Genomic DNA, 40526 nt, shown 5'->3' on the forward strand with positions numbered 1-40526 from the left:
TTCGGCCACGGCCAGCACGCGGCCAACGCCAGCATCGCCCATTGCCGCCGGGGCGCCCAGGCCGTTGCCGTAGAACGTGTAGAACTTGGCCTGCAGCCCGCCCTCGCGTGCCGCCTTGACCATCAGGGTCAGGTCGTTGCCCCAGTTGCCGGTGATGACCGCATCGGCGCCGCTCGCCTTGATCTTGGCGATATAGGGGGCAAAATCCTTGATCTTGCCGATAGGATGGAATTCGTCGCCGACAATCTGTATGTCCGGGCGGCGCGCGGCCAGCATCTCGCGCGCCGAACGCGCCACCTGATGGCCGAAGCTGTAGTCCTGGTCGATCAGATAGACCTTGCGCACGGACTGGTCCTGCCTGATCACCTCGGTCAGCGCCTGCATGCGCATGTCGGCGCTGGCGTCGAAACGGAAATGCCAGAAGCTGCAGTTCTCGTTGGTCAGGCTGGGATCGACCGCCGAATAGTTCAGGAACAGCACGCGCGCATCGGGCTGGCGCGCATTGTGCCGGTTGATGGCAGAGACCAGTGCCCCGGCCACGGCCGAACTGTTGCCCTGCAGGACGAAGGGAATGCGCCGGTCGGTCAGGGCGCGGAACTGGATCAGGCTCTCATCGACATTGCCCTTGCTGTCGAACGTCACCAGCTCGAAGGGTCGCGCGCCCTCGGCGGTCTTGACGCCGCCGCGGGCATTGACGCGTTCGATCGCCAGGCGCAGGTTGCGCGCCACGGCATCGCCCGCGTTGGCGAACGGGCCGGAAAGTCCGTCGATCATCCCCAGGCGGATCGGCTCCTGAGCGGACGCGCCCGCTGCCACTGCCAACAACAAGCCGCCCAGCCAACCTCGCAACCGCGCCACACCCTGCATAGTCTCTCCCGGAAAGCGGTGGATGGTACGGCAGCACGCCGGTCCGGTGCAAATGACGCCCGCGTGCACCGCCTCCGCCGGGATTTGGCGCGGATCCCATCATATTGCGCGAAGAAGCGGCAGAAAGCAGCGCCAAGGCCACACAATGGCAGGCGTGGGACTACACTCTCGATATCAGCAAAGCATTGACCGAGGCCGTCATGAACCCTGCAATTGCCGGCGGTGCCCGCCGGCTCACCCTGGCGCTTGCCGCAGCCCTGCTCTGTGCCTGCACCACGCTGATGCCGGTCCAGGAAGGCACCAAGCTGGTCGGCCAACCCAAGGCTGCGGTCCAGGCGAGGTTCGGGCCGCCCACGGACATCTACAACTTGCCCGACGGCACCTCGCGCTGGATCTATTCCCAGCAGCCGATGGGCCAGTACGCCTATGGCGCCGAATTCGACCGCAACGGCAACCTCACGAGCTTCCGCAACATGCTGTCGACGCTGGAGCTGTATAAGGCGCAGGTCGGCACCTGGACCCGGGAGGACGTCGCCGAGCACTTCGGCGTGACGCGGCTGCCGGTCGAGTATTTTCCGCGGATGCGCAATGAGGTCTGGTCCTACCGCTTCCGCCATGAAGACGTATGGCCGTCGCTGTTCCACTTCTATTTCGACGATGCCGGCGTGCTGCGCCGGACCCAGATCACGCCCGACCCGCTCTACGACCCCGATGAAAGATTCCGCCGATGGTAGGCGCACATGAAAAAGCCCGCCATCCCCGGGTCGGGAATGGCGGGCTTGGTCCGTACGCTCAGGCCGGGTAAGCCATCCGCCGCCTAACGCAGAAGCCTTGGTCAGATCTGCGGGTTGATCTTCTGCACGGCCTTGTCGTGCAGCTTGTTCAGCGCGGCCAGGTAGGCCTTGGCCGATGCGGCGACGATATCCGGGTCGGTGCCCACGCCGTTGACGATGCGGCCGGCCTTGGACAGGCGCACGGTCACTTCGCCCTGGGCCTCGGTACCACCGGTGATCGCGTTCACCGAGTACAGCACCATCTCGGCGCCGCTGGACACGCGCGACTCGATCGCATGCAGCGTGGCGTCCACGGGGCCGTTGCCCTCGCCTTCGCCGCTCTGCTCCTGGCCGTCCATGCTGAACACCACGCGTGCATGCGGGCGCTCGCCGGTCTCGGAACGCTGCGACAGCGAAATGAAGCGGAAGTGCTCGTTCGCGTCATGCTGCGCCTCGTTCGAGACGATCGCCATGATGTCTTCGTCGAAGATCTCGGCCTTCTGGTCGGCCAGCTCCTTGAAGCGGGTGAAGGCGGCGTTGACTTCGCTCTCGCTGTCGAGCTCGATGCCGAGCTCCTGCAGGCGCTGCTTGAAGGCATTGCGGCCCGACAGCTTGCCCAGCACGATCTTGTTGGCGGTCCAGCCCACGTCCTCCGCGCGCATGATCTCGTAGGTGTCGCGCGCCTTGAGCACGCCATCCTGGTGGATGCCCGAGGCATGCGCAAAGGCGTTGGCGCCGACCACAGCCTTGTTCGGCTGCACCACGAAACCGGTGATCTGCGATACCAGCTTGGAGGCCGGCACGATCTGCGTGGTGTCCACGCCGACGTCCATGTTGAAGTAGTCGCGGCGGGTCTTCACCGCCATCACCACCTCTTCCAGGCTGGTGTTGCCAGCGCGTTCGCCCAGGCCGTTGATGGTGCACTCGACCTGGCGCGCGCCGCCCAGCTTGACCGCGGCCAGCGAGTTGGCCACAGCCATGCCGAGGTCGTTATGGCAGTGCACCGACCAGATCGCCTTGTCCGAATTCGGAATGCGCTCGCGCACCGAGCGGATCAGCTCCGCGTAGCCTTCCGGCACGGCATAGCCCACGGTGTCCGGGAGGTTGATGGTGGTCGCGCCCTCTGCGATCACGCCTTCGAGCACGCGGCACAGGAAGTCCATGTCCGAGCGGCTGCCGTCTTCGGGCGAGAACTCGATATCGTCGGTGAACTGGCGCGCAAAGCGCACTGCCAGGCGGGCCTGCTCGTACACCTGGTCCGGCGTCATGCGCAGCTTCTTCTCCATGTGCAGCGCAGACGTAGCGATAAAGGTGTGGATGCGGAACGAGTTGGCGGGCTTGAGCGCCTCGGCCGCGCGGGCGATGTCCTTGTCGTTGGCGCGGGCCAGCGAGCAGATGGTCGAGTCCTTCACCACCTGGGCGATCGCGCGGATGGCTTCGAAGTCGCCATTGGAGCTGGCCGCAAAGCCGGCCTCGATCACATCGACCCTCAGGCGTTCCAGCTGGCGCGCGATGCGGATCTTTTCCTCGCGGGTCATGGAAGCGCCGGGCGACTGCTCGCCGTCACGCAAGGTGGTGTCGAAAATGATGAGTTTGTCAGACATTTTGTGGAGCTCCTGAGTAGCTTCTGGTGTGCTGTCCCCGGCCTGCCGTGTCCGGGCTTACCGCCTGTTCCGCGCTCCACGGCTGTGGAATGCAAAACGCCCCGGCGTGCACGAGCAGGCCGGGGCGTTGGTGTTCCTTACGGATTCCGCGCTAAGGGTAGCGTTGTCCTCAGCGCGCGCGCGTCCCGACCTGATGGCCTAGTAGGCCACCTAGGGTGGTGCGGGCGAGTAGGACTTGGCGCGAAATCATGGGAGCGACTATAGCTGGTTTGGCGCGCAGGTGCAATACAGGGTTTTGCCGAACGCGCCCGCTTGCCGCCGCGCTTTTCAGCCCTTGGGCGGGATGCGCAACTTCTGGCCCGGGTAGATCTTGTCCGGATGCGACAACATCGGCTTGTTGGCTTCAAAGATCCTGTTGTACTCGGCGCCGTTGCCGTAGGCGGCCTGTGCGATGGCCCACAGCGTGTCGCCCTTGACCACGGTATGCCATTGCGATTCGGTCGATTCGACGTTGACCGACATCTTGTCCTCGACCTTGTCCACGCCTTCGACGTTGCCAGCGCAAAGGATGATCTTCTCGCGCGTGGCCTGGTCCGGCGCCACGCCGAACACCGTCACCAGGCCCTGCGAGCCATCCACCTGCACCATCAGACCGGTGGCATCGAGCCCCATCTTCTTGATGTACGCCTCGATCGCATCGCCCGCGGCACGGTTGGCGGCATCGACCTTCTCGGCCGATGCATCCGCCGCCACGGCCTGCTGCGCCGCCTTGGCCTCGCCGGTGCCGAACAGCTTTTCCCCCGCTTCCTTGATGAAGTCGAACATGCCCATGACATCCTCCTGACGGTAAGTGGAAAACACTGCAGAGTGCCACGGCCCGGTGGCCGCGGCGTGAAAACAATGGTGAAACCGGGAAAGCACGAAGGGCGCCGTAGCGCCCTTCCCTGCCTGCAACCTTCAAGCGTTGCCGCCGTTTCCGTTGCCGCCGTTGCCGCTTTCGCGCACCTTGCGGACCCCGCCCGGCTGCCCATGAATGGCACGCCAGCCCCACAGCACGTAGCCCGAGATCGCGTAGGCGACGAACAGCCCGAACAGCGCCACCGGCGGATCGGTCGACACCACCACGAACAGCACCAGGACCAGCACCATCATGCCGAACGGCACGCGGTAGCGCACATCCAGCGCCTTGCCGCTGTAGAACGGCGCGTTGGACACCATCGACAGCCCCGCATACAGCGTGATGCCGAACGCCACCCACGGCATCCACAGTTCCTTGACCGGCAGCTTGTTGTCGATCACCAGCCAGACAAAGCCGGCGACCAATGCCGCGGCAGCCGGGCTGGGCAAACCCTGGAAGAAGCGCTTGTCGACCACGCCGATATTGGCGTTGAAGCGCGCGAGCCGCAGCGCCGCGCAGGTGCAATAGACAAAGGCCGCTATCCAGCCCCACTTGCCGAGGTCATGCAGGATCCATTCATACATCACCAGCGCCGGCGCGACGCCGAACGAGGTCATGTCCGACAGCGAGTCATACTGCTCGCCGAACGCGCTCTGCGTATTGGTGATGCGCGCCACGCGCCCGTCCATGCCATCGAGCACCATGGCCGCGAAGATCGCGATGGCGGCCACGTCGAAGCGCATGTTCATCGCTTGCACGATGGCAAAGAAGCCGGCGAACAATGCCGCGGTGGTGAACGCGTTGGGCAGCAGGTAGATGCCGCGGCGGCGCGGCCGCTGGCGTTCGTAGGCGATGTCGTGGTCGTCTGCGGCATCGTCGTCATAGTCCTCGGCACCGCGCAGCTGGTTGTGGCGGAACGGCCGCAGGTGCGTCACGTTGCCGCTGCTGCCCCGCTTGTTACGTCGATGGAAGGCAACCATCGCAGTCCTCCTGTCTTGTCGTCCTGTCGCGCTGGTCAGGCCTTCGCTCACTTCACGTCGAGTTCGGCGAGGATGGTCGACGACGCCGACACCTTCTCGCCAATGGTCACGCGCGGACGCGCGTCGAGCGGCAGGTACACGTCCACGCGCGAACCAAAGCGGATGAAACCGTAGCGCTGGCCGCGCGCGAGCTTGTCGCCCACCTTGGTGTAGCAGAGGATACGGCGCGCCACCAGGCCGGCCACCTGCACCAGCGTCACCACCTGGCCATCGGCCGCGCGGCGGATGACCACGGCGTTGCGCTCGTTCTCGACCGAGGCCTTGTCCAGGTCCGCGTTGACGAACTTGCCCGGAAAATATTCGACCTTCTCCACCGCGCCGTCGACCGAAACGCGGTTCGAATGCACGTTGAAGACGTTCATGAAGACGCTGATCTTCAGCGCCTCGCGGTTGGCATACGGATCCTGCGTCTTCTCGACCACGACGATGCGGCCGTCCGCGGGCGCCAGCACCGCATTGGGCGCCGAGGGAATCGGGCGCGGCGGGTCGCGGAAGAACTGCAGCACGAACACCGTGATGATCCACAGCGGCAGCGCCCACCAGAAGCCCGCGCTGGCGTGCACCAGCAGCGAGATGACAAAGGCGCCGGCCAGGAACGGCCAGCCTTCACGGGCGATCAGCGGATGAGGATAGTTCATGCAGTACGAGTTTCGATGGAATCAACACCAAGGCCACGACGTCGCGGCGGCAGCCATGTGCGCCGGGACGGTGCCAGCCGGCCCGTCGTCGCGAGCGACGCATCCGGCACGCCTTGCCTGAAAAGTTCGACAAGGATAACAAAAAGCCGTCCAGGTTCCCGCGTATCCCCTTTCGATGATAGAAGGGCATGGCGCGGAACGCTGAACGGCCCAGGCCCGCCGCCGTGCGGCGCGGGCCATCAGACAGCGATGCTGCTTAGTTCTTCGACTGGTCGACCATCTTGTTCTTGGCGATCCACGGCATCATTGCGCGCAGCTTCTCGCCCACCACTTCGATCTCGTGCTCGGCGTTCAGGCGGCGGCGCGAAATCAGCGTCGGGGCACCGGCCTTGTTCTCCAGCAGGAAGCTCTTGGCGTACTCACCGGTCTGGATGTCCTTCAGGCACTGCTTCATCGCCTTCTTGGTCTCTTCGGTCACCACGCGCGGGCCGGTGACGTACTCACCATATTCCGCGTTGTTGGAGATCGAGTAGTTCATGTTGGCGATGCCGCCTTCGTAGATCAGGTCGACGATCAGCTTCAGTTCGTGCAGGCACTCGAAGTAGGCCATTTCCGGCGCGTAGCCGGCTTCCACCAGGGTTTCGAAACCAGCCTTGATCAGCTCGACGGTACCGCCGCACAGCACGGCCTGTTCGCCAAACAGGTCGGTTTCGGTTTCTTCGCGGAAGTTGGTCTCGATGATACCGGCACGGCCGCCGCCGTTGGCGGTGGCGTACGACAGGGCGATGTCACGGGCAGCACCGGACTTGTTCTGGTGCACGGCGATCAGGTGCGGCACGCCGCCACCTTGCGTGTACGTGGCGCGAACGGTGTGGCCCGGGGCCTTCGGCGCAATCATGATCACGTCCAGGTCGGCGCGCGGGATCACTGCACCGTAGTGCACGTTGAAACCGTGGGCAAAGGCCAGCGCTGCGCCTTCCTTGATGTTGTCGTGCACTTCGTTCTTGTACACGTCGGCGATCTGCTCGTCCGGCAGCAGGATCATGACCACGTCCGCGCCCTTGACGGCCTCGGCCACTTCCTTGACTTGCAGGCCGGCGTTGGCGGCCTTGTTCCACGACGCGCCGCTCTTGCGCAGGCCGACCGTCACGTTGACGCCCGAATCCTTCAGGTTCAGCGCGTGGGCGTGGCCCTGCGAGCCGTAACCGATGATGGTGACGTTCTTGCCCTTGATCAGCGAGAGGTCGGCGTCCTTGTCGTAAAACACTTTCATGATAAATCCTTCAATCTCTGTCTTTTATATGAGGGGGGCGGCGTCCTCGTGCGCATTGTGTGCGCACGGATCGCGCCGCCCGGGGGATACTGCTTGAACCTGTTCAGCTGGCTGTGCGAGCGGCTGTGAATCAGACCTTCAGGATGCGCTCGCCGCGGCCGATGCCCGAACCGCCGGTACGGACGGTCTCCAGGATGGCGGTACGGTCGATTGCGTCCAGGAACGCATCGAGCTTCACGCCGTTGCCGGTCAGCTCGATGGTGTAGGTCTTCTCGGTGACATCGATGATGCGGCCGCGGAAGATGTCGGCAGTGCGCTTCATTTCCTCGCGCTCCTTGCCGACCGCGCGCACCTTGACGAGCATCAGCTCGCGCTCGATGTGCGCGCCCTCGGTCAGGTCGACCACCTTGACCACTTCCACCAGCCGGTTCAGGTGCTTGGTGATCTGCTCGATCACGTCATCCGAACCGGTGGTGACGATGGTCATGCGCGACAGCGAGGCGTCCTCGGTCGGCGCCACGGTCAGCGTTTCGATGTTGTACCCGCGGGCCGAGAACAGGCCCACCACGCGCGACAGCGCACCGGCTTCGTTTTCCAGCAGGACCGAAATGATGTGTCGCATTACAGGTCCTCCGCGCCGAGCAGCATTTCGGAAATGCCCTTGCCCGCCTGGACCATCGGCCAGACGTTTTCGGTGGGATCGGTCTGGAAGTCCAGGAACACGGTACGGTCCTTCAGGCGGAACGCCTCGCGCAGCGCCGGCTCGACGTCGGACGTCTTCTCGACGCGCATGCCGATATGCCCGTAGGCCTCGGCCAGCTTGACGAAATCGGGCAGCGCGTCCATGTAGGAGTGCGAGTAGCGGTTGTCGTACTCGATCTCCTGCCATTGGCGCACCATGCCGAGGTAGCCGTTGTTGAGCGAGCAGATCTTCACCGGGGTGTCGTACTGCAGGCAGGTCGACAGTTCCTGGATGCACATCTGGATCGAGCCTTCGCCGGTGATGGTGACGACTTCCTTCTCCGGGAATGCCTTCTTGATGCCCATTGCGTACGGCAGGCCCACGCCCATCGTGCCCAGGCCGCCGGAGTTGATCCAGCGGCGCGGCTCGTTGAACTTGTAGAACTGCGCGGCCCACATCTGGTGCTGGCCGACGTCGGAGCAGATAAAGGCGTCGCCGTGGGTCAGTTCCCAGATCTTTTCCACCACGTACTGCGGCTTGATGATCTCGGAGCTGCGGTCGTACTTCAGGCAGTCCACCGAACGCCATTGCTCGATCTGCTCCCACCACTTGGCCAGGGCTTCGCGCTTGGGCTTGACCTCGCTGGCCTTGAGCTGGGCGATCAGTTCCTGCAGCACGTCCTTGACGTTGCCGACGATGGGGATATCGACCTTGACGCGCTTCGAGATCGACGACGGGTCGATATCGATATGGATGATCTTGCGCGCCTGCGAGGTGAAGTGCGACGGGTTGCCGATCACGCGATCGTCGAAGCGGGCACCGATGGCGATCAGCACGTCGCAGTTCTGCATGGCCATGTTGGCTTCATACGTGCCGTGCATGCCGAGCATGCCGACGAACTGCTTGTGGGTGCCGGGGAACGCGCCCAGGCCCATCAGCGTGTTGGTCACCGGGTGGCCGGTCATCGCGGCCAGCTGGCGCAGCTCATCACTGGCATTGGCCAGCACCACGCCGCCGCCGCTGTAGATGTACGGGCGCTCGGCGTTCTGCAGCAGTGCCACCGCCTTGCGGATCTGGCCCGAGTGACCCTTGTTCACCGGGTTGTACGAGCGCATGTCGATCGACTTGGGGTACTCGTACTTGCAGGCATTGCGCGAGACATCCTTGGGGATGTCCACCACCACCGGGCCCGGACGGCCGGTCGAGGCAATGAAGAACGCCTTCTTGATGGTCGCGGCGAGGTCGCGCACGTCCTTTACCAGGAAATTGTGCTTGACGATCGGGCGGGTGATGCCGACGGTGTCGCACTCCTGAAAGGCGTCCTGGCCAATGGCGTGGGTCGGCACGTTGCCGGTGATCACCACCATCGGGATCGAGTCGAGGTACGCGGTGGCAATGCCCGTGACGGCATTGGTCACGCCGGGACCCGAGGTCACCAGGGCAACGCCCACCTTGCCGGTTGCCCGTGCATAGCCGTCTGCGGCATGGACCGCGGCCTGCTCGTGGCGCACCAGGATGTGCTCGAACTTCTTTTGCTTGTGGAGCTCGTCGTAGATATACAGCACTGCGCCGCCGGGGTAACCCCAGACGTACTGGACGCCTTCTTCGGCAAGTGCGTGAACGAGGATTTCCGCCCCGATCATTTCGGGTGCGGCAGATGAATTGCTGTCTGCGTGGGAGAATTCCGCGCCGGGCATGTTCATTTCAGTCCTTTGCAATTTTCGGCAAAAAATTGTTTGGATGCTCTCTGCCGAACTTGTGGCTCGGGTTCAAGCGGTGCGCGTCTGCATGGAAGACCGCCTCATAAGCGGCCGGATGAGACAACCACTGATGTCGTGTGAACCGTCGATGATACTGCAATGCTCCAGCGCGGTCTATGGTTGTTTTACGCCGAATTCTCAGGGGTTTTACGCAGGGGCGGAGGGCGGATTCCCGCTGCGCAATGTATTTCACCCAATACAAAGTGGTACATGCGCGGTTTTTTTTGCTAGCATCGCAGCACCTTGCCCGTGCTACGGGCCGCACGCAGCACATTCGCAAGGGCCGGGCAATCGACGCCGCAACAAGCTGCACACCAAGCCGCACTCCGCCTGAATGGCCACCGACCAGGAACTGACCGATTTTCTCGCCAGCGTTGAACGCCGCGCCTTCAAGCAGGCCGTGTTCGCGGTCCGCGACGACGAGGCGGCGCTGGATATCGTGCAGGACGCCATGATCAAGCTGGCCGAGAAATACGGCGACAAGGGCGCCGCCGAGTTGCCGCCGCTGTTCCAGCGCATCCTGCAGAACACCATCCATGACTGGTTCCGCCGCCAGAAGGTGCGCAACACCTGGGTCACGCTGTTCTCCAGCCTGCGCGACGACCGCGACGGCGGCGACGACAACGACCTGCTGGAGACGCTGGAGGCGCAGGCCGGCTCCGAATCGGCGGAAAGCAGCGCCGACAAGGTGGAGCGCGCGCAGGTGATGCAGATCATCGAGCAGGAGATCCAGCGCCTGCCGGCGCGTCAACGCGAGGCATTCCTGATGCGTTACTGGGAAGATATGGACGTTGCCGAAACCGCAGCCGCCATGGGCTGCTCCGAGGGCAGCGTCAAGACGCACTGTTCCCGTGCCACGCATACTCTGGCGCAAGCCCTGCGCGCACGGGGGGTCCGACTATGAGCATAAACGAGAGAGAGATCCGCGAACGCCGGTTCGCCCATGAGATTCGCACGGCACTCGATGCAAGTGCCGAGGCTTTGCCGGCCGACATTGCCGAACGGCTCGCCGCCGCGCGCCGGATCGCGCTCGCGCGCAAGAAGGCCGAAGTGGCCGTGCCGGTGCGGCAACTCGCCATGCCGGGACCGCATGTCCCGATGTTCGACGAGGACGACTCGCCGCTGCACCGCGCCGGTGCCTGGCTGCGCCGCCTGGGCCTGATCTGGACGCTGGTGGCGCTGGGCGCCGGCCTGATGGGCATCTATCACTGGCAGCAGCAGAAGCGCGTCGAAGAACTGGCCGATGTCGATGCGGCCATGCTGCTCGACGACCTGCCGCCCACGGCCTACGCCGACGAGGGCTTCCACGTCTTCCTGAAACACGGGCAATAGCATGGCGCCCGCACTGTCCCGCCCCGACGCCCTGCGCCGCCGGCTGGCCGCGCTGCTGCTGGCGGTGGCCGGCACCGCCACTGGCTGGTCGCTGCTGCCGGCGGCCGCGCACGCGCAAGCAGCATCCGGCGCCACTTCGGCATCCGCGGCACCGGCGCCAGCCAGCGTGCGCCCGGCGTGGTCCGAGCTGAGCCCGGTCAACCAGCGCATCCTGGCGCCGCTGCAGCCGCTGTGGAACACCCTGCCCGAACTGAACCGCCGCAAGTGGCTGCGCATCGCCGAGCGCTATCCGAAGTTCTCCCCGGAGGAACAGGCGCGGCTGCAGGAGCGCATGGCTGAATGGGTCAAGATGACGCCGCAGCAACGGCGCCTGGCGCGCGAGAACTACCAGATCACCCGCGCGCTGCCGGCCGATAAGAAGGCCGAGGCATGGGACAAGTACCAGCAACTCCCGGAAGAGCAGAAGAAGAAGCTGGCCGCCGCGGAGCGCGTGCCCAGCCGGCCAGGCGCCGTCAGCGCGCTGCCGAGCACCAAGCGCCTGCCGGGCGGCACCAGCCACACGGTTCGGCACGGGCCCAAGGCCGCCGGCGCGGCCGGCAAACCGGCCAGCGAAACCCAGGCCGCTTCTGCCGCGGCTGCAGCGTCGGCGACTGCGGCCGCAGTGCCGGCAACGGCATCCGTTCCGGCCGCACAGCCAGCCACGGCAGCCACCCCGGCCAGCGCCTCGGCTGCAACCGCACCTGCTGCCGCCGCCAGCACGGCTCCGGCCGCCCCGGAACCCGCTACCGAGGCCGCAGCGGCCTCCGAAGGCACGGCGCGCCAGTAGTCGCCCGCCCGGTCGGTGGTCCGCATGGTGGCCGGCATGCCCTTTGGCATAATGGCTGTCTTGCGCGACCCGCGCCGCGCTTGCTGGCGCCGCCCTTCTTAGCCTGACATGTCCGTTGCCACCACCCTCGATCCCAAGCCCGCCGCAGCCCCGGCGCCCGTGGCACCGCCACTGCGCCGCCGCATTGCCTGCATGCTGTACGAAGGCGTACTGCTGTTCGGCGTGCTGAGCGCCACCACGGCCTGCTACCTGCTGCTGCGTCCGCTGCTGCGGCAGGCCGGCGTGGACGGTCCGCTGACGATCCAGCTGTGGAGCTTCCTGGTGATGGGCCTGTATTTCACTTGGTTCTGGCAGCGCAACGGCCAGACCCTGGCCATGCAGACCTGGCGCATCCGCGTCGAGAACGCCACCGGCGCACCGCCGCGCTGGCCGCAGGCGGCGCTGCGCTATGTGCTGGCCTGGCTATGGCTGCCGCCGTCGGCGGCGCTCGGGCACTGGCTGGGGCTGGTCAAGGGCCCGTTCGTCGGCGTGCTGTGCGCTGGCCTGCTGGTCTGGATCCTGCTGGCGTGGCTCGACCCGCGCCGGCAGTTCCTGCACGACCGCCTCGCCGGCACGCGGCTCGCAGACCTGCGCACGCCCAAGGCATGACGCTCGGCGCCGCCGGCATCCGCCGCCTGGCGCTGGCCGCGCAGGCGGCCGCGGCGCTTGGCATCGGCGCCGCCCTGGTGCGGCTGGCGGGATGGCCCTGGCCGGGCGCGATCGCCGCCGGCGCGGTGGTGATCCTCGGCGGCTTCGCAACCGGCATCGCCATCGCCTTTGCCTTTACCGGGCGCGGCCTGTTGGTGGCGCCAGGCCACCGCCCGCCCGCGCCGCCGCAAGAACTTGCCGCGACACGCCGCCCGCTGCGCTTGCCTGAAGCGCTGCGCTGCTACCTGAACGAGATCCGGTCCGTCCTGCGCATGTTCGACTGGCTGCAGCCGTTCCGCGCCCGCGCGCCCTTTGCCCCGCCCGCCGACGCCCTGCCCGGCCGCGACTCGCCGCCGGTGCTGCTGGTCCACGGCTACGCCTGCGGGCAGGCGATCTGGCTCGACATGCAGCCCGCGCTGGCGGCCGCTGGCTATCGCTGCGAAGGGATCGACCTGCTGCCGGTCTTCGGCGATATCGACGACTATGCGCATGCGCTGCTGGGCGCGATGCTGCGCACGACCGCAGCCTACGGCCGTGCGCCATTGCTGGTGTGCCACAGCATGGGCGGGCTGGTGGCACGCGCGGCGTTGCAGCTGGCTGGCGACGAAGACATCTGCGCCGGCATCGTGACCCTCGGCACCCCGCACCATGGCAGCGCGCTGGCGCGCTTCGGCGGCGGGCACAACGCCGCGCAGATGCGCTGCGGCAGCCCCTGGCTGCGCGCGCTTGCCAGCGCGGAAAGCCCGCGCCTGCGCGCCCGCATGATCTCGGTGTTCAGCTGGCACGACTCGATCGCCGGGCCGCCCTGCACAGGCTGGATCGACGGCGCCGGACATATCGCCCTGTCAGGCATCGGCCATGTGTCGCTGCTGCGGCATCCGGCGGCGATCCAGGCGGTGCTGGATGCGCTGCGGGAGCTGTCGGCACGCGGACGCTAGCCGGCGGCGACGGCATCGCTGCTGTCCCGCTTGCGCCACGGTTTCCCACGCTTCACAAGTCAGTCATGTTTTCGTCACGGCGGCGTCATCGCGCGCTGGCTGAATGCAGCCATCGCCGCTACCGGGACTGCCATGGTGCAAGCACTCCGATCCGCCCGCGGATACCTGTCGAAGGCCGCGCAACTGAAGCAACGGCTGCGCCGCAGCCCCGGCAGCGGCTGGGACACCGCGGCACCGCTGAGCGCATTCCTGCCGCCGGGCCTTGATGCCGCCGCACTCGCGCCGCTGCGCGAGCAGCCGCAAACGTATCCGCCTGAGCCGCACAAGGTCCACCGCTACCGCGCCATCTGGCTGTCCGACATCCACCTGGGCACACCCGGCTGCCAGGCCACCTACCTGCTCGACTTCCTCAAGCACAACGAATCCGACCAGCTCTACCTGGTCGGCGACATCATCGACGGCTGGCAGCTGCGCCGCGGCTGGTACTGGCCGCAAAGCCACAACGACGTCGTGCAGAAACTGCTACGCAAGGCGCGCAAGGGCACCGAGGTGATCTACGTGCCCGGCAACCACGACGAAGCCGCGCGCCAGTTCGACGGCATGGCGTTCGGCGACATCACCGTGCGCGAAGAAGCGGTCCACGTCACCGCCACCGGGCGCCGGCTGTGGGTGGTGCATGGCGACCTGTTCGACGGCGTGGTGCAGCACGCGCGCTGGCTGGCGTACCTGGGCGACTCGCTGTACACGATGATCCTGGCGCTGAACCGGCACTTCAACCGGCTGCGCGCGCGGCTGGGCTTCCCGTACTGGTCGCTGTCGCAGTTCCTGAAGCACCAGGTCAAGAACGCGGTCAACTACATCAGCGCCTTCGAGACCGCAATGGTCGACGAAGCGCGCCGGCGCGGCTGCGATGGCGTGGTCTGCGGCCACATCCACAAGGCCGAGATCCGCGAAGTCAACGGGCAGCTCTACTGCAACGACGGCGACTGGGTGGAAAGCCTGTCGGCGCTGGTCGAGACCATGGAAGGCGAGTTGAAGATCGTCTACTGGACCACGCTGCTGGATCCGCCCGAACCGGCCACCCGTCGCCGGCGCCGTGCCGCGGTGGCGGGCTGATGCTGGCCGCCCGCCAAGCCTGATTCCGCATTGCCCTTCCAACGCCCCCTAGGAGGCTGCATGAAGATCCTGATCGTCACCGATGCCTGGGAACCGCAGGTCAACGGCGTGGTGCGCACGCTCAAGTCCACGCGCCGCGAACTGGAGGCACTGGGCCACACGGTCGACATGATCACGCCGCTGGAATTCCGCACGGTGCCGTGCCCCACCTATCCCGAGATCCGGTTGTCGCTGCTGCCGTCGGCGCGGGTGCGGCGGCGCATCGAAGCCTTCGGCCCCGATGCCCTGCATATCGCCACCGAAGGCCCGCTCGGCCTGGCTGCACGAAGCCACGCGCTGCGCCGGCGCCTGCCCTTCACCACTGCCTACCACACGCGTTTTCCGGAGTACGTGCAGGCGCGCTTCGGCATCCCGCTGGCCTGGACCTACCGCTTCCTGCGCTGGTTCCACGGCCCGGCGCAGTCGGTGATGGCCCCGACTCCGGTGGTGCTCGATGACCTGCACCAGCACGGCATCGACCACGGCGTGCTGTGGTCGCGCGGCGTCGATCTCGACATCTTCACGCCGCAGCGCGCCAACGTGCTCAACACGGCGCACCCGATCTTCCTGTACGTGGGCCGCGTCGCGGTGGAAAAGAACGTCGAGGCCTTCCTGGCGCTCGACCTGCCCGGCTCCAAGTGGGTGGTCGGCGACGGCCCCGCGTTGTCCGCGCTGCGCGCGCGCTATCCGGGCGCCAACTACCTGGGCGTCCTGAGCCAGCCAGAACTGGCCCGGGTGTATGCTTCGGCTGATGTCTTCGTGTTCCCCAGCCGCACCGACACCTTCGGACTGGTGCTGCTGGAAGCGCTGGCCAGCGGCCTGCCGGTGGCGGCGTACCCGGTCACCGGCCCGATCGATGTGCTGGGCGACAGCCCCGCGGGCGTGATGCACGAAGACCTGCGCGAAGCCTGCCTGGAAGCGCTGCGCATCGACCGCGCCACGGCCCGAGCCCATGCCGAACGGTTTTCGTGGCGCGCCGCCTCCGAGCAGTTCCTGGCCCATTTGCGGCCGTTCGCTGCCGGCAGGCCCGGCGGCGCGGCGGCCCAACCCGCATCGCAAAGCCATGCCGAAACCCCACCCGGAACTGCCGTCCGACCCGCCCCTGCAGAGGCCGCCGGCAGCCCAGAGCGCTGACTACACGATCGAGCAGAACCCCCACAAAGGCAACCGCGGCCTGGCACGCGCCTGGCACGCCGCCATCAACTCGCTGTCCGGCCTGCGCTACGCGGTGCTGGAGGAAAGCGCGTTTCGCCAGGAGCTGACACTGGTGGCGATCCTGGCGCCATGCGCCTTCCTGCTGCCCGTGGGGGTGGTTGAACGCATCCTGCTGCTAGGCACGCTGCTGGTGGTGCTGATCGTGGAACTGCTCAACTCCAGCGTCGAGGCGGCCATCGACCGGATCTCGCTGGAACGCCACAGCCTGTCCAAGCGCGCCAAGGATTTCGGCAGCGCCGCGGTGATGCTGGCGCTGGTGCTCTGCGGCGGCACCTGGCTGGCCATTGCCGGGCCTCATGTGGTGCACTGGGTGCGGGCGCTGGCGGGCTGAATTCCGGGCAATGTACGGGCCAGGTACCAGCAGCGAGCCCGCCGGGCAGTGGCGCGGGCCGATTGCTTATAATCGCTACCCTGCCACGATTCACCGATCGACCCATCGCCCGGACGCCCATGGAACCGAAACCGCAAACCGGCCCCCGCCGCACCAAGGACCGCATCCTCGACGTCTCGCTGCGCCTGTTCAACGAAGTCGGCGAACCGAACGTCACCACCACGACGATCGCGGAAGCGATGGAGATCAGCCCCGGCAATCTCTATTACCACTTCCGCAACAAGGACGACATCATCAACTCCATCTTCGTGCGCTTCGAGCAGGAGATGGAGCGCCGCCTGAAGATGCCGGACGACCACAAGGCGACCCTGGACGAGAGCTGGGGCTACCTGCAGTACATGTCCGAGTTCCTGTGGAATTACCGTTTCCTGTACCGCGACATCAACGACCTGCTGGCGCGCAACCGGATGCTGGAGACCAACTTCAAGCGCATCGTCGAGCAGAAGCAGCGCTTCGCGCACGAGATCTGCCGGCAGTTCCTGGAAGACGGCGAGATGGAAGCCACGCCCGAGCAGGTCGAGGCGATCTGCACCAACATGGTGGTGATCGCCACCTACTGGCTGTCGTTCCAGTTCGTGCAGCATCCGCGCCAGTACAACGATCCCGAGCAGATCCGTGGCTACCTGCACGGCTCGAGCTACCACATCTTCTCGATCCTCGCGCCCTACCTGCGCGGCCGCGCGCGCGAGGCCTTCGATCAGCTGGCCCGCGACTACGCGGCGTCCAGGGCAGCCGCCGAAGCGGCAAAGGAAAAGAAGTGAAATCTGTCTGCGTCTATTGCGGCTCCAGCCCCGGCAACCGCCCCGAATATGCCGAGGGCGCGCGCCTGCTCGGCCGCACGCTGGCCGAGCGCGGCCTGGCGCTGGTCTACGGCGGCGGCAAGGTTGGCCTGATGGGCACCGTAGCCGACGCAGTGCTGGAGCACGGCGGCACCGTCGTCGGCATCATCCCGGAAGCGCTGATGCAGAAGGAAGTGGGCCACCGCGGCCTGACGGAGCTGCACGTGGTGCGCAACATGCACGAGCGCAAGCAGATGATGGCCGACCGTGCCGATGCCTTTATCGCCATGCCCGGCGGCGTGGGCACCTTCGAAGAACTGTTCGAGACCTTCACCTGGCTGCAGCTGGGCTATCACGACAAGCCGGTGGGACTGCTCAATGTCGGCGGCTTCTATGACGGCATGCTCGGCTTTCTCGGCCATGCCGTGCAGGAAGGTTTCCTGAAGCAGGTGCATGCCGACCTGCTGCACGTGGCGGACCTGCCCGGCACGCTGCTGGACCAGCTGGCCGCCGCGCCGCGCGTGCGCGTGGACAAGTGGCAGCAGGCCCGCGACAAGACCTGACGCCCGGCGCGGATTCAGCCGCGCTTAGAACGACGAGCCCGGCCGCTGCAGGAACGCCAGTTCCTCCGCCGTGCTCGGCCTGCCAAGCACCGCGTTGCGGTGCGGGAAGCGGCCAAAGCGCGCGATGATCTCGCGGTGCTTGTCGGCCCACTCCACCACATCCACCTTCCCGCCACTGGACTCGCGCAGCTGCGCCATCAGCCGCACCGCCTCGTGCTGGTCTTCCAGCGCTTCCGAATGCTCGAACGGCATGTAGCAGAACATGCGGTGGTAGTCGGTCGGCAGCTCACGGTCCATGCCGGTCGCGACGATGCGCCTGGACAGCGCCAGCGCCTGCGCATCGGTGCCGAAGCTGCGCGGATCATTGCGGAACATGTTGCGCGGGAACTGATCCAGCAGTACCACGCGGGCGCAGGCGCCTGTGGCCGTGACCGACCAGTCGTCCAGTGCGCCCTCGCTGGCGACCTGCCAATCGGACAGGAAGTGCGTGCGGATGCGGGCGTCGAAGTCATCCGACTTGGCGAACCATGCCCGGCGCTCAGTATCCCAGGCCGCCGAACCGGGCTGGTCGAACCAGAAATCGAGCACGCGGCAGGCAGCTTCAGGCAGTTGCACGGACATGGGCGGATGTTTTTTTTCGCAGTAGAAAGGGGATGAAGGCGCCTCAGCGCGCCACGTTGCGCATCCAGTCGGCAGTCTGGAAGAACGCCTGCATCAGGCGCAGCTGCAGCTCCTCGGGCAAGCCGACGTCCTGCATCGCCAGTGCCATGCAGCGCATCCACTGGTCGCGTTCGCTGATGCCGATCTCGAAGGGCATGTGGCGCGCGCGCAGGCGCGGATGGCCGAAGCGCTCGATAAAGTGGTTGGGGCCGCCCAGCCAGCCGCACAGGAACCAGAAGAGCTTGTCGCGCGAGCCGTCCAGCGAAGGCGGGTGGATTGCGCGCAGCCCGGCAAACTGGGTTTCCAGGTCCATCAGGTCGTAGAAGCGGTCGACCAGCTCGCGCACGCGCGCCTCGCCGCCGACGAGTTCGAACGCCGTGACCTCGGGGGTGCCGTCGGCGTTGCCGGATTGTTGATTGGATTCAGTACTCATCACAAACTCGTGAGGTGACGCCGCTCAGGCGTCACGCAAGGTCGCCAGCGCCGGCTGGCGCAGCACTTCGCGCAGGCCCAGCCAGCCGCCGGCAAAAGCGCACAGCATGCCAGAAACCACGCCGACCGGCACGATCCACGCATTGAAGCGGTACGGGAAGTCGAAGACGAACTGCGACAGCCCCCAGCCTACCGCGATCGCGCCCAGGCTCGCCAGCAAGCCAGCCAGCCCGCCGACCACCAGGAACTCCGCATATTGCGTCTGCCGCACCAGCGCCGCCGACGCCCCCAGCGCCTTGAGCAGGCCCGCGTCGCGCATGCGCTCGTCGCGCGCGCCGGACAGCGCCGCGTACAGCACCGTGACCCCTGCAGCCAGCGTGAAGATAAACAGGAACTCCACCGCCGCGATCACCTGGTCCAGGATGTCCTGGATCTGGCGCAGGATCATGTCGGTGTTGACCACCGTGATGTTGGGGAAGGCCGCGATCAGCCTGTTACCCAGCGCCGCGCCAGCCGCGGGCAGGTGGAACGAGGTGATGTAGGTCTCGGGCATGCCCTGCATCGCCGCCGGCGGCAGGATCACGAAAAAATTGACCCGCATCGAACCCCAGTCGAGCTTGCGCAGCGAGGTCACGCGCGCCTGCACCGCCTGGCCGGCCACGTCGAAACGCAGCGTGTCGCCAAGGCGAATCCCCAGCGTCTTGGCAATGCCCTCCTCCACTGAGGCGCCTGCGTCGGTGCCGGCGCTGCCGTCGGACCACCGCCCGGCGATCACGCGGTTGCCCTCCGGCAGCACATTGGTATAGGACAGGTTGAATTCGCGCTCGACCAGGTTGCGCGCGCGGCCTTCCTCGAAGCTGCCGGCCTGGATCGCGCGCTCGCCGATATGGGTCAGGCGCCCGCGCACCATCGGATAAAGCAGGTCGTTGATACCGGCGCCGGCCAGCATCTTGCGCAGCGGCTCGCGCTGGTCCGGCTGGATGTTGATGATGAAGCGGTTGGGCGCGTCGGCCGGCGTGGCGCTGCGCCACGAATCGACCAGGTCGTTGCGGGTCATGCCGAGCAGCAGCAGCGCCATCAGTCCCACCGCCAGCGCCACGGTCTGCAGCACGGTGACGCCGCGGCGGCGCTCCAGCACCGCCAGGGCAAAGCGCCAGCCCATCGACGCCGCGCCGCGCAGGCGTCCGCGCAGCAGGCGCGACAGCAGCGTGAGCAGTCCCAGCGCCAGCAAGCCGAACACCACACCGGCGCCGACGAAGCCGCCCGCGGTGGTCAGCCCGAGGCGCAGGTCGCGCGCCGCCACCAGCAGCAGCGCGACGAAGGCACCCAGGCCGAGCGCGTACGCGACCCACGCCGATACCGGTGGCAGCCCGATATCACGGCGCAGCACCCGCAGCGGCGCCACGCGCGTCAGCGCCAGCAGCGGCGGCAGCGCAAACCCCGTCAGCAGCACCAGTCCCGCCAGCACCCCCACTACCGCCGGCAACGCCGACGGCTGAGGCAGCGACACCTTGAGCAGCCCGCCCAGCGACAGCAGCAGCCCGTAGTGCGCCACATAGCCGATCAGCACCCCCGCCAGCGCACCGGCCGTGCCGATCAGCAGGAATTCCAGCCCGAACGCGCGCAGGATCTGCCCGCGCGACAGCCCCAGGCACTTGTAGACCGCGCAGGCATCGGTGTGGCGCTGCATGTAGCGGCGCGCCGACATCGCAATCGCCACCGCCGCGATCATCGACGACAGCACCGCCACCAGCGACAGGAAGCGCTCGGCCCGGTCGAGCGTGGCGCGCATCTGCGGCTGGCCGGACTCGAGCGACTCGATGCGGGTGTTGCGCAGCTTGCGGCGGCCGATTTCCTCTTGCGCCCATTTCTGGTACGCGGCACCGGCGGCGTCGGGGCCGGCCACCAGCAGCCGGTAGGTCACGCGGCTGCCCCAGCCAATCAGGCCGGTGCCTTCAAGGTCCGACAGCGGCATCAGCACGCGCGGCGCGAAGTTCATGAAGCCCGTGCCGCGGTCCATCTCCTGCGTGATGATGCGGTCGATGCGGAAGGTGCGGCTGCCGAGCTGCAGCGCATCGCCCACGCTCACGCCGAGCGCGCCCAGCAGCGCTTCGTCGACCCATACCGTGCCTGGCGCGGGAATGCCTTCGGCGGGCGCGTCCGGCGTGCCAGGCGCGTTGGCCACCCTGAGCTTGCCGCGCAGCGGATAGCCGTAGGTCACGGCCTTGAGCGCGGCCAGCTGGCTGGGCGCGTCGGCGCCGGCCGCGCGCGGCTTGCCGCTGGCCGTGGCCATGCTCGGAAAGGTCACCGTCTGCGCCACCGCCAGACCCTGCCGCCCGGCACGCTGCGCGAAGGCGGCGTCGAACGGATGGTCCGAGACCAGCAGCACGTCGGCGGCGATCATCTGCCGCGCATCGCGCTCCAGCCCCAGCCGCATGCGGTCGGCCATGAAGCCGACGCTGGTCAGCGCCGCCACCGCCAGCACCAGCGCGAACAGCAGCAGGTAAAGCTCGCCGGCGAGCCAGTCGCGGCGCGCCATGCGCAGTGCCTGGCGCCAGGCGGAAAACCTGCTGGCTTGCGCGGTGCTCGCGCCGGCGGTGGGACTGGCGTTGGTGGTCGGGGCGTCGATGGCGGACTCGGGGGGCATCGGTTGTTCGGTTCTTTGTTCGTTAATTGTTCAATAATTGTTCAATTAAGGCGCTAAGGCGGTCCCGGCGGTCCCGGCCGTCCCGTCCGCGCGCTGCTGCTGCGCAGCGTGGCATGCAGCCGGCGCACACCGCGCCACAGCCTCGGCAGCAGCCAGATGGCGGCCACCAGGAACAGGACCAGCACCACCAGGAACACCACCGGCAGGAAAAACGCCAGCATCAGGCTACCGGTCGCAGTCAGGTCCTCGGTGAATGAGGCCGCCCAGTTGGAAAACGGTTCCGGCGAAACGTTGATCAGCGCGCGCGTGCCGGCCTTGGCAGCATGCGCGGTGGCGGCCAGCGTGCCGCCGATCAGCCCGGCCGCCACCATCCACTGCGGGTCGAGCTGACCGAACGCGGCGGCCGCCAGGATCGCGCCGGCGGGGATGCGCACGAAGGTATGGATGCCGTCCCAGACCGAGTCGAAGCCCGGCACCTTGTCGGCGATGAACTCGGCCACGGCCAGCGCCGCGGCCACGCCGATCACCCACCAGGATTCCAGCGGCTGCAGCCCGGGCGGCAGTTCCAGCAAGCCCAGACGTGCCAGCACGCCTGCGGCGAACACGGCGAGGTAAAGACGAAAACCGCTGGCCCAGGACATGCCCGCGGCCAGCGCGGCGGTTTCCAGCATGGTGCTCCTTGCAAGGCCGGGCGCGCGCGGGGCACACGTCCTGGCAAGGAGTGTAATACGACCGCAGCAGACGGGCAGCGCCGCCCGTCATGCCAACCGCAGGCGGCCCGGCTTGCCGCTCAGCTCCCTTCCTTGCCGTCCGGCCCGAACCAGGGCAGCGCTTCCTGTGGCATCAGCACCCCGGCCGGTTCGGCCATGGCGTAGCCGGGCAGCGCCTCGATACGTTTGGCAAACGCCGGATCGGCCAGCAAGGCCATCAGCGCCGCCATCCAGCCGGCGGTCTGGTCGTTCTTGCGCAACGCCAGGTAATAGGCCTCGCGCGTCAGCGGCACGAAGGCCAGGCCGTGGCTTTCTGCGTTCATGCGCAGCCCGAAGCCGACCTGGGCACGGCCGCCATGCACCGCTTCGCCCACTTTCTCGTTGCTGAACTCGGTGTCCTCGTAGCCGGCGATCTGGTCCGGATACAGGCCCTGCGCCGCCAGCAGCTGGTCGAACAGCATGCGCGTACCCGAGCTGCGCTGCCGGTTGATGAAGCGCGCCTGGGTGCGCACCAGGTCGCGCAGGTCGCGGATCTCGCGCGCCAGTTCCGGCGCCACGATCAACCCCTGCTCGCGCCACGCCAGGCGCAGCAGCCGTACCGACGCCGGCCGCAGCCACTTGCGCAGCGTCACATGCGCCACCGATCCGGCGGTCTGCACCGGCGACACGTAGAAGCCCGCCAGCTCCGACTGCCGCTCCTGCAGGCAGACCAATCCTTCCACGCTGCCGCAGAAGACGGTGTCGAGTTGCAGCGGCGTGGCCGCCTCCCCCAGCGCTGTGGCCAGCAGTTCCACCGCCGGATCATGGCTGCCTGTGAAGTGCACGCCGGATTGAGGCTGTTGCGCATCATCCAGCTCGGCGATGAACTCCGCCATGGCCTTCTGCACTACCGGGTCGACCGACTCGCGCAAGCGCAGCTCGGCACGCAGCAGCCGCTCGCCAAAGCGTGTCAACGACGCCCCGCGGCCGCGCTCCATGTCGAGCATGGTGCGCCCCAGCATCTCTTCCCACGTGCGCATCACGCCCCAGGCATGGCGGTATGACAAGCCGATCTCGCGCGCTGCGCGATGCAAGGACCCAGTCTCGCGCACCGCCTTGAGCAGCTGAAAGACCTTGTCGTTGGCACGCGGATTGTCGTCAGGCGCGATGACCGGGAACAAGTCAAAGCGGAAGGTCATATGTGCTCCGCCTCATATTTACTTCTGAAATCCCGCTGAACCACAATGAACACCCCATGTTTCTTGTCTTTCGTTGCATTCTCCCTGAGAGCGACAGCGAAAGGCAATTATGTCCATCAAAACATAACCAAGAGGGTCACAGCATGCCGCCGCGCCACACCGCCAGCCCGCTCCGCCACCTGCGCCGCACTACCGCCGTTGCCTGCCTGGCCCTGTTGTCGGCCGCGCACGCCGGCGAACTGAAGCTCGCCACCACCACCAGCACCGAAAACTCGGGTCTGCTGAAGTACCTGCTGCCCCGCTTCGAGCAGAAGTCCGGTGTCACCGTCAAGGTGATCGCCGTCGGCTCCGGCAAGGCGATGAAAATGGGCGAGATGGGCGACGTCGACGTGCTGCTGGTCCACGCCCGCAAGATGGAAGACGCCTTCGTCTCCGCCGGCTACGGCGTCAACCGGCGCGATGTGATGTACAACGACTTCATCGTGGTCGGCCCGGCCAATGACCCTGCCGGCGTGAAGGGCGGCAAAGACGTGCTCGCCGGCTTCCGCAAGCTCGCCGGCAGCGGCAGCAAGTTCATCTCGCGCGGCGACAACTCCGGCACCGACGTGATGGAGAAGGAGTACTGGAAAGAGATCGGCATCGAGCCCAAGGGCAAGCCGTGGTACGTCAGCGCCGGGCTGGGCATGGGCGAGGTATTGACCATGGCCGCGCAGATGCCAGGCTACACGCTGTCAGACCGCGCCACCTACGGGGCGTACCGCGCCAAGACGGGACTGGCCATTGCCATCGAAGGCGACCCGAAGATGTTCAACCCGTACGGGATCATCGCGGTCAATCCGGCCAGGCACGCAGGCACCAACTATGCGGACGCGATGAAACTGGTGGAGTGGATCACGTCGAAGGAAGGGCAGGACGCGATCGCCAGCTACAAGGTAGAGGGGGAGCAGCTGTTCTTCCCGAGCTTCATGGCGCAGACCGCGCAGAAGTAAGAAAGACGCCGGCGGGGCATCACCCCGCCCCCCCCTCCAGCCGCGGCAGCTGGGGCAGGTCCGCCGCCACCTCCGCGATCATCCGCCGGATCCACATGATGTCCGGCGCCGCATGGCAGCGCTCGTGCCACAGCTGGTAGAAGCGCATGCGCGGGAACGACACCGGCGACGGCACCATCCGGATCGGCAGGTACTGCGCATAATGCGCCGCGAACTGGCGGCCGGTGGTGAAGACCATGTCGGTTTTCATCAGCACATACGGCACCAGTCCGAAATACGGCAGCGTCACCTGGATATTGCGCTTGTAGCCCTGCTCGGCGAGCGCCTGGTCGATCATGCTGCGCTGCATCGACGCATACGGCGCCGGTGCGAGGTGCGGCATTTCCAGGTAATGCTTCAGCGTCAGCCCCTTGCGCGCCAGCGGGTGCTGCGCGCCCAGCATGCACACCACCTCATCGTCGAACAGCGGCGAGATATGCAGGTGTTCCGGCGGCGACAGCCAGTTGCCGACCACGATATCCAGCTGGCCCTGCTCCAGGTCGTCCAGGAAGTCCGACGACGACGTCATCGGATGCACGAACAGCTTGGCGCCCGGCGCCAGCCGGCGCACGCGCTCGACGATATTGGGCAGGAAGAAGGCGTCCAGGTAGTCCGGCGCGCCCAGGTGGAAGGTGCGCGTGGTGGTGGCCGGGTCGAACTGCTGCGGCGGGCGGGCGATGCGATCCATCGCCGCGAGGCTTTGCTCGGCCAGCGCCAGCAGCTCGCGGCCACGCTCGGTCGGCACCATGCCGTTCTTGCCCCGCACCAGGATGGCGTCGCCGGTGATCTCGCGCAGGCGCTTCAGGGTGTTGCTGATGGCGGGCTGCGACTGGCCCAGGCGCACGGCGGTACGGGTCACGCTCTGCTCGGTCAGCAGGGTGTGGAGCACCCGCAGCAAATAAGTATCGAGATGGTCGCGTCCGTGCATGGCGATGGGCAGCCCTCCGGCGGGGGCCGGATGGGTGGCGTGAGGGATGGGAACGGCGCATAGTGTATGACACGCACCCCACAATCGGTCAAATCCGCATCCCGCTCGGTGCGGCCGGGCACCGACTGGCGTGCCCGCTGATGGCGCATATCACCTGGGCCGAATATTGCAAGAAACGTGGCGATGCTATGTTTCCGCCATCCCCAAGAGAGAGAAGACCATGGAGACGCAAACCATCCGCTTTTTCCACCGCGGCCAGGTCAAGGAAGTATCCGACGCCCCCATTACCCGCACCGTGCTGCAGTACCTGCGTGAAGACGCCCGCTGCACCGGCACCAAGGAAGGCTGCGCCGAAGGCGACTGCGGCGCCTGTACCGTCGTCATCGGCGAGCTGCAGGACGGCGGCGACGTCGAATTCAAGGCGGTCAATGCCTGCATCCAGTTCCTGCCCACGCTCGACGGCAAGGCCCTGATCACGGTCGAGGACCTGCGCCAGGCCGACGGCACCCTGCACCCGGTGCAGGAAGCCATGGTCGAGTGCCACGGCTCGCAGTGCGGCTTCTGCACCCCCGGCTTCGTGATGTCGCTGTGGGCGCTGTACCAGCAGCACACCCCGGGTGGCGAGGCACCGTCACGCCAGACCATCTGCGACGCGCTGACCGGCAACCTGTGCCGCTGCACCGGCTACCGCCCGATCATCGACGCCGGCGAGCGCATGATGGCCCTGCCCGCGCCGACGGACGGCAAGCTCGACCCGAAGCAGATCGCCGACACGCTGCGCAACCTCAAGCGCGGCGAGACCTTCCGCTACCGCGCGCAGGGCCAGGACTTCTTCGCGCCGCGCACCGCGGCCGAGTTCGGCGCCATCAAGGCGGCGCAGCCCGATATCCGCATCCTGGCGGGCAGCACCGACGTCGGCCTGTGGGTGACCAAGCAGTTCCGCGAGCTGGGCAACCTGCTCTACGTGGGCCAAGTGGAGGAGCTGAACCGGATCGAGGAACGCGACGGCATGGTCGAGATCGGCGCCGCGGTCACGCTGGAGAAGGCCTATGCCGCGCTGAATGCCGCGCATCCGGAACTGGAAGAAATGTGGAAGCGCTTCGCTTCCCTGCCGATCCGCAATGCCGGCACGCTGGGCGGCAACATCGCCAACGGCTCGCCGATCGGCGACTCGATGCCGGCACTGATTGCGCTGGGCACGGAAGTGGTGCTGCAGCTTGGCGAAACCCGCCGCACCCTGCCCCTGGAAGACCTGTACCTGGCCTACCAGAAGACCGCCATGCAGCCAGGCGAATTCGTCGCGGCGCTGCGCGTGCCGGTGGCGGGGCCCCAGCACTTCCGCACCTACAAGTTGTCCAAACGTTTTGACGAGGATATCTCAGCCGTGTGTGCCGCATTCGGCATCACCGTGCAGGACGGCATCGTCAGCGAGGCGCGCATCGCCTTCGGCGGCATGGCCGCCACGCCCAGGCGCGCGGCCGCCACGGAAGCGGCCCTGACCGGCCAGCCGTGGAATGAAGCCACCGCCCGCGCCGGCATGGCCGCGCTGTCGCTGGACTACACCCCGCTGACCGATATGCGCGCGACCGCGTCGTACCGCAGCCGCGGCGCCGCCAACCTGCTGTACCGCTTCTGGCTGGAAACCACCAGCGCAGCGCTGCCCGCGGCAGCCGTCAATGTCCGTGCGCCCGGCGCCGGCACCATCGCAATCGTCACGGCCTGAGAGAAAAAGGAAATCGGCATGAACAAGCAAACCGAACCCTTCCTGCTCGACGCCGGCATTACCGCCGAGGCCGTGCCGCAGGTCGGCATCTCGCGTCCGCATGAATCCGCCCACCTGCACGTGGCCGGCACCGCCACCTATACGGACGACATCCCCGAGCTGGCCGGCACGCTGCACGCCGCCCTCGGCATGAGCAGCCGCGCGCACGCCCGCATCAAGTCGATCTCGCTCGACAAGGTCCGCGCCGCGCCCGGCGTGGTGTCCGTGCTGACGGTGGACGACATCCCCGGCACCAACGACTGCGGCCCGATCATCCACGACGACCCGATCCTGGCGCGCGACGTGGTGCAGTTCATCGGCCAGCCGGTCTTTATCGTGGTGGCGACCTCGCATGATGCCGCCCGCCGCGCCGCCCGCCTCGGCGTGATCGAGTATGAAGACCTGGCGCCGGTGCTGTCGCCGGAAGCCGCGCACGAAGCCGGCAGCTATGTGCTGCCGCCGATGCATCTCAAGCGCGGCGAGGCGGCCAGCCATATCGCCGGCGCTGCCCATCAGGACGGCGGCAAGATCCACCTTGGCGGGCAGGAACAGTTCTACCTGGAAGGCCAGATTTCCTACGCCGCCCCGCGCGAGAACGACGGCATGCAGGTGTGGTGCTCGACCCAGCACCCGACCGAAATGCAGCACGCCGTGTGCCATATGCTGGGCTGGCAGGCGCACCAGGTGCTGGTCGAATGCCGCCGCATGGGCGGGGGCTTCGGCGGCAAGGAATCGCAGTCGGCGCTGTTCGCCTGCTGCGCCGCGCTGGCCGCGTGGAAGCTGATGTGCCCGGTCAAGCTGCGTCCGGACCGCGACGACGACATGATGATCACCGGCAAGCGCCATGACTTCGTGTTCGACTACGAAGTGGGCCACGATGACGACGGCCACATCGAGGGCGTCAAGGTCCAGATGGTGTCGCGCGCCGGCTTCTCGGCCGACCTGTCGGGCCCGGTGATGACCCGCGCCATCTGCCACTTCGACAACGCCTACTGGCTGCCGAACGTGCAGATCGACGGTTACTGCGGCAAGACCAATACGCAGAGCAATACCGCCTTCCGCGGCTTCGGCGGCCCGCAGGGCGCGTTCGCGATCGAGTACATCCTGGACAACGTGGCGCGCAACGTCGGCAAGGATTCGCTCGAGGTGCGCCGCGCCAATTTCTACGGCAAGACCGAAAACAACGTCACGCCGTACGGGCAGACCGTCGAAGACAACGTCATCCATGAGCTGATCGACGAACTGGTCGCGACCAGCGCATACCGCGCACGCCGCGAGGCCACGCGCGCCTTCAACGCGCAGAGCCCGATCCTGAAGAAGGGCATCGCCATCACCCCGGTGAAGTTCGGCATCTCGTTCAACGTGGCCCACTTCAACCAGGCCGGTGCGCTGGTGCACGTCTACAACGACGGCTCGGTGCTGGTGAATCACGGCGGCACCGAAATGGGCCAGGGCCTGAACACCAAGGTGGCAATGGTGGTGGCGCATGAGCTGGGCATCCGCATGGAGCGCGTGCGCGTGACCGCGACCGATACCAGCAAGGTGGCCAATACCTCGGCGACCGCCGCGTCGACCGGCGCCGACCTGAACGGCAAGGCCGCGCAGGATGCCGCCCGCCAGATCCGCGAGCGCCTGGCTGTGTTTGCCGCGCGCAAGGCCGGCGTGGAGCCGTCCGAAGTGCGCTTCAACGACGACCTGGTCAGCGCCGGCGAGCTGCGCGTGTCCTTCGGCGAGCTGGCGCGCGAGGCCTACGTGGCGCGCGTGCAGCTGTGGTCCGACGGCTTCTACACCACGCCCAAGCTGCACTGGGACCAGAGCAAGCTGCAGGGCCGCCCGTTCTACTACTACGCCTACGGCGCCGCCTGCTCCGAGGTTCTGGTCGACACGCTCACCGGCGAATGGAAGCTGCTGCGCGCCGATGCGCTGCACGACGCCGGCCGCTCGCTGAACCCGGCGCTGGATATCGGCCAGGTCGAGGGCGCGTTCATCCAGGGCATGGGCTGGCTGACCACCGAGGAACTGTGGTGGAACAAGGAGGGCAAGCTGATGACGCACGCCCCGTCCACGTACAAGATCCCGACGGTCAACGACTGCCCCGAGGAATTCAACGTGCGCCTGTTCCAGAACCAGAACGTCGAGGACAGCATCCACCGCTCCAAGGCGGTGGGCGAGCCGCCGCTGCTGCTGCCGTTCTCGGTGTTCTTTGCGATCCGCGACGCGATTGCGGCGGTGGGCGACTACCGCATCAATCCGCCGCTGAAGGCGCCCGCCACCAGCGAGGCGATCCTCGACGCCGTGGAAGCGGTTCGCGAAGCGGCAGCGCAGGCTGCCTGATCGCGGCAACGAAGCGATCACAAGGAAGCGCGCGCCCGCGGGCTCCCCGGACTTTCCCCCCGTGCCTGCCTTGACAGGCACGGGGCCGGCGGACGAAGCAGGCGCGCGCCCACCCCGCCCCAGCAAGACCAAGTAATTCCAAAAGGCCCCGACATGCAGGACGCACCGCTCAAACCCTTCCGCTTCGCCGACGCCGCCCGCATGGTGCGCACCGGCGTGCCGGTGGTGATGGTCACCATCGTCGAGGTCAAGGGCTCGGCCCCGCGCGAGACCGGCATCCGCATGCTGGTCAGCCCGAATGATCTGGTCGGGACCATCGGCGGCGGCCACCTGGAATGGCGCGGCATGGATATCGCGCGCGAGATGCTGGTGCGGCATGAGCAGCGCCGCATCGAGCGCATCCCGCTGGGCCCGGCCCTGGGCCAGTGCTGCGGCGGCGTGGTGCAGCTGGCGTTCGAGGTGCTGGGCGAGGCCGACCTGGCCTGGATCGACGCGGTCGAACGCAATTTCGCCGCGCAGCGCGCGCTGCAGCGCCACGTGCCGGCCAGCGGCGCGGTGACCTTTGCCGACAGCCGCGCCGTCCTGCCCACCGTGGACCTGCAGCCGGACGGCAGCTGGACCGACACGCTGGTGCCGGACGCCATGCACGTCGTGCTGTTCGGCGCCGGCCACGTCGGCCACGCGCTGGTCAAGGTGCTGGCGACGCTGCCGTGCCGCGTGCACTGGGTGGACGAGCGCGACACGCTGTTCCCCGGCGGCCTGCCCGACAACGTCGAGGCCGAGGCCAGCGACACGCCCGAGGCCGTGGTCGCGCAGGCGCCTGCGGGCAGCTATTTCATGGTGATGACGCACAGCCATGCGCTCGACCAGACCCTGTGCGAAGAAATCCTGAAGCGCACCGATTTCGCCTACTTCGGCCTGATCGGTTCCAAGACCAAGCGCGCACGCTTTGAGCACCGCATGGCCGAGCACGGCATCGACCCGGCCAGGTTTGCGGAAATGACATGCCCCATGGGGGTTCCCGGGATCACCGACAAAGCTCCGGCTATGATTGCGGTTGCCATCGTCGCCCAGCTGCTCCAGGTTCGCGAACAGCGCTTAGCCGCGCTGCGTGCGGGCCTGGCGGAGGCGGTGCATCCCTGAGAACCCGTGCCGCCGGCCCTGGCCGGCGGGCATAGAGAACACGAGGCCCCCATGACCATCGATGCCGCGCTGGCGGACAAAATCCGCCGTACCCCCAAGGCCGAACTGCATGTGCATATCGAAGGCACGCTCGAGCCGGAACTGATCTTCCGGCTGGCCCAGCGCAACCAGGTGGCGCTGCCCTACCCCAGCGTGGAGGCCCTGCGCGCCGCCTACGCCTTCACTGACCTGCAGTCGTTCCTCGACATCTACTACGCCGGCGCCAGCGTGCTGCTGACCGAGGAAGATTTCTTCGACATGACCATGGACTACGTCAAGCGCGCCGTCGCCGACAATGTCCGCCACGCCGAGATCTTCTTCGATCCGCAGACCCATACCGCGCGCGGCGTGCCGATCGGCGTGGTGATCGACGGCATTGCCGACGCCCTGGCCCAGGCGCGTACGGAATACGACTTCTCCAGCAGCCTGATCCTGTGCTTCCTGCGTCATTTGTCGGAGGAAGACGCCTTTGCCACGCTGGAAGCCGCGCTGCCCTACCGTGACCGCTTTGTCGGCGTTGGGCTGGATTCGTCCGAGAAAGGCAACCCGCCGGAGAAGTTCGCACGCGTGTTCGCGCGGGCGAAGGAGCTGGGCCTGCACCTGGTCGCGCACGCCGGCGAGGAAGGCCCGGCGCAGTACGTCACCGACGCACTCGACATCCTCAAGGTCGAGCGCATTGACCACGGCGTGCATGCCATTGACGACGCCGCGCTGGTCCAGCGCCTGGCGCGCGAGCGCGTGGCGCTGACGGTATGCCCGCTGTCCAACGTCAAGCTCAAGGTCTACCCCGACCTGCGTGACCATCCGCTCAAGCGCATGCTCGACGCGGGCGTGGCGATCACGCTGCATTCGGACGATCCGGCCTACTTTGGCGGCTACATGAACGCCAACTGGGAAGCCACCTTCGACGCACTGCCGCTGGATGCCGCCGACGCCCACAAGCTGGCGCGCAACAGCTTTGAAGCGGCCTTCCTGTCCGATGTGCAGAAGGCCGAGTTCCTGGCCGAGGTCGACCACTTCTGGTCGGCCAAGCCCAAATCCCCGCCCGTGACGGCCCCCACGGCCTGAGCGGCGCATGCCAATAGCCCGGCCCGCTGCGTAACGTAACGTCGGCACGCGCGGGCCGGCCACAAGAGACAAACGATGACGACCACCCCCACGACTGAGTCCACCACCCGTGCCATCCGCGGCCGCGTGCTGCATTTCCTGCGCGACCCGCAATTCCATGAGGATGCGTACCAGTATTGGGACGACGGGGTGCTGATCGTCACCGACGGCCGCATTGCCGCCGCCGGCGAGTACGCGAAGCTGGCAGACCGCATCCCGGCCGGCGCCGAGATCGTCGACCACCGCGGCAAGCTGATCGTGCCGGGCTTTATCGACACCCACGTGCACTACCCGCAGACCGACATGATCGCGTCGCCGTCGCCGGGCCTGCTGCACTGGCTCGACACCTATACCTTCCCGGAAGAGCGCCGCTTCGCCGATCCCGACTACGCCCGCGGCGTGGCCGGTTTCTTCACCGAAGAACTGCTGCGCAACGGCACCACCAGCGCGGTGGTCTGGAGCACGGTGCACAAGGCCTCGGCCGACGCGCTCTTCGCCGAAAGCGAGGCGCGCAACCTGCGCATGGTCACCGGCAAGGTGATGATGGACCGCAACTGCCCGGAATTCCTGCGCGACACTGCCGAGACCGGCGCGAAGGACTCGGCCGACCTGCTGTCGCGCTGGCATAACAAGGGTCGCCTCTCGTACGCCATCACGCCGCGCTTCGCCCCGACCTCGACCGAAGCGCAGCTGGCCGCTTGCGGCGAACTGGCGCGCGCCTACCCCGACGCCTTTATCCAGACCCACGTGGCCGAGAACCGCGACGAGGTCAAATGGGTCGCCGAGCTGTTCCCGGACGCGCGCAGCTACCTGGACGTCTACGACCGCTACGGCCTGCTGCGCCCCGGCGCGATGTACGGCCACGCCATCTACCTGGACCAGGACGACCGCCGCCGGCTGGCCGACAGCGGCGCCGCGGTGGCGCACTGTCCCACTTCCAACCTGTTCCTGGGCAGCGGCTTCTACGACTTCCACCAGTCCGACGCCAACCGCCTGAACGTGACGCTGGCCACCGACGTTGGCGGCGGCACCTCGTTCTCGATGTTCCGCACCATGAACGCCGCGCACAAGGTCGCGCGCATGGGCGGCTACTACCTGACCGCGCTGCGCATGTTCTACCTGGCCACGCGCGCCGCCGCCGAGGCGCTGGGCTGGACCAGCCGCGTCGGCAGCTTCAGCGAGGGCTGCGAGGCCGATTTCGTCGTGCTCGATCCCAAGGCCACGCCGCTGATCGCGCGCCGCAGCAACCGTTCGGAGACGCTGGAAGAAGAGCTGTTCGCCTTTGCCATGCTGGGCGACGACCGCTTGATCGACAGCGTGTACATCATGGGCGAGCCGGCGCGCGCGACCGCCTGATCCGTCACATCCCGCACTCCCCTCCGGCACCACCGCCCCCGCCCCTTCGAGGCGGGCGCGCTTTTACCGCTTAGAGCGTCCCTCCGGATTGACGCCCGTCAAGAACCCCACCGGCAAAGCCTTCTAACCTTGCGGTTTCGCCATGGCCGGCATGCGCCGGCCTCATTGGCCCACACTATCCGACCGCAAAACCAGAAGGTTCCGCATGACCGCAATCCCAACCACGCCCTCAGCGCATCCCGAGCATGCCGCGCATGCCCGGCAGTCCGCCAAGCCGGGGCGGCTGCCGCTGCCCGAGCCGATCGCCCCGGACGCGCCGTTTCCGTCGCGCAAGGTCATCCGCAGCTGGCTGATTCCGCTGGGCGAGCGCAGCACGCCGCGCGCCCTGGCGCTGTTCGCCTTCGACTACCTGCTGTTCGCCGCCGTGCTGGCCGGCGTGGTGCTGGCCTCGCACTGGACCGCCAAGCTGGCGCTGGGCGTGCTGGCCGGGCTGGTGATCGCGCGCCTGTTTATCATCGGCCACGATGCCTGCCACCAGAGCCTGACGCCACGCCGCGGCCTGAACAAATGGCTGGGCCGGCTGACCTTCCTGCCGTCGCTGACGCCGTACAGCCTGTGGGAAGTCGGCCATAACGTGGTCCACCACGGCTACACCAACCTGAAGGGCTTCGACTTTGTCTGGGCGCCCTACTCGCTGGAAGAATTCAACGCGCTGCCCCGCTGGCGCCGTGCGATGGAACGCATCTACCGCACCGGCTTCGGCCCGGGCCTCTACTATCTGGTCGAGATCTGGTGGAGCAAGCTGTTCTTCCCCAGCAAGCGGCAGATGGCCACGCGCCGGCCGGTGTTCGTGCGCGATTGCCTGCTGGTGGCGACCTTCGGCGTAGCCTGGATCGGCGGGCTGGTGGCGCTGGCCTTTGCTACGGGCCAGTCGGCCTGGATGCTAGTCGGCGCCGGTTTCGTGCTGCCCTTCCTGGTGTGGAACGTGACCGTGGGTTTCGTGCTGTACGTGCACCATACCCATGCCAGCGTGGCGTGGTACGACACCAAGACCATGTGGGCCAAGGCGCAGCCGTTCGTCTCGACCACCGTGCACCTGCGCTTCCGCCATGGCATCGGCTCCGCGCTGCACCACATCATGGAGCACACCGCGCACCACGTCGACATGAGCGTGCCGCTGTATCGCCTCAAGCGCGCGCAGGCGCTGCTTGAGCACGCGCTGCCGGGCCGCATCATCATCGAGAACTTCTCCTGGCGCTGGTATTTCGATACGGCGCGCCGCTGCAAGCTGTATGACTTCAAGGCGCTGTGCTGGACCGATTTCCGCGGCCGCCAGACCAGCGAGAACGCGCCGGTGCCGGCCTGATCACCATGCCGATCTCGGCGACTGCGGTGGACGATCCAGCGCCGCCGCGGTTATAATCGCTGCTTCCATTGGGGAGTAGCCGCCCTGCTCTCACCGCGCCGCGCAATGCGGACTTCGGGGGACAGGGGCGTACGTCAACAGACTTGACCGCTTGCGGTTATGGCGTGCGCAGCTCCGGACCCGCCTGGCCAGACTGGCCCAGGCAGCGTCCATGCCTGGCGAGACCGATGACCATGCCTTTCTGGCCGGGCCGGGAAAGGTGTGCGTCATTGGCATCTCGCGATGCATTGCGGCCCGGTTATCCCACATAACAACATGGAAGCCTTCCTCGTCTCCACAGGTATCGTCGCCCTTGCTGAAATGGGCGACAAGACGCAGCTGCTGTCGCTGGTGCTGGCGGCACGCTATCGCAAACCCGTTCCGATCATCCTTGGCATCCTGATCGCCACCCTGGTCAACCACGGCTTTGCCGGCGCGCTTGGCGGATGGATCACGCATGTGGTCGGCGAAAGCCTGCTGCGCTGGATCCTGGGGCTGGGCTTTATCGCGATGGGCGCGTGGATGCTGATCCCCGACAAGCTCGACGATGCCGAGCAGGCCAAGCCGGCCAAAGGGGCACTGGGGGTACTGGCCACCACCATCGTTGCCTTCTTCTTCGCCGAAATGGGCGACAAGACGCAGATCGCCACGGTGGCGCTGGCAGCGCGATTCAGCGATGCGGTGGTTGCCGTGGTGGCCGGCACGACCTTCGGCATGATGATCGCCAATGCGCCGGCGGTGCTGCTGGGCGACAAGTTTGCCAACAAGATGCCGATTGGGCTGGTGCATAAGATTGCGGCCGCAATCTTCGTGGTGCTGGGCGTGCTGGCGCTGATGAATATTGGAGGTTGATTTCGGAGGTGGTCGCTGTTGGTGACATGCTGTCGGCCGTTGAACCAGGGCGGTTCAACGGCCGACAGCATGTCTTAAACAGCGCCTGCAGTGCACAGCCCCAATCCCATAACCGCATCGCGGCGAAAACAAAAAAACGGGGCACAAGGCCCCGTCCAAACCCTCGCCGGTCCAGTAGTAACGGTTGCCAACAACTCAACCCTCCAGACCGTCGATCACCGATGCTCGGATTTCGCGGGCCGGCTCGCCAAGAGCCAGCCCCAATGCTTTTCAACTCAAACCACGATCAATTCGTAGTCTTGGCTCCGCCTTCGAACCACTGCCCCAGCAGCGCACGTTCGTCGTCGGTAATCTGCGTCACGTTGCCCAGCGGCATCGCCTTCTGCTGCACGGCCTGCTGGTAGATCAGCTGGGCGTGGGCCTTGATGTCTTCCGGCGTTTCCAGCTTGATACCCTTGGCCGCGGTCGGCATCATCTTCGGCTGCTCGGCGTGGCACTGCACGCAGCGTGCGTTCATCACTTCCTGCACCTTGGCAAAGCTGACAGTCGCGGCGGCTGCCTCGGCACCCTTGGCCACGGCCGGTCGCGGCTGCGGCGCGATCATCACGGCGACCACGCCCAGCGCGGCAACGCCCGCGGCCGGCCACAGCACGTTGATCTTGCCCTTGTGCTTCAGGATGAAGAACTGGCGGATCAGCACGCCCGACAGCATGATCAGGATCAGCACCACCCAGTTGTACTTGTGGGCGTAGGTCATGCTGTAGTGGTTCGACAGCATCGCGAACAGCACCGGCAGCGTGAAGTAGGTGTTGTGCACGCTGCGCTGCTTGCCGCGCTTGCCGTGGATCGGATCCACCGGCTGGCCGGCCTTCAGCGCCGCCACCACCTTGCGCTGGCCCGGGATGATCCACGCCAGCACGTTCGCGCTCATGATCGTCGCGATCATCGCGCCGGTCAGCAGGAACGCCGCGCGGCCCGAGAAGATATTGCATGCGACGTAAGCGGCTGCGGCGATGTAGATCGCCACCAGGATGCCGACCAGGCGGTCATTCTTGTTGAACAGGCGGCAGATGCTGTCATAGACGATCCAGCCGATCAGCAGGTACGACACCGCGAAGCCGACCGCCGCGCCAGGCGACATGTCGAACACGTTCTTGTCGATCAGGAACGTGCTGGCGTTGAACAGGTACAGCACCACCAGCAACGCGAAGCCGCTCATCCAGGTCGAATACGACTCCCAGTAGAACCAGTGCAGGTTTTCCGGCAGCTGCTTGGGCGCGGTCAGGTACTTCTGCGGGTTGTAGAAGCCGCCGCCGTGCACCGCCCACAACTCGCCGTCGACGCCCTTTTCCTTCAGGTCGGGCGCGGCGGGCTTGGTCAGGCTGTTGTCCAGCCACACGAAATAGAACGAAGAGCCGATCCATGCGATGGCGGTGATGACGTGCACCCACCGCAGCAGCATATTGGCCCAGTCGAGGATATAGCCTTCCATGTCTTGTCTCCTGTTTCCCTATGCCACCGCGTCAGCTGCCGCGGTAGGTCGAGTACGACCAGGGCGAAACCAGGAGCGGCACGTGGTAGTGCGCGTTGACGTCGGCAATGCCGAAGCGCAGCGGCACCACGTCCAGGAAAGCCGGCTCGGGCAGCTTCGTGCCCTGCGCGCGGAAATAGTCGCCCGCGGCGAATTCCAGTTCGTACACGCCGGCGGCAAGGTCGGCGCCTTCCAGCAGCGGCTGGTCGCAGCGCCCGTCATGGTTGGTGACCACGGTCTTCAGGGTTTCGCGGCGATTGTCGACAATTTTATGGAGAGTAATCGACATCCCTTGTCCGGGCGTGCCGGCAGCGGTGTCAAGAACATGGGTGGTCAAGCGTCCCATCGTATTTGTCCTTTTGCGATTGGGTTGTGAGGGGCGCCGCTGCCTTCACTAGCACCATTTGTGGGATGGTGCCCGCTCGGTACGTCTGGTAACGCATCCCGGCGCTGGGTTGGTGCGTGGCGACAATGCGCCTGCCCGACCCGGTTGGCAATTCAGGGATTTCCCTGAGTTGTCGAAAACCTGAGCTGGTTTTGTTGACAATATTGAGCCACCAACCAAATAATTGTCAACAATTTTCGGATCACCGGCCCCTGATACAGGGGATTACTGGGGATCCGGATCCGACCTGACTGGATGACTGCTGGTGCCAAGATGTCCAAGAGCCTGAAGCTGATTGCCGGTGCCACCGGCGTTTCCGATGCCGACCCCAGCGGGTCCCTGCCCTCCCGGCCGGACAAGCCCGCGCGCAAGGGCTCGGTCGAAGAGCGCATGTACCACGAGATCTACGACGCGATCATGGAGCACCGGCTGCCGCCGCGCACCAAGCTCACCGAGCATTCGCTATGCGAGATCTATGCCACCGCGCGTCACACGGTGCGCAAGGTGCTGTCGCACCTGGCCGCCGACGGCATGGTCGACCTCGAACCCAACCGTGGCGCCTTTATCGCCAGCCCTTCCACCGACGAAGCGCACGACATGTTCGAGCTGCGCCAGATGCTGGAGCGCGCGGTGCTGGAAAAACTGGCCGGCATGCCCGACGTGAAGACCGTGATCGCGCCGCTGCGCAAGATGGTCGCCACGGAGCGCCAGGCCTTCCTGACGCACGACCGCCCCAAATGGATCCGCCTGTCCGCCGAGTTCCACACGGCGCTGGCGGAGCTGTCGGGCAACGCGCTGCTGGTCAACATGATGCGCCGGCTGGTGTCGCGCACCACGCTGATGATCGCCAGCGTGGAAGCCCCGGGCAACAACGCCTGCTCGTTCGACGAACACGAGGAAATCCTCGACGCCCTGGAACAGGGCGATGCCGCGCTGGCCCAGTCGCGCATGGCGCACCACCTCGGCGCCTGCGCCGACCGCGTGCAGCCGGATGAGCCGGGCAACTTCGATCTTCGCAGCGTACTAGGCCGCTCCACCTAGCACGGTGTTCCCGCCACGCCCCCGCAAGAAGAAGGCCGAACGCCCGTTGTCCGCACCGCGCCCAGGCAGTGCAAACAAGAGCGCAGCGACGGCAGGCCGATAACAACAATAGCAACGCAGGCACAAGCATTGCTGGCAACACAACAGGCACGGACGTGGCGTTCCCATCAAACCAAAGGAGAGGAGACGCACCAATGAATTCCGCAAGCACCACGGTCCCCACGGACCTCACCAACGAGCGTTTGCCTTCAGGGCGCCTGCTCGCGCTTGGTTTGCAGCATGTTCTGGTGATGTACGCCGGCACGGTTGCCGTACCGCTGATCGTCGGCGGCGCGCTCAAGCTGCCCAAGGACCAGCTGGCCTTCCTGATCAATGCCGACCTGTTCGCGGCCGGCCTGGCCACGCTGATCCAGGCCATCGGCTTCTGGAAATTCGGCATCCGCCTGCCGGTGATGATGGGCGTGACCTTTGCCTCGGTGGCGCCGATGATCGCCATCGGCACCGACCCCAACGTCGGCCTGCTCGGCATCTACGGGGCGGTGATCGCGTCAGGGATCTTCGGCATCCTGATTGCGCCGATGATGGGGCGCATGCTCGGATTGTTCCCGCCGGTGGTGACCGGCACGGTGATCACGCTGATCGGCGTGTCGCTGATGCGCGTCGGCATCAACTGGGCGGCCGGCGGCCAGCCCACCACGCGCGCGGTGATCGACGGCGTGGCCAAGGAAGTGCCCAACCTCGCCTACGGCGACCTGACCAACCTCGGCATCGCCGGGCTGACGCTGGTGACCATCCTGCTGCTGACCAAGTACGGCCGCGGCCTGGTCGCCAACTGCGCGGTGCTGCTCGGCATCATCATCGGCACGGTGGTGGCGATGGGCATGGGCAAGGTCTCGTTCGAAGGCCTGGATGAAGCCAGCTTCGTCGCCGTCATCACGCCGCTGCACTTCGGCATGCCGACCTTCGAGGTGACCGCGATCCTGTCGATGTGCATCGTCATGCTGATCACGCTGGTGGAATCGACCGGCATGTTCCTGGCGCTGTCTGACATCACCGGCAAGAAGCTGAGCAACGAGGATCTGACCCGCGGCCTGCGCGCCGACGGCCTGGGCACCGTGATCGGCGGCGTCTTCAACACCTTCCCTTACACCTCGTTCTCGCAGAACGTGGGCCTGGTCACCGTGACCGGTGTGCGCTCGCGCTACGTGGCAGCGGCCGGCGGCCTGATCCTGATCGCGTTCGGCCTGTTCCCCAAGATGGCCCACGTGGTGGCCTCGGTGCCGCAGTTCGTGCTCGGCGGCGCCGGCATCGTGATGTTCGGCATGGTGGCCGCCACCGGCATCCGCATCCTGGGCTCGTGCGATTTCAACCGCAATCGCCACAACCTGTTCATCGTCGCCATCTCGATCGGCTTCGGCATGATCCCGACACTGGCACCGACGTTCTTCCAGTACCTGCCCAAGTGGACCAGCCCCTTCACGCATAGCGGCATCGTGCTCGGCACGATCGTGGCCGTGGCGCTGAACCTGTTCTACAACGGCATCCAGTCGCGCGAGGAAGCGATGCGCAACGCCGCCGCCAATTCGCACGGCACCGAGTAACGGTTATATCGAAGTACGCCGCCGGGCCAGTGACTGGCACGCTCATTGCCCAGTCAGACGGCGCTTGCGGGCGCCGCGCCCGGTCGGTTTCCCCTGAAGCAAGCAACGACCATGACAACAGAGAACTATCCACGCGATCTCATCGGTTACGGCGCCCGGCCGCCGCACGCCCGCTGGCCGGGCGGCGCGCGCGTCGCGCTGCAGTTCGTCCTCAACTACGAAGAAGGCGGCGAAAACTGCGTGCTGCACGGCGACGCCGCCTCCGAGCAGTTCCTCTCCGAGATCGTCGGCGCCGCGGCCTATCCCGACCGCCACATGAGCATGGAGGGCATCTATGAATACGGCTCGCGCGCCGGCGTCTGGCGCATCCTGCGCGAGTTCGAAAAGCGCGGCCTGCCGCTGACCATCTTCGGCGTGTCGATGGCGCTGCAGCGCCATCCCGAACTGACCCGCGCCTTCGTCGAGCTGGGCCACGAGATCGCCTGCCACGGCTGGCGCTGGATCCACTACCAGAACATCGACGAGGCCACCGAGCGCGAGCACATGCGCATCGGCATGCAGATCATCAAGGACCTGACCGGCTCGATGCCGCTGGGCTGGTACACCGGGCGCGACAGCCCCAACACGCGCCGCCTGGTGGTCGAGCACGGCGGCTTCCTGTACGACTCCGACTACTACGGCGATGACCTGCCCTTCTGGACCGAAGTGGAAGTCACCGGCGGCGAGAAGAAGCCGCACCTGGTGGTGCCGTACACGCTGGACTCGAACGACATGCGCTTTGCCACGCCGCAGGGCTTCAACACCGGCGAGCAGTTCTTCCAGTACCTGAAGGATGCGTTCGACGTGCTGTATGAAGAAGGCGATCCCGCAGGGCAGGACAGCCCCAAGATGCTGTCGATCGGCATGCACTGCCGGCTGCTCGGCCGCCCCGGCCGCTTCCGCGCGCTGCAGCGCTTCCTCGACTAC

At 66.6% G+C, this 40526-nt stretch carries 38 protein-coding genes and 1 riboswitch (1 of these 39 only partly in view); of the genes, 22 read left to right on the forward strand and 16 right to left on the reverse strand.

Annotation, left to right across the window (positions count from 1 at the left end; all coding sequences use genetic code 11):
- A protein-coding gene (locus K309_RS0101550; RefSeq protein WP_029044775.1) for a branched-chain amino acid ABC transporter substrate-binding protein crosses the window boundary here: on the reverse strand, nucleotides 1–867 show its 5' portion. 390 nt of this gene lie to the left of the window's left edge; 867 of the gene's 1257 nt are visible here — the first part of the coding sequence; it begins with the start codon at nucleotides 865–867; its stop codon lies beyond the left edge, outside the window.
- A gap of 200 nt (nucleotides 868–1067) precedes the next feature.
- Between K309_RS0101550 and K309_RS0101555 the strand changes: the two genes are divergently transcribed.
- Nucleotides 1068–1601 carry a hypothetical protein gene (locus K309_RS0101555; RefSeq protein WP_029044776.1) on the forward strand — a complete coding sequence of 178 codons (534 nt, stop codon included), beginning with the start codon at nucleotides 1068–1070 and terminating at the stop codon, nucleotides 1599–1601.
- Nucleotides 1602–1702: 101 nt separating this feature from the next.
- On the opposite strand, the gene K309_RS0101560 is transcribed toward K309_RS0101555, so the two are convergent.
- From K309_RS0101560 to K309_RS0101590, 7 genes are all read right to left on the reverse strand, one after another.
- Nucleotides 1703–3244 carry a 2-isopropylmalate synthase gene (locus tag K309_RS0101560; RefSeq protein ID WP_029044777.1) on the reverse strand — a complete coding sequence of 514 codons (1542 nt, stop codon included), beginning with the start codon at nucleotides 3242–3244 and terminating at the stop codon, nucleotides 1703–1705.
- Between the two features lie 327 nt (nucleotides 3245–3571).
- The gene (gene lysM / locus K309_RS0101565) at nucleotides 3572–4075 is read right to left on the reverse strand and encodes a peptidoglycan-binding protein LysM (RefSeq protein ID WP_029044778.1); all 504 of its coding nucleotides are present in this window, start codon (nucleotides 4073–4075) and stop codon (nucleotides 3572–3574) included.
- Between the two features lie 126 nt (nucleotides 4076–4201).
- Nucleotides 4202–5122 (reverse strand): CDP-diacylglycerol--serine O-phosphatidyltransferase, encoded by a 921-nt coding sequence (pssA, locus tag K309_RS0101570; RefSeq protein ID WP_029044779.1) that lies wholly within the window; start codon nucleotides 5120–5122, stop codon nucleotides 4202–4204.
- Between the two features lie 47 nt (nucleotides 5123–5169).
- A complete protein-coding gene (locus K309_RS0101575; protein ID WP_029044780.1) occupies nucleotides 5170–5820 on the reverse strand; it encodes a phosphatidylserine decarboxylase in 651 nt (216 codons plus the stop codon).
- Between the two features lie 256 nt (nucleotides 5821–6076).
- Nucleotides 6077–7093, reverse strand: a complete 1017-nt coding sequence (gene ilvC, locus K309_RS0101580; protein ID WP_029044781.1) for a ketol-acid reductoisomerase — start codon at nucleotides 7091–7093, stop codon at nucleotides 6077–6079.
- A 130-nt stretch (nucleotides 7094–7223) separates the two neighbouring features.
- Nucleotides 7224–7715 (reverse strand): acetolactate synthase small subunit, encoded by a 492-nt coding sequence (ilvN, locus tag K309_RS0101585; RefSeq protein ID WP_029044782.1) that lies wholly within the window; start codon nucleotides 7713–7715, stop codon nucleotides 7224–7226.
- The gene (locus K309_RS0101590) at nucleotides 7715–9478 is read right to left on the reverse strand and encodes an acetolactate synthase 3 catalytic subunit (RefSeq protein ID WP_029044783.1); all 1764 of its coding nucleotides are present in this window, start codon (nucleotides 9476–9478) and stop codon (nucleotides 7715–7717) included. The genes ilvN and K309_RS0101590 overlap by 1 nt, the downstream gene beginning before the upstream one ends.
- 391 nt (nucleotides 9479–9869) lie before the next feature.
- On the opposite strand from K309_RS0101590, the gene K309_RS0101595 reads away from it, so the two are divergent.
- From K309_RS0101595 to K309_RS0101640, 10 genes are all read left to right on the forward strand, one after another.
- Nucleotides 9870–10439 carry an RNA polymerase sigma factor gene (locus K309_RS0101595; RefSeq protein WP_029044784.1) on the forward strand — a complete coding sequence of 190 codons (570 nt, stop codon included), beginning with the start codon at nucleotides 9870–9872 and terminating at the stop codon, nucleotides 10437–10439.
- Nucleotides 10436–10867, forward strand: coding sequence for a DUF3619 family protein (locus K309_RS0101600; RefSeq protein WP_035876496.1), 432 nt, complete (start codon nucleotides 10436–10438; stop codon nucleotides 10865–10867). Before K309_RS0101595 ends, K309_RS0101600 begins: the two co-directional genes overlap by 4 nt.
- A 1-nt stretch (nucleotide 10868) precedes the next feature.
- A complete protein-coding gene (locus K309_RS0101605; protein WP_029044786.1) occupies nucleotides 10869–11693 on the forward strand; it encodes a DUF3106 domain-containing protein in 825 nt (274 codons plus the stop codon).
- Between the two features lie 108 nt (nucleotides 11694–11801).
- On the forward strand, nucleotides 11802–12341 hold the full coding sequence (locus K309_RS0101610) for an RDD family protein (protein WP_029044787.1): 540 nt from the start codon (nucleotides 11802–11804) through the stop codon (nucleotides 12339–12341).
- Complete coding sequence (locus tag K309_RS0101615; RefSeq protein ID WP_029044788.1) at nucleotides 12338–13318, forward strand: lipase family alpha/beta hydrolase; 981 nt, start codon at nucleotides 12338–12340, stop codon at nucleotides 13316–13318. The genes K309_RS0101610 and K309_RS0101615 overlap by 4 nt, the downstream gene beginning before the upstream one ends.
- 132 nt (nucleotides 13319–13450) lie before the next feature.
- Nucleotides 13451–14434, forward strand: coding sequence for a UDP-2,3-diacylglucosamine diphosphatase (locus K309_RS0101620; RefSeq protein WP_029044789.1), 984 nt, complete (start codon nucleotides 13451–13453; stop codon nucleotides 14432–14434).
- 60 nt (nucleotides 14435–14494) lie between these two features.
- Nucleotides 14495–15607 carry a glycosyltransferase family 4 protein gene (locus K309_RS0101625; RefSeq protein ID WP_029044790.1) on the forward strand — a complete coding sequence of 371 codons (1113 nt, stop codon included), beginning with the start codon at nucleotides 14495–14497 and terminating at the stop codon, nucleotides 15605–15607.
- The gene (locus K309_RS35705; RefSeq protein ID WP_084402327.1) at nucleotides 15537–16019 is read left to right on the forward strand and encodes a diacylglycerol kinase; all 483 of its coding nucleotides are present in this window, start codon (nucleotides 15537–15539) and stop codon (nucleotides 16017–16019) included. The genes K309_RS0101625 and K309_RS35705 overlap by 71 nt, the downstream gene beginning before the upstream one ends.
- Nucleotides 16020–16138: 119 nt before the next feature.
- Nucleotides 16139–16840 (forward strand): TetR/AcrR family transcriptional regulator, encoded by a 702-nt coding sequence (locus K309_RS0101635; protein WP_029044791.1) that lies wholly within the window; start codon nucleotides 16139–16141, stop codon nucleotides 16838–16840.
- Nucleotides 16837–17421 carry an LOG family protein gene (locus tag K309_RS0101640; RefSeq protein ID WP_029044792.1) on the forward strand — a complete coding sequence of 195 codons (585 nt, stop codon included), beginning with the start codon at nucleotides 16837–16839 and terminating at the stop codon, nucleotides 17419–17421. Before K309_RS0101635 ends, K309_RS0101640 begins: the two co-directional genes overlap by 4 nt.
- A 24-nt stretch (nucleotides 17422–17445) precedes the next feature.
- Here K309_RS0101640 and K309_RS0101645 read toward each other — a convergent pair whose 3' ends face one another.
- The 5 genes from K309_RS0101645 to K309_RS0101665 form a co-directional block, all read right to left on the reverse strand.
- Nucleotides 17446–18042 (reverse strand): DUF924 family protein, encoded by a 597-nt coding sequence (locus tag K309_RS0101645; protein WP_029044793.1) that lies wholly within the window; start codon nucleotides 18040–18042, stop codon nucleotides 17446–17448.
- A 43-nt stretch (nucleotides 18043–18085) separates the two neighbouring features.
- Nucleotides 18086–18514: a group II truncated hemoglobin gene (locus tag K309_RS0101650; protein ID WP_029044794.1), complete on the reverse strand. Its 429-nt coding sequence runs from the start codon at nucleotides 18512–18514 to the stop codon at nucleotides 18086–18088.
- 24 nt (nucleotides 18515–18538) lie between these two features.
- Complete coding sequence (locus tag K309_RS0101655; RefSeq protein ID WP_029044795.1) at nucleotides 18539–21160, reverse strand: ABC transporter permease; 2622 nt, start codon at nucleotides 21158–21160, stop codon at nucleotides 18539–18541.
- Nucleotides 21161–21213: 53 nt separating this feature from the next.
- The gene (locus tag K309_RS0101660) at nucleotides 21214–21831 is read right to left on the reverse strand and encodes a DUF4126 domain-containing protein (RefSeq protein WP_029044796.1); all 618 of its coding nucleotides are present in this window, start codon (nucleotides 21829–21831) and stop codon (nucleotides 21214–21216) included.
- 119 nt (nucleotides 21832–21950) lie between these two features.
- The gene (locus tag K309_RS0101665; protein ID WP_029044797.1) at nucleotides 21951–23048 is read right to left on the reverse strand and encodes a substrate-binding domain-containing protein; all 1098 of its coding nucleotides are present in this window, start codon (nucleotides 23046–23048) and stop codon (nucleotides 21951–21953) included.
- 143 nt (nucleotides 23049–23191) lie between these two features.
- On the opposite strand from K309_RS0101665, the gene K309_RS0101670 reads away from it, so the two are divergent.
- The gene (locus K309_RS0101670) at nucleotides 23192–24037 is read left to right on the forward strand and encodes an ABC transporter substrate-binding protein (protein WP_029044798.1); all 846 of its coding nucleotides are present in this window, start codon (nucleotides 23192–23194) and stop codon (nucleotides 24035–24037) included.
- Nucleotides 24038–24056: 19 nt separating this feature from the next.
- Here the strand turns inward: K309_RS0101670 and K309_RS0101675 are convergent, their stop codons facing one another.
- Nucleotides 24057–25004, reverse strand: a complete 948-nt coding sequence (locus K309_RS0101675; RefSeq protein ID WP_029044799.1) for a LysR substrate-binding domain-containing protein — start codon at nucleotides 25002–25004, stop codon at nucleotides 24057–24059.
- A 220-nt stretch (nucleotides 25005–25224) separates the two neighbouring features.
- Here K309_RS0101675 and xdhA point away from each other — a divergent pair, with 220 nt between their 5' ends.
- The 7 genes from xdhA to K309_RS0101710 all read left to right on the forward strand — a co-directional run bounded on the left by xdhA (nucleotide 25225) and on the right by K309_RS0101710 (nucleotide 35002).
- Nucleotides 25225–26727, forward strand: coding sequence for a xanthine dehydrogenase small subunit (xdhA, locus tag K309_RS0101680; protein ID WP_029044800.1), 1503 nt, complete (start codon nucleotides 25225–25227; stop codon nucleotides 26725–26727).
- Between the two features lie 18 nt (nucleotides 26728–26745).
- Nucleotides 26746–29100 (forward strand): xanthine dehydrogenase molybdopterin binding subunit, encoded by a 2355-nt coding sequence (gene xdhB, locus K309_RS0101685; RefSeq protein WP_029044801.1) that lies wholly within the window; start codon nucleotides 26746–26748, stop codon nucleotides 29098–29100.
- Between the two features lie 153 nt (nucleotides 29101–29253).
- Nucleotides 29254–30243, forward strand: a complete 990-nt coding sequence (gene xdhC, locus K309_RS0101690) for a xanthine dehydrogenase accessory protein XdhC (RefSeq protein WP_029044802.1) — start codon at nucleotides 29254–29256, stop codon at nucleotides 30241–30243.
- Nucleotides 30244–30294: 51 nt separating this feature from the next.
- Complete coding sequence (locus K309_RS0101695) at nucleotides 30295–31350, forward strand: adenosine deaminase (RefSeq protein WP_029044803.1); 1056 nt, start codon at nucleotides 30295–30297, stop codon at nucleotides 31348–31350.
- A gap of 75 nt (nucleotides 31351–31425) precedes the next feature.
- A complete protein-coding gene (gene guaD / locus K309_RS0101700) occupies nucleotides 31426–32745 on the forward strand; it encodes a guanine deaminase (RefSeq protein ID WP_029044804.1) in 1320 nt (439 codons plus the stop codon).
- Between the two features lie 205 nt (nucleotides 32746–32950).
- Entirely contained in the window at nucleotides 32951–34111 is a 1161-nt protein-coding gene (locus tag K309_RS0101705; protein WP_029044805.1) for a fatty acid desaturase, read from the forward strand.
- Nucleotides 34112–34163: 52 nt separating this feature from the next.
- Nucleotides 34164–34395, forward strand: a riboswitch (yybP-ykoY riboswitch).
- A 31-nt stretch (nucleotides 34396–34426) separates the two neighbouring features.
- Complete coding sequence (locus tag K309_RS0101710) at nucleotides 34427–35002, forward strand: TMEM165/GDT1 family protein (RefSeq protein ID WP_029044806.1); 576 nt, start codon at nucleotides 34427–34429, stop codon at nucleotides 35000–35002.
- Nucleotides 35003–35288: 286 nt separating this feature from the next.
- On the opposite strand, the gene K309_RS0101715 is transcribed toward K309_RS0101710, so the two are convergent.
- Together K309_RS0101715 and uraH are read right to left on the reverse strand one after the other, a co-directional pair.
- Entirely contained in the window at nucleotides 35289–36494 is a 1206-nt protein-coding gene (locus K309_RS0101715; protein WP_029044807.1) for a urate hydroxylase PuuD, read from the reverse strand.
- Between the two features lie 31 nt (nucleotides 36495–36525).
- Nucleotides 36526–36879 (reverse strand): hydroxyisourate hydrolase, encoded by a 354-nt coding sequence (gene uraH, locus K309_RS0101720; RefSeq protein ID WP_029044808.1) that lies wholly within the window; start codon nucleotides 36877–36879, stop codon nucleotides 36526–36528.
- Nucleotides 36880–37191: 312 nt separating this feature from the next.
- Here uraH and K309_RS0101725 point away from each other — a divergent pair, with 312 nt between their 5' ends.
- From K309_RS0101725 to puuE, 3 genes are all read left to right on the forward strand, one after another.
- Complete coding sequence (locus K309_RS0101725; protein WP_029044809.1) at nucleotides 37192–37959, forward strand: GntR family transcriptional regulator; 768 nt, start codon at nucleotides 37192–37194, stop codon at nucleotides 37957–37959.
- Nucleotides 37960–38153: 194 nt separating this feature from the next.
- Nucleotides 38154–39560 carry a nucleobase:cation symporter-2 family protein gene (locus K309_RS0101730; RefSeq protein ID WP_029044810.1) on the forward strand — a complete coding sequence of 469 codons (1407 nt, stop codon included), beginning with the start codon at nucleotides 38154–38156 and terminating at the stop codon, nucleotides 39558–39560.
- A 111-nt stretch (nucleotides 39561–39671) separates the two neighbouring features.
- The coding region (puuE, locus tag K309_RS0101735) for an allantoinase PuuE (protein WP_029044811.1) at nucleotides 39672–40526 on the forward strand (855 nt) is incomplete at its 3' end.

It is taken from the genome of Cupriavidus phytohabitans (genome assembly GCF_000426345.1).
Lineage (GTDB): Bacteria > Pseudomonadota > Gammaproteobacteria > Burkholderiales > Burkholderiaceae > Cupriavidus.

What these genes read in the sequence shown, in the direction of transcription:
- K309_RS0101555 (WP_029044776.1), top strand. Translation starts at nt 1,068, where the DNA reads ATGAACCCTGCAATTGCCGGCGGTGCCCGCCGGCTCACCCTGGCGCTT.
- K309_RS0101560 (WP_029044777.1), bottom strand. Translation starts at nt 3,244, where the DNA reads ATGTCTGACAAACTCATCATTTTCGACACCACCTTGCGTGACGGCGAG.
- lysM (WP_029044778.1), bottom strand. Translation starts at nt 4,075, where the DNA reads ATGGGCATGTTCGACTTCATCAAGGAAGCGGGGGAAAAGCTGTTCGGC.
- pssA (WP_029044779.1), bottom strand. Translation starts at nt 5,122, where the DNA reads ATGGTTGCCTTCCATCGACGTAACAAGCGGGGCAGCAGCGGCAACGTG.
- K309_RS0101575 (WP_029044780.1), bottom strand. Translation starts at nt 5,820, where the DNA reads ATGAACTATCCTCATCCGCTGATCGCCCGTGAAGGCTGGCCGTTCCTG.
- ilvC (WP_029044781.1), bottom strand. Translation starts at nt 7,093, where the DNA reads ATGAAAGTGTTTTACGACAAGGACGCCGACCTCTCGCTGATCAAGGGC.
- ilvN (WP_029044782.1), bottom strand. Translation starts at nt 7,715, where the DNA reads ATGCGACACATCATTTCGGTCCTGCTGGAAAACGAAGCCGGTGCGCTG.
- K309_RS0101590 (WP_029044783.1), bottom strand. Translation starts at nt 9,478, where the DNA reads ATGAACATGCCCGGCGCGGAATTCTCCCACGCAGACAGCAATTCATCT.
- K309_RS0101595 (WP_029044784.1), top strand. Translation starts at nt 9,870, where the DNA reads ATGGCCACCGACCAGGAACTGACCGATTTTCTCGCCAGCGTTGAACGC.
- K309_RS0101600 (WP_035876496.1), top strand. Translation starts at nt 10,436, where the DNA reads ATGAGCATAAACGAGAGAGAGATCCGCGAACGCCGGTTCGCCCATGAG.
- K309_RS0101605 (WP_029044786.1), top strand. Translation starts at nt 10,869, where the DNA reads ATGGCGCCCGCACTGTCCCGCCCCGACGCCCTGCGCCGCCGGCTGGCC.
- K309_RS0101610 (WP_029044787.1), top strand. Translation starts at nt 11,802, where the DNA reads ATGTCCGTTGCCACCACCCTCGATCCCAAGCCCGCCGCAGCCCCGGCG.
- K309_RS0101615 (WP_029044788.1), top strand. Translation starts at nt 12,338, where the DNA reads ATGACGCTCGGCGCCGCCGGCATCCGCCGCCTGGCGCTGGCCGCGCAG.
- K309_RS0101620 (WP_029044789.1), top strand. Translation starts at nt 13,451, where the DNA reads ATGGTGCAAGCACTCCGATCCGCCCGCGGATACCTGTCGAAGGCCGCG.
- K309_RS0101625 (WP_029044790.1), top strand. Translation starts at nt 14,495, where the DNA reads ATGAAGATCCTGATCGTCACCGATGCCTGGGAACCGCAGGTCAACGGC.
- K309_RS35705 (WP_084402327.1), top strand. Translation starts at nt 15,537, where the DNA reads ATGCCGAAACCCCACCCGGAACTGCCGTCCGACCCGCCCCTGCAGAGG.
- K309_RS0101635 (WP_029044791.1), top strand. Translation starts at nt 16,139, where the DNA reads ATGGAACCGAAACCGCAAACCGGCCCCCGCCGCACCAAGGACCGCATC.
- K309_RS0101645 (WP_029044793.1), bottom strand. Translation starts at nt 18,042, where the DNA reads ATGTCCGTGCAACTGCCTGAAGCTGCCTGCCGCGTGCTCGATTTCTGG.
- K309_RS0101650 (WP_029044794.1), bottom strand. Translation starts at nt 18,514, where the DNA reads ATGAGTACTGAATCCAATCAACAATCCGGCAACGCCGACGGCACCCCC.
- K309_RS0101655 (WP_029044795.1), bottom strand. Translation starts at nt 21,160, where the DNA reads ATGCCCCCCGAGTCCGCCATCGACGCCCCGACCACCAACGCCAGTCCC.
- K309_RS0101660 (WP_029044796.1), bottom strand. Translation starts at nt 21,831, where the DNA reads ATGCTGGAAACCGCCGCGCTGGCCGCGGGCATGTCCTGGGCCAGCGGT.
- K309_RS0101665 (WP_029044797.1), bottom strand. Translation starts at nt 23,048, where the DNA reads ATGACCTTCCGCTTTGACTTGTTCCCGGTCATCGCGCCTGACGACAAT.
- K309_RS0101670 (WP_029044798.1), top strand. Translation starts at nt 23,192, where the DNA reads ATGCCGCCGCGCCACACCGCCAGCCCGCTCCGCCACCTGCGCCGCACT.
- K309_RS0101675 (WP_029044799.1), bottom strand. Translation starts at nt 25,004, where the DNA reads ATGCACGGACGCGACCATCTCGATACTTATTTGCTGCGGGTGCTCCAC.
- xdhA (WP_029044800.1), top strand. Translation starts at nt 25,225, where the DNA reads ATGGAGACGCAAACCATCCGCTTTTTCCACCGCGGCCAGGTCAAGGAA.
- xdhB (WP_029044801.1), top strand. Translation starts at nt 26,746, where the DNA reads ATGAACAAGCAAACCGAACCCTTCCTGCTCGACGCCGGCATTACCGCC.
- xdhC (WP_029044802.1), top strand. Translation starts at nt 29,254, where the DNA reads ATGCAGGACGCACCGCTCAAACCCTTCCGCTTCGCCGACGCCGCCCGC.
- K309_RS0101695 (WP_029044803.1), top strand. Translation starts at nt 30,295, where the DNA reads ATGACCATCGATGCCGCGCTGGCGGACAAAATCCGCCGTACCCCCAAG.
- guaD (WP_029044804.1), top strand. Translation starts at nt 31,426, where the DNA reads ATGACGACCACCCCCACGACTGAGTCCACCACCCGTGCCATCCGCGGC.
- K309_RS0101705 (WP_029044805.1), top strand. Translation starts at nt 32,951, where the DNA reads ATGACCGCAATCCCAACCACGCCCTCAGCGCATCCCGAGCATGCCGCG.
- K309_RS0101710 (WP_029044806.1), top strand. Translation starts at nt 34,427, where the DNA reads ATGGAAGCCTTCCTCGTCTCCACAGGTATCGTCGCCCTTGCTGAAATG.
- K309_RS0101715 (WP_029044807.1), bottom strand. Translation starts at nt 36,494, where the DNA reads ATGGAAGGCTATATCCTCGACTGGGCCAATATGCTGCTGCGGTGGGTG.
- uraH (WP_029044808.1), bottom strand. Translation starts at nt 36,879, where the DNA reads ATGGGACGCTTGACCACCCATGTTCTTGACACCGCTGCCGGCACGCCC.
- K309_RS0101725 (WP_029044809.1), top strand. Translation starts at nt 37,192, where the DNA reads ATGTCCAAGAGCCTGAAGCTGATTGCCGGTGCCACCGGCGTTTCCGAT.
- K309_RS0101730 (WP_029044810.1), top strand. Translation starts at nt 38,154, where the DNA reads ATGAATTCCGCAAGCACCACGGTCCCCACGGACCTCACCAACGAGCGT.